General features: G+C 70.9%; 54 protein-coding genes and 1 pseudogene (1 of these 55 running past the window's edge). 33 read left to right on the top strand and 22 right to left on the bottom strand.

The genetic code is table 11. The features are described 5' to 3' along the window. Positions 1 to 103: 103 nt before the first annotated feature. On the top strand, positions 104 to 1045 hold the full coding sequence (locus tag ACGWYJ_RS25240) for a LysR family transcriptional regulator (RefSeq protein ID WP_395108860.1): 942 nt from the start codon (positions 104 to 106) through the stop codon (positions 1043 to 1045). Here the strand turns inward: ACGWYJ_RS25240 and ACGWYJ_RS25245 are convergent, their stop codons facing one another. The 4 genes from ACGWYJ_RS25245 to ACGWYJ_RS25260 all read right to left on the bottom strand — a co-directional run bounded on the left by ACGWYJ_RS25245 (position 1046) and on the right by ACGWYJ_RS25260 (position 5828). Next, the gene (locus ACGWYJ_RS25245) at positions 1046 to 1798 is read right to left on the bottom strand and encodes a succinate dehydrogenase/fumarate reductase iron-sulfur subunit (RefSeq protein ID WP_395108806.1); all 753 of its coding nucleotides are present in this window, start codon (positions 1796 to 1798) and stop codon (positions 1046 to 1048) included. It abuts the gene before it with no gap. Next, on the bottom strand, positions 1798 to 3759 hold the full coding sequence (locus ACGWYJ_RS25250) for a fumarate reductase/succinate dehydrogenase flavoprotein subunit (RefSeq protein ID WP_395108807.1): 1962 nt from the start codon (positions 3757 to 3759) through the stop codon (positions 1798 to 1800). The genes ACGWYJ_RS25245 and ACGWYJ_RS25250 overlap by 1 nt, the downstream gene beginning before the upstream one ends. Further along, a complete protein-coding gene (locus ACGWYJ_RS25255; protein WP_395108808.1) occupies positions 3747 to 4436 on the bottom strand; it encodes a succinate dehydrogenase cytochrome b subunit in 690 nt (229 codons plus the stop codon). The genes ACGWYJ_RS25250 and ACGWYJ_RS25255 overlap by 13 nt, the downstream gene beginning before the upstream one ends. 129 nt (positions 4437 to 4565) lie before the next feature. Beyond that, on the bottom strand, positions 4566 to 5828 hold the full coding sequence (locus ACGWYJ_RS25260; RefSeq protein ID WP_395108809.1) for a PP2C family protein-serine/threonine phosphatase: 1263 nt from the start codon (positions 5826 to 5828) through the stop codon (positions 4566 to 4568). A 494-nt stretch (positions 5829 to 6322) separates the two neighbouring features. On the opposite strand from ACGWYJ_RS25260, the pseudogene ACGWYJ_RS25265 reads away from it, so the two are divergent. Further along, positions 6323 to 6844 (top strand): annotated as a pseudogene (locus ACGWYJ_RS25265) (ATP-binding cassette domain-containing protein); the annotation flags it as partial. A gap of 509 nt (positions 6845 to 7353) precedes the next feature. On the opposite strand, the gene ACGWYJ_RS25270 reads toward ACGWYJ_RS25265, so the two are convergent. After that, on the bottom strand, positions 7354 to 9441 hold the full coding sequence (locus tag ACGWYJ_RS25270) for a prolyl oligopeptidase family serine peptidase (RefSeq protein ID WP_395108810.1): 2088 nt from the start codon (positions 9439 to 9441) through the stop codon (positions 7354 to 7356). Between the two features lie 179 nt (positions 9442 to 9620). On the opposite strand from ACGWYJ_RS25270, the gene ACGWYJ_RS25275 reads away from it, so the two are divergent. The 3 genes from ACGWYJ_RS25275 (at position 9621) to ACGWYJ_RS25285 (ending at position 12551) form a co-directional block, all read left to right on the top strand. After that, a complete protein-coding gene (locus ACGWYJ_RS25275; protein ID WP_395108811.1) occupies positions 9621 to 11018 on the top strand; it encodes a serine/threonine-protein kinase in 1398 nt (465 codons plus the stop codon). 70 nt (positions 11019 to 11088) lie between these two features. Continuing rightward, complete coding sequence (mshB, locus tag ACGWYJ_RS25280; RefSeq protein ID WP_395108812.1) at positions 11089 to 11997, top strand: N-acetyl-1-D-myo-inositol-2-amino-2-deoxy-alpha-D-glucopyranoside deacetylase; 909 nt, start codon at positions 11089 to 11091, stop codon at positions 11995 to 11997. Positions 11998 to 12020: 23 nt separating this feature from the next. Continuing rightward, positions 12021 to 12551: a DUF6113 family protein gene (locus ACGWYJ_RS25285; RefSeq protein ID WP_395108861.1), complete on the top strand. Its 531-nt coding sequence runs from the start codon at positions 12021 to 12023 to the stop codon at positions 12549 to 12551. A gap of 23 nt (positions 12552 to 12574) precedes the next feature. Here ACGWYJ_RS25285 and ACGWYJ_RS25290 read toward each other — a convergent pair whose 3' ends face one another. The 3 genes from ACGWYJ_RS25290 to rocD all read right to left on the bottom strand — a co-directional run bounded on the left by ACGWYJ_RS25290 (position 12575) and on the right by rocD (position 16074). Further along, positions 12575 to 14236: an MFS transporter gene (locus ACGWYJ_RS25290; protein ID WP_395108813.1), complete on the bottom strand. Its 1662-nt coding sequence runs from the start codon at positions 14234 to 14236 to the stop codon at positions 12575 to 12577. Beyond that, positions 14233 to 14808 (bottom strand): PadR family transcriptional regulator, encoded by a 576-nt coding sequence (locus ACGWYJ_RS25295; RefSeq protein ID WP_395108814.1) that lies wholly within the window; start codon positions 14806 to 14808, stop codon positions 14233 to 14235. Before ACGWYJ_RS25295 ends, ACGWYJ_RS25290 begins: the two co-directional genes overlap by 4 nt. A 99-nt stretch (positions 14809 to 14907) precedes the next feature. Further along, positions 14908 to 16074, bottom strand: a complete 1167-nt coding sequence (gene rocD / locus ACGWYJ_RS25300; protein ID WP_395108862.1) for an ornithine--oxo-acid transaminase — start codon at positions 16072 to 16074, stop codon at positions 14908 to 14910. Between the two features lie 157 nt (positions 16075 to 16231). On the opposite strand from rocD, the gene ACGWYJ_RS25305 reads away from it, so the two are divergent. Continuing rightward, positions 16232 to 16720 (top strand): Lrp/AsnC family transcriptional regulator, encoded by a 489-nt coding sequence (locus ACGWYJ_RS25305; protein WP_395108815.1) that lies wholly within the window; start codon positions 16232 to 16234, stop codon positions 16718 to 16720. Here ACGWYJ_RS25305 and ACGWYJ_RS25310 read toward each other — a convergent pair. Beyond that, positions 16717 to 17817 (bottom strand): protein kinase, encoded by a 1101-nt coding sequence (locus tag ACGWYJ_RS25310; RefSeq protein WP_395108816.1) that lies wholly within the window; start codon positions 17815 to 17817, stop codon positions 16717 to 16719. The genes ACGWYJ_RS25305 and ACGWYJ_RS25310 overlap by 4 nt on opposite strands. Before the next feature lie 94 nt (positions 17818 to 17911). On the opposite strand from ACGWYJ_RS25310, the gene rraA reads away from it, so the two are divergent. From rraA to ACGWYJ_RS25330, 4 genes are all read left to right on the top strand, one after another. Beyond that, complete coding sequence (gene rraA, locus ACGWYJ_RS25315; protein ID WP_395108817.1) at positions 17912 to 18397, top strand: ribonuclease E activity regulator RraA; 486 nt, start codon at positions 17912 to 17914, stop codon at positions 18395 to 18397. Positions 18398 to 18633: 236 nt separating this feature from the next. After that, positions 18634 to 19947, top strand: a complete 1314-nt coding sequence (locus tag ACGWYJ_RS25320; RefSeq protein ID WP_395108818.1) for a hypothetical protein — start codon at positions 18634 to 18636, stop codon at positions 19945 to 19947. A 28-nt stretch (positions 19948 to 19975) separates the two neighbouring features. After that, a complete protein-coding gene (locus ACGWYJ_RS25325) occupies positions 19976 to 20878 on the top strand; it encodes a Gfo/Idh/MocA family protein (RefSeq protein ID WP_395108819.1) in 903 nt (300 codons plus the stop codon). Positions 20879 to 20890: 12 nt separating this feature from the next. Then, positions 20891 to 21520, top strand: a complete 630-nt coding sequence (locus tag ACGWYJ_RS25330; protein ID WP_395108820.1) for a LysE family translocator — start codon at positions 20891 to 20893, stop codon at positions 21518 to 21520. A gap of 19 nt (positions 21521 to 21539) precedes the next feature. Here the strand turns inward: ACGWYJ_RS25330 and ACGWYJ_RS25335 are convergent, their stop codons facing one another. From ACGWYJ_RS25335 to ACGWYJ_RS25345, 3 genes are all read right to left on the bottom strand, one after another. Beyond that, on the bottom strand, positions 21540 to 22202 hold the full coding sequence (locus tag ACGWYJ_RS25335; RefSeq protein ID WP_395108821.1) for a hypothetical protein: 663 nt from the start codon (positions 22200 to 22202) through the stop codon (positions 21540 to 21542). 71 nt (positions 22203 to 22273) lie between these two features. Further along, positions 22274 to 22879: a hypothetical protein gene (locus ACGWYJ_RS25340; RefSeq protein WP_395108822.1), complete on the bottom strand. Its 606-nt coding sequence runs from the start codon at positions 22877 to 22879 to the stop codon at positions 22274 to 22276. 122 nt (positions 22880 to 23001) lie between these two features. Beyond that, the gene (locus ACGWYJ_RS25345; RefSeq protein WP_395108823.1) at positions 23002 to 23334 is read right to left on the bottom strand and encodes a YnfA family protein; all 333 of its coding nucleotides are present in this window, start codon (positions 23332 to 23334) and stop codon (positions 23002 to 23004) included. A gap of 68 nt (positions 23335 to 23402) precedes the next feature. Here ACGWYJ_RS25345 and ACGWYJ_RS25350 point away from each other — a divergent pair, with 68 nt between their 5' ends. Further along, positions 23403 to 24347, top strand: coding sequence for a zinc-binding dehydrogenase (locus ACGWYJ_RS25350; protein WP_395108824.1), 945 nt, complete (start codon positions 23403 to 23405; stop codon positions 24345 to 24347). A 12-nt stretch (positions 24348 to 24359) separates the two neighbouring features. Here the strand turns inward: ACGWYJ_RS25350 and ACGWYJ_RS25355 are convergent, their stop codons facing one another. Further along, complete coding sequence (locus ACGWYJ_RS25355) at positions 24360 to 25040, bottom strand: hypothetical protein (RefSeq protein WP_395108825.1); 681 nt, start codon at positions 25038 to 25040, stop codon at positions 24360 to 24362. A 43-nt stretch (positions 25041 to 25083) separates the two neighbouring features. After that, entirely contained in the window at positions 25084 to 25902 is an 819-nt protein-coding gene (locus ACGWYJ_RS25360; RefSeq protein WP_285698626.1) for a trans-aconitate 2-methyltransferase, read from the bottom strand. Positions 25903 to 26038: 136 nt separating this feature from the next. On the opposite strand from ACGWYJ_RS25360, the gene ACGWYJ_RS25365 reads away from it, so the two are divergent. The 3 genes from ACGWYJ_RS25365 (at position 26039) to ACGWYJ_RS25375 (ending at position 28357) form a co-directional block, all read left to right on the top strand. Beyond that, positions 26039 to 26425, top strand: coding sequence for a hypothetical protein (locus ACGWYJ_RS25365; protein ID WP_395108826.1), 387 nt, complete (start codon positions 26039 to 26041; stop codon positions 26423 to 26425). Between the two features lie 101 nt (positions 26426 to 26526). Then, a complete protein-coding gene (locus ACGWYJ_RS25370; protein WP_395108863.1) occupies positions 26527 to 27399 on the top strand; it encodes a crotonase/enoyl-CoA hydratase family protein in 873 nt (290 codons plus the stop codon). Between the two features lie 250 nt (positions 27400 to 27649). After that, a complete protein-coding gene (locus ACGWYJ_RS25375; RefSeq protein WP_395108827.1) occupies positions 27650 to 28357 on the top strand; it encodes a polysaccharide deacetylase family protein in 708 nt (235 codons plus the stop codon). 51 nt (positions 28358 to 28408) lie between these two features. On the opposite strand, the gene ACGWYJ_RS25380 is transcribed toward ACGWYJ_RS25375, so the two are convergent. Then, positions 28409 to 28657, bottom strand: a complete 249-nt coding sequence (locus ACGWYJ_RS25380) for a hypothetical protein (protein ID WP_285698623.1) — start codon at positions 28655 to 28657, stop codon at positions 28409 to 28411. A gap of 111 nt (positions 28658 to 28768) precedes the next feature. Here ACGWYJ_RS25380 and fdxA point away from each other — a divergent pair, with 111 nt between their 5' ends. From fdxA to ACGWYJ_RS25420, 8 genes are all read left to right on the top strand, one after another. Further along, the gene (gene fdxA, locus ACGWYJ_RS25385) at positions 28769 to 29095 is read left to right on the top strand and encodes a ferredoxin (protein WP_197010200.1); all 327 of its coding nucleotides are present in this window, start codon (positions 28769 to 28771) and stop codon (positions 29093 to 29095) included. A gap of 182 nt (positions 29096 to 29277) precedes the next feature. Then, complete coding sequence (gene dapC / locus ACGWYJ_RS25390) at positions 29278 to 30363, top strand: succinyldiaminopimelate transaminase (protein ID WP_395108864.1); 1086 nt, start codon at positions 29278 to 29280, stop codon at positions 30361 to 30363. Positions 30364 to 30619: 256 nt separating this feature from the next. Further along, positions 30620 to 31246 carry a DUF4178 domain-containing protein gene (locus tag ACGWYJ_RS25395; RefSeq protein WP_395108828.1) on the top strand — a complete coding sequence of 209 codons (627 nt, stop codon included), beginning with the start codon at positions 30620 to 30622 and terminating at the stop codon, positions 31244 to 31246. 10 nt (positions 31247 to 31256) lie between these two features. Continuing rightward, on the top strand, positions 31257 to 31832 hold the full coding sequence (locus ACGWYJ_RS25400; protein ID WP_395108829.1) for a DUF2617 family protein: 576 nt from the start codon (positions 31257 to 31259) through the stop codon (positions 31830 to 31832). Continuing rightward, on the top strand, positions 31829 to 32284 hold the full coding sequence (locus ACGWYJ_RS25405) for a DUF4247 domain-containing protein (protein ID WP_395108830.1): 456 nt from the start codon (positions 31829 to 31831) through the stop codon (positions 32282 to 32284). Before ACGWYJ_RS25400 ends, ACGWYJ_RS25405 begins: the two co-directional genes overlap by 4 nt. Continuing rightward, positions 32281 to 33201 carry a hypothetical protein gene (locus ACGWYJ_RS25410; protein ID WP_395108831.1) on the top strand — a complete coding sequence of 307 codons (921 nt, stop codon included), beginning with the start codon at positions 32281 to 32283 and terminating at the stop codon, positions 33199 to 33201. Before ACGWYJ_RS25405 ends, ACGWYJ_RS25410 begins: the two co-directional genes overlap by 4 nt. Continuing rightward, positions 33198 to 33626, top strand: a complete 429-nt coding sequence (locus ACGWYJ_RS25415) for a DUF350 domain-containing protein (protein ID WP_395108832.1) — start codon at positions 33198 to 33200, stop codon at positions 33624 to 33626. The genes ACGWYJ_RS25410 and ACGWYJ_RS25415 overlap by 4 nt, the downstream gene beginning before the upstream one ends. 32 nt (positions 33627 to 33658) lie before the next feature. Next, entirely contained in the window at positions 33659 to 35281 is a 1623-nt protein-coding gene (locus ACGWYJ_RS25420; RefSeq protein ID WP_395108833.1) for a polyamine aminopropyltransferase, read from the top strand. Between the two features lie 29 nt (positions 35282 to 35310). Here the strand turns inward: ACGWYJ_RS25420 and ACGWYJ_RS25425 are convergent, their stop codons facing one another. Further along, positions 35311 to 36018 (bottom strand): MerR family transcriptional regulator, encoded by a 708-nt coding sequence (locus ACGWYJ_RS25425; protein WP_395108834.1) that lies wholly within the window; start codon positions 36016 to 36018, stop codon positions 35311 to 35313. An 80-nt stretch (positions 36019 to 36098) separates the two neighbouring features. Here ACGWYJ_RS25425 and ACGWYJ_RS25430 point away from each other — a divergent pair, with 80 nt between their 5' ends. Further along, positions 36099 to 37241 carry an acyl-CoA dehydrogenase family protein gene (locus tag ACGWYJ_RS25430; protein ID WP_395108835.1) on the top strand — a complete coding sequence of 381 codons (1143 nt, stop codon included), beginning with the start codon at positions 36099 to 36101 and terminating at the stop codon, positions 37239 to 37241. A gap of 16 nt (positions 37242 to 37257) precedes the next feature. Here ACGWYJ_RS25430 and ACGWYJ_RS25435 read toward each other — a convergent pair whose 3' ends face one another. The 4 genes from ACGWYJ_RS25435 to ACGWYJ_RS25450 all read right to left on the bottom strand — a co-directional run bounded on the left by ACGWYJ_RS25435 (position 37258) and on the right by ACGWYJ_RS25450 (position 40480). Continuing rightward, entirely contained in the window at positions 37258 to 38085 is an 828-nt protein-coding gene (locus tag ACGWYJ_RS25435; protein ID WP_395108836.1) for an SAM-dependent methyltransferase, read from the bottom strand. Positions 38086 to 38160: 75 nt separating this feature from the next. Next, on the bottom strand, positions 38161 to 39243 hold the full coding sequence (locus ACGWYJ_RS25440; protein WP_395108837.1) for a DUF5753 domain-containing protein: 1083 nt from the start codon (positions 39241 to 39243) through the stop codon (positions 38161 to 38163). Positions 39244 to 39521: 278 nt separating this feature from the next. Further along, on the bottom strand, positions 39522 to 40121 hold the full coding sequence (locus tag ACGWYJ_RS25445; protein WP_395108838.1) for a hypothetical protein: 600 nt from the start codon (positions 40119 to 40121) through the stop codon (positions 39522 to 39524). Beyond that, positions 40118 to 40480, bottom strand: a complete 363-nt coding sequence (locus ACGWYJ_RS25450; protein WP_395108839.1) for a hypothetical protein — start codon at positions 40478 to 40480, stop codon at positions 40118 to 40120. Before ACGWYJ_RS25450 ends, ACGWYJ_RS25445 begins: the two co-directional genes overlap by 4 nt. A 350-nt stretch (positions 40481 to 40830) precedes the next feature. Here ACGWYJ_RS25450 and ACGWYJ_RS25455 point away from each other — a divergent pair, with 350 nt between their 5' ends. The 5 genes from ACGWYJ_RS25455 (at position 40831) to ACGWYJ_RS25475 (ending at position 45093) form a co-directional block, all read left to right on the top strand. Then, positions 40831 to 41547 carry a Crp/Fnr family transcriptional regulator gene (locus ACGWYJ_RS25455; protein WP_395108840.1) on the top strand — a complete coding sequence of 239 codons (717 nt, stop codon included), beginning with the start codon at positions 40831 to 40833 and terminating at the stop codon, positions 41545 to 41547. A gap of 138 nt (positions 41548 to 41685) precedes the next feature. Further along, positions 41686 to 42489 carry a hypothetical protein gene (locus ACGWYJ_RS25460; RefSeq protein WP_395108841.1) on the top strand — a complete coding sequence of 268 codons (804 nt, stop codon included), beginning with the start codon at positions 41686 to 41688 and terminating at the stop codon, positions 42487 to 42489. 204 nt (positions 42490 to 42693) lie between these two features. Next, a complete protein-coding gene (locus ACGWYJ_RS25465; RefSeq protein ID WP_395108842.1) occupies positions 42694 to 44031 on the top strand; it encodes a hypothetical protein in 1338 nt (445 codons plus the stop codon). Between the two features lie 20 nt (positions 44032 to 44051). Continuing rightward, a complete protein-coding gene (locus ACGWYJ_RS25470) occupies positions 44052 to 44489 on the top strand; it encodes a hypothetical protein (RefSeq protein WP_395108843.1) in 438 nt (145 codons plus the stop codon). 61 nt (positions 44490 to 44550) lie between these two features. Then, entirely contained in the window at positions 44551 to 45093 is a 543-nt protein-coding gene (locus ACGWYJ_RS25475; RefSeq protein ID WP_395108844.1) for a hypothetical protein, read from the top strand. 203 nt (positions 45094 to 45296) lie between these two features. Here ACGWYJ_RS25475 and ACGWYJ_RS25480 read toward each other — a convergent pair whose 3' ends face one another. Further along, positions 45297 to 45506, bottom strand: coding sequence for a hypothetical protein (locus ACGWYJ_RS25480; protein ID WP_395108845.1), 210 nt, complete (start codon positions 45504 to 45506; stop codon positions 45297 to 45299). A gap of 209 nt (positions 45507 to 45715) precedes the next feature. Here ACGWYJ_RS25480 and ACGWYJ_RS25485 point away from each other — a divergent pair, with 209 nt between their 5' ends. Both ACGWYJ_RS25485 and ACGWYJ_RS25490 read left to right on the top strand, forming a co-directional pair. Further along, positions 45716 to 46294: an RNA polymerase sigma factor gene (locus tag ACGWYJ_RS25485; protein WP_395108846.1), complete on the top strand. Its 579-nt coding sequence runs from the start codon at positions 45716 to 45718 to the stop codon at positions 46292 to 46294. Next, positions 46291 to 48156, top strand: coding sequence for a cyclic nucleotide-binding domain-containing protein (locus tag ACGWYJ_RS25490; protein WP_395108847.1), 1866 nt, complete (start codon positions 46291 to 46293; stop codon positions 48154 to 48156). Before ACGWYJ_RS25485 ends, ACGWYJ_RS25490 begins: the two co-directional genes overlap by 4 nt. Before the next feature lie 42 nt (positions 48157 to 48198). On the opposite strand, the gene ACGWYJ_RS25495 is transcribed toward ACGWYJ_RS25490, so the two are convergent. Then, positions 48199 to 49884 (bottom strand): DUF6119 family protein, encoded by a 1686-nt coding sequence (locus ACGWYJ_RS25495; RefSeq protein WP_395108848.1) that lies wholly within the window; start codon positions 49882 to 49884, stop codon positions 48199 to 48201. Positions 49885 to 50095: 211 nt separating this feature from the next. Between ACGWYJ_RS25495 and ACGWYJ_RS25500 the strand changes: the two genes are divergently transcribed. The 3 genes in view from ACGWYJ_RS25500 to ACGWYJ_RS25510 are tightly spaced (at most 38 nt apart) and all read left to right on the top strand, a layout consistent with a single transcriptional unit that may run on beyond the window. Beyond that, a complete protein-coding gene (locus tag ACGWYJ_RS25500; RefSeq protein WP_395108849.1) occupies positions 50096 to 51772 on the top strand; it encodes a class I SAM-dependent DNA methyltransferase in 1677 nt (558 codons plus the stop codon). Beyond that, a complete protein-coding gene (locus ACGWYJ_RS25505) occupies positions 51769 to 53805 on the top strand; it encodes an N-6 DNA methylase (protein WP_395108850.1) in 2037 nt (678 codons plus the stop codon). The genes ACGWYJ_RS25500 and ACGWYJ_RS25505 overlap by 4 nt, the downstream gene beginning before the upstream one ends. A 38-nt stretch (positions 53806 to 53843) precedes the next feature. Next, on the top strand, positions 53844 to 54953 hold the 5' portion of the coding sequence (locus ACGWYJ_RS25510) for a restriction endonuclease subunit S (RefSeq protein ID WP_395108865.1). Its footprint extends 114 nt past the window's final position; the window shows 1110 of its 1224 coding nt (coding positions 1-1110); the start codon lies at positions 53844 to 53846; the stop codon falls past the right edge of the window.

Raw genomic sequence — 54953 nt, forward strand, 5'->3', positions numbered from 1 at the left:
TTGGGGTTGGGGGCTGGGGTGGGTGCGGATGTTTCTGGTGGTGCTGTTCGGGGGTGGGGTGGGGCTGGGTTCGGGGATTCGCTGGGGTCGTACGCTGTGGCTCGTGCAGTTGCAGCAGCTCGCTTACTTCGTGGCGGTCGCGGAGGTCCGGCATTTCACGCAGGCCGCCGAGATCTTGCATGTGGCGCAGCCGTCGCTGTCCAAGCAGATCAGGGCGCTGGAGGCGGAGCTGGGGGCGTCGCTGTTCAGCCGGGCTCGGGGGAACATCACGCTGACCCCGGCGGGTGAGACGCTGCTGCCGCTGGCCAAGAGGATCCTGGCCGATGTCGAGACCGCGCGGCTGGAGGTGCAGGAGCTGGCCGGGTTGAGGCGCGGGCGGGTGCGGCTCGGGGCGACGCCCTCGTTGTGCGCGGGGTTGCTGGGGGACGTGCTGCGGCGTTTTCACGACGCCTACCCGGGGATCCGGCTGATCGTCGAGGAGGGCGGGTCGCGGGATCTGGTCCGGGATCTCACGAGGGGGCTGCTCGACCTGGCGTTGGTGATCTTGCCGTTGCACGGGGATCCGCCGCTGGAGACCACGCCGGTGCTGCGCGAGAACCTGGTGGTGGCCTCGCCGGTCGAGCCCGGCAAGGTGCCGCGGCGTTCCTTTCTGCGGATCGAGGACCTGCGGAACCGGCCGCTGGTGATGTTCCGGTCCGGGTACGACCTGCGTGAGGCGACCATCGGGGCGTGCCGGGCCGCCGGGTTCGAGCCGCGGTTCGCGGTGGAGGGCGGCGAGATGGACGCCGTGCTGCGGTTCGTCGAGGCCGGGCTGGGGATCGCGGTCGTGCCGAGCATGGTGCTGGCGGGCCGTCCCGGGCTGCGCGGCACGCCGCTGGTCCTGCCGGACGAGCCCGCCGGGCTGCAGCGGACGATCGCGCTCGCGCATCGTAAGGACGTGGACCCGACGCACGCCTCCCGCGCGTTCTGCGAGACGCTGGAGGCGTACGTGGCCGAGGCCGCGCGCGGCGGCAGCCTCCCGGCGGGCGTGGAGGCGGTGTCCTGACTACTTCTTCGCGCCTCCGGCCGTCGCCTTCAGGTAGTCGTGGTTGAGGCGGCCGATGACGTCCAGGGGGATGCCCTTGGGGCACGCCACGGTGCATTCGCCGGTGTTGGTGCAGCCGCCGAAGCCCTCCGCGTCGTGGGTGTCGAGCATGTCGACGACGCGGTCCCAGCGTTCCGGCTGGCCCTGGGGCAGCAGGCCCAGGTGGGTGATCTTCGCGCCGAGGAACAGGGCGGCCGAGCCGTTGGGGCAGGCCGCGACGCAGGCGCCGCAGCCGATGCACTCGGCCGCCTCGAACGCCTTGTCGGCGTCCGGCTTGGGGACGGGCGTGGAGTGCGCCTCGGGGGCGGTGCCGGTCGGGGCGGTGATGTAGCCGCCGGACTTGATGATCCGGTCGAACGCCGAGCGGTCCACGACCAGGTCCTTGACGACCGGGAACGCCTTGGCGCGCCAGGGCTCGATGTCGATGGTCTCGCCGTCGGAGAACTTGCGCATGTACAGCTGGCAGGTGGTGGTGTTGCGCTCGGGCCCGTGCGGGGTCCCGTTGATCACCAGGGAGCACATGCCGCAGATGCCTTCGCGGCAGTCGTGGTCGAACGCGATCGGCTCCTCGCCCTCGGCGATGAGCCTCTCGTTGAGGACGTCCAGCATCTCCAGGAACGACGCGTCGGGGGAGATGCCGTCGAGCTCGTAGTCGACCATCCCGCCCTTGTCGTCGGGGCCGCTCTGACGCCAGATCCGAAGTGTCAGGTGCATTACTTGTACGACCTCTGGCTTGGCTTGACGTATTCGAATTCGAGGGGCTCCTTGTGCAGGACGGGCCGCTCCCCGGCCCCGGCCCACTCCCAGGCGGCGACGTAGGAGAAGGCGTCGTCGTCGCGCTTGGCCTCGCCGTCCTCGTCCTGGCTCTCGGCGCGGAAGTGGCCGCCGCAGGATTCGGCGCGGTGCAGGGCGTCGATCACCATCAGCTCGGCCAGCTCCAGGAAGTCGGCGACCCGGCCGGCCTTCTCCAGCTGCTGGTTGAGCTCGTCGCCCTTGCCGGTGACCTTGACGCGCGTCCAGAACTCCTCGCGCAGCGCGGGGATCAGCGTCAGCGCCTTGCGCAGGCCCTCCTCGGTGCGTTCCATGCCGCAGTACTCCCACATGATGTGACCGAGCTCACGGTGGAAGGAGTCCACGGAACGGTCGCCGTCGATCGACAGGAGCCGGTCGATCTGGGCGCGGACGCGCCGCTCGGCGGCGGTGATCGCGGTGTCGCTGACCGGGCCGAGGTCGCCGTTGCGCGCGAGGTAGTCGCCGAGGCCGGTGGGCAGGACGAAGTAGCCGTCGGCCAGGCCCTGCATCAGCGCGGAGGCGCCGAGCCTGTTGGCGCCGTGGTCGGAGAAGTTGGCCTCCCCGATGACGAACAGGCCGGGGATGTTGGACTGTAGGTCGTAGTCCACCCACAGCCCGCCCATCGTGTAGTGGACGGCGGGGTAGATGCGCATCGGCGTCTCGTACGGGTTCTCGCCCGTGATGCGCTCGTACATCTCGAAGAGGTTGCCGTACTTGGCCTCGACGGCGGCCCGGCCCAGCCGCTTGATCGCGTCGGCGAAGTCCAGGTAGACGCCCAGGCCGCCGGGTCCGACGCCGCGTCCCTCGTCACAGACGTTCTTGGCGGCGCGGGAGGCGATGTCGCGGGGCACCAGGTTCCCGAAGGACGGGTAGATGCGCTCCAGGTAGTAGTCGCGCTCGTCCTCGGGGATGTCGGACGGCCTGCGCGTGTCGCCCGCCTTCTTGGGCACCCACACCCGGCCGTCGTTGCGCAGCGACTCCGACATCAGCGTGAGCTTGGACTGGTGGTCGCCGCTCACCGGGATGCAGGTCGGGTGGATCTGGGTGTAGCAGGGGTTGGCGAAGTACGCGCCGTGCCGGTGCGCGCGCCAGGACGCGGTGACGTTCGAGCCCATCGCGTTGGTGGACAGGAAGTACACGTTGCCGTAGCCGCCGGACGCCAGCACCACCGCGTCGGCGGTGTAGTGCTTGATCTCCCCGTTGACCAGGTTCCGGACGACGACGCCGCGGGCGCGCCCGTCCTGCATGATCAGGTCGAGCATCTCGTGCCGCGGGTACAGCTCCACGTTGCCCGCGTCCACCTGCCGCATCAGCGCCTGGTACGCGCCCAGCAGCAGTTGCTGGCCGGTCTGGCCGCGGGCGTAGAAGGTGCGGGACACCTGGGTGCCGCCGAACGACCGGTTGTCCAGCAGGCCGCCGTACTCCCGGGCGAACGGGACGCCCTGCGCCACGCACTGGTCGATGATCTGCGTGGAGATCTCGGCGAGCCGGTGCACGTTGGACTCGCGGGCGCGGAAGTCGCCGCCCTTGACCGTGTCGTAGAAGAGGCGGTGCACGCTGTCGCCGTCGTTGCGGTAGTTCTTGGCGGCGTTGATGCCGCCCTGCGCGGCGATGGAGTGCGCGCGGCGCGGGCTGTCCTGGAAGCAGAACTGGATGACGTGGTACCCGGCCTCGCCGAGCGTGGCGCCCGCCGAACCGCCCGCCAGCCCGGTGCCGATGATGATGACGGTCTTCTTGCGCCTGTTGGCGGGGTTGACCAGCTTGGCCTCGAACCTGCGGGTGGTCCAGCGGTCCTCGATGGGACCGGGCGGTGCCTTGGTGTCGGCGATCGGCTCGCCGACGGTGTAGAAGCCGTTCACATCGGTCATGGTCAGCTCACCCATCCGAACGTGATGGAGATCGGGACGGAGACGAAGCCGAGCGTCACCGCCCCGGCGACGGTCGCGGAGAGGCGTCGCAGCGCGCGCTCGGCGCGGGCGGTGCGCAGGCCCAGCGTCTGGAACGCGCTCCAGATGCCGTGGTGCAGGTGCAGGCCGACCAGCACGACCGCGAGGACGTACCAGACGGTGATGTACCAGCGGGACGGGTCGAAGTCGGCGACCATCCGCTCGTAGGGGGTGGCGCCGGAGTCCTTGGGGTTCACCACGAAGAAGGTGAGGTCCAGGAGGTGCCAGACGATGTAGACGGCGATGATGACGCCGCCGTACCGCATGGTGCGGGCGGCGTAGCCCTGCGCGTGGGACTTCTTCTTCGACCGGTACCTCACGGGCCGCGCCGCGGAGGCGCGGCGGGCGAGCGACACCGCGGACCACATGTGCAGGACGACCGCGACGACCAGCGTGATCTCGATCAGCGTCAGGATGGTGCGGTACGGCACCGCGGGCTCGCCGAGCGTCCGCAGCCAGTGCGCGTAGTGGTTGAAGCTCTCCGCACCGTAGAAGATCTTGAGGTTCCCGATCATGTGGAGGACCAGGAACGCCACCATGACGCCGCCGCTGACCGCCATGACCGCCTTCTTGCCGACGGTGGAGCGGTAGATCGCTGGTATCGCTAGAGCCACGCCCGCACGGTACGACCGGACCCGGTAAGAGATCCAAGTCATCGGAGCACTGGTTTCCATAGCCTCAGGCTATGGTGCCGGTGATTCCGGCATTTCCGGCGTCCGTCGTGTTTACCGAGGTGAGAGAGCTCACACCTCGGGATCGGCGGCGCTGTCGCGGGACAGCAGCAGCACGGCCAGGTCGTCGGTCAGCGCGTCGCCGTTCAGGTCCTCCACCTTGTGGACGAGCGCGTCGATCAGCCCGCGCCCCGACCGGCCACGGCGCCGGGCCCAGCGCGCCAGCTCCACCAGCCCCTCGGTGCCCAGCCGCTCGGGGCCGGGGCCGACCCGTCCCTCGATCAGCCCGTCGGTGTAGAGCATCAGGCTCCATGACTCGCCCAGCTCGACCTCCGTGGTCGGCCACTCCGCCCCCGGCACCAGGCCGAGCGCGGGGCCGTGCGCGTACTCGGGCAGCGCCACGACCTCGCTTTCCTCGCCGTCCTCGCGGAACAGCAGCGGCGCGGGATGGCCGGCCAGGTGCAGCCGCGCGGTACGCAGCGATGGCGCGATCGTCACCATGCACAGCGTGGTGAAGATCTCCTCGCTGCGCCGCTCGTGCCCCAGCACCGTGTCCAGGGTGCCGAGCAGTTGCTCCCCTGTGTGGCCCGCCAGCACCAGCGTCCGCCATGCCATGCGCAACTGGACGCCCAGCGCGGCCTCGTCGGGACCGTGCCCGCACACGTCACCGATCATCAGGTGCACGGCGCCGTTCGCGCTCTGCACCGTGTCGTAGAAGTCGCCGCCGAGCAGCGCCCGCCGCCGTCCCGGGCGGTACCGGGTGTGGTGCCGCAGGCCGGGGTCGTCGATCAGCGGGACGGGCAGCAGCCCGCGTTCGAGCCGCGCGTTCTCGCGTCCCAGGATCCGCGCCTCCACCAGGCGGCGCTCGGTCTCCTCGGCCCGCTTGCGCTCGATCGAGTACCGGATCGCGCGGGCCAGCAGCGGCCCGTCCACCTCCTGCTTGACCAGATAGTCGGCGGCTCCGGCCGCGACGGCGCGGACACCGAGATGGGCGTCGTGGTAGCCGGTCAGCACCACCACCGCGGCCCGATCGGCGATCGCCAGCGTCTCCCGCAGCTGCTCCAGCGGGTCGTGGTCGTCGGGCACCGACAGGTCGATGATGACGCACTGGGTGCGCCGGGTCAGGGTGCGCCTGGCCGCCTCCAGGTCGTCGGCCAGCACGAGCTGGAACTCCAGCCCGCTCTCCGCCAGCATCCGCTCGACCAGCAGGACGTCCTCCGGGTCGTCGTCGATGAGCAGCACCTCGATCGCGTCCTCCGTCCCCTGGGCGGCCTTGGGCGCGCGAGGGCCGCGGCTGGGCGACGGCTGGCTGTGCGAGTGGCTGATGGTGCTCACAAGGCTTCCGGAGTGTCGATGACGGCGGCACAGGCAACGGCGGGCATTCCCAGGGCCGCGAACGTCCGCGAAGGCCCTGAGACCGGACCGCGCCGGGGTGGCGGCGAGGTCGCAGCCGCCGCTGGTCCCGGCTCATGGAGCGGAGGAACATCGCTCCGGTGCTTGCTCGACTCTACAGTATGGAGGCCGTCCGCCCCGACCCATGATCGCCGGGATTTCGCGACGGCCCACTCGCCGCACGACCGGAAAATCAGTCGAGTCCGGTGCGTCCGGCTGCCTCATCTTCGGGCGTGAAGCCGCTGCCGGTGGAAGATCCTGGCGCGCCCGACCACGGGTCGCCGGCGCGCTACCTACTGTGGCTCGCGCGCCCAGGCGGTGTCCCTGGCGGCGGGCGCCGCGTGGGCATCTCCGATGTCTCCCATATCGGGGACGCCATGGACATCGTGTCGCGCGGCACGGGCGCCGTCGTCGCCATCGTGACGGTGGCCGGGATCATGCTGGCCGAGTCCCCGCCGCTGGGCCTGGTCGTCCTGATCGGGGTGCCGTTGATCCTGGCGGCCGCGGCGCCGCTGCTGCGCCCGTACCGCGAACGCGAGGAGCGGCATCGCGAGCTGGTCGGCGAGCTGACCGCGCACGCCCGCTTCACCGCGATCGCCGCGGCCGAGCCCCGCGACGCGCAGGCGATCGCCGACCGCCTGGCCCGCTACGCCGAAGGGGACGTGACGTACGGCGGGACGCCGCTCGCCGCTCTCGCCGACGTCCGCGAGCGGATCCTGCTCGCCGTCAACGAGGACCGCCTGTTCTCCGGGCGCCTCGCCGAGAGCCTCACCACCCCCGGGACGGCCGGCGGCGCGCTGGAACGGGCGATCGAGGCGGCGAACGCCAAGGACATCGTCGCCGCGACCGGCATGGACGCCCCCGTGGCCGAGGCGGGACGCGAGTTCTCCGGCGGCCAGCAGCAGCGCCTCCGCCTGGTCCGCGCGCTGGCCGCCGATCCCGAGGTGCTGATCCTGGTCGAGCCCACCAGCGCGGTCGACGCGCACACCGAGGCGCGGATCGCGGACCGGCTCGGCGCCCACCGCGCGGGCCGCACCACCGTGGTGTGCACGACCAGCCCGCTGATGCTCGACCGCGCCGACCATGTGGCCTACGTCGAGGACGGGACGGTCGTGGCCGAGGGCACCCACCAGGACCTCCTGGCCCTCGACCCGCGCTACGCCGCCACCGTGACCCGCGGCGAGGCCAACGGCGGGCCCGGCGACGCGGTCGGCGTCGTGGGCGGTGTGCAGGCGGTGCGCGATGGCGACGACCGTCCGCCCGTCGAGGACGGCGGCGAGCGAGCGTTCGAGCCTGCGCGCGGCGCGCGGGTCGAGGAGCGAGGTCGCCTCGTCCAGGATCAGGGTGTGCGGGTCGGCCCGTGGTGGAGGACGGCCGCATCACCGAACTCGGCACCCACGACGAGCTGATCGCCCAGAGCGGCTCCTACGCCGCCCTCTGGTCCTCCTGGCAGCGTTGACCCGCGAGCTCAGCCGAGGTGGGTCTTGAGGAAGTCCACCTGGAGCATCAGCAGGTTCTCGGCGACGACCTCCTGCGAGGCCATGTGCGTCACGCCCGACAGGGGCAGCACGGTGTGGGGCCGTCCCGCCGCCAGCAGGGCCGAGGAGAGCCGCAGGGTGTGCGCGGCCACCACGTTGTCGTCGGCGAGGCCGTGGATCAGCATCAGCGGGCGGCTCAGCTTGCCCGCCAGCTCGATGAGGGAGTTGGCGGCGTAGTTCTCCGGCTCCTCCTCGGGGTGGCCCAGGTAGCGCTCGGTGTAGTGGGTGTCGTACAGCCGCCAGTCGGTCACCGGCGCGCCGGACACCGCCGCGTGGAACACGTCCGGGCGGGCCAGCACCGCCAGCGCCGCCAGCCAGCCGCCGAACGACCAGCCGCGGATCCCGACCCGTTCGAGGTCGAGCGCGTCCGGGCGCCGGCGGGCCGCCTCCTCCAGCGCGGTGACCTGGTCCTCCAGGACCGGCTGCGTGAAGTCGCCCCGGACGGCCCGCTCCCAGGCGGGGCCGCGGGAGGGCGTGCCCCGGCCGTCCGCGATGACCACGGCGAAGCCCTGGTCGGCGAACCACTGCGCCTCGCTGTACGCGCGGCGCACCGCCAGGACGCGCTGGGCGTGCGGACCGCCGTACGGGTCCATCAGCACCGGCAGCCGCCCGTGGCCGGGCTCCCAGCCCGTGGGCAGCAGCAGGGCCGTGCGGATCTCCCGTTCCCCGGCGCGCAGCAGCTCCACCTTGGGCGTGATCTCCGGGGTCTGCGCCAGGGACGCGATCTCCCGCACGCCGGAGGGCGTCCTGACCTCGACCTTCACCCCGGCGCTGTCGAACGGCGAGCCGGTCACCACGGTGATCTCACCGGCCCGGGCGCCGCCGAACATGCCCGGGCCCTCGGTCAGCCGGGTCACCCGCCCGTCCTCGTAGGACCACAGGTGCAGCTCGGTGGGCTCCTCGGTGCCGGTGAACAGGATCCTGGCGTCCTCCACGCCCAGCACCGAGCGCACTTGCAGGCCGGGCGGCGTGACCGGGGCGCCGTCGATGGTGATCCGCCGGGTGTCGGCCTCCGCGTCGTCCACGACCCAGACCAGGCCGCCGTCGCCGGTGCGCGCCGGGACGCCGGGGACGATCTCCGTCCACACCGGGTCGTGCGCGGTGTGCAGCAGCGTCGTCTCGCCGTTGGACGGGTCCACCCGCAGTACCCGCTGGGCACGCTGGTCGCGCGACTGGACGACGACCAGCAGCCCGTGCCGGTCCCAGACGACGGCGACGACGTAGGGGAACTCGCCCCGGTCCCAGGCGACCCCGACCCGCCCGCCGCCGTCCGCCTTCGCCACGGCGAGCGACACGATCGCGTTCGGCGTGCCGGCCGCCGGGTAGGCCACCTCGTTCGCGCCGCGGTCGGGGTTGGCGGGATCGGCGATGGTCCAGCGGATCACCGGGGTCTCGTCCACCCGGGCCACCACCAGCGAGGTGCCGTCCGGCGACCACCAGTGGCCGCGCATCCGGCCCATCTCCTCGGCGGCGACGAACTCGGCGAGCCCGTAGGACACCTGGTCGCTCTCCGGCTGCACCAGCGTGATGCCCGGGTCGTCGGCGCTGTCGGCGTCCACGACATGGACGGTGCGGCCGGAGACGTAGGACACCTTGCGTCCGGCGGGGTCGAGCCTGGGGTCGAACACCGGCGTCCGCGCGGGCAGCGCGCGAACCGTCCCCGCGCGCAGATCGGCCAGGAAGAGCTGCCCGGCGAGGGTGAACACCGCCTTGCTCACGTCCCGGTCCACGGCGTACCCGACGATGCCGCCCGCCGACTCCCGCGCGCGCTCGCGCCGGGCGCGTTCCTCCGGAGGCAGATTCTCCTCACCGGGAACGTTCAGGGCGGCCGGGTCCGCTATCAGGCGTTCCTCGCCGGTCGCGGTGTCGAGCGTCCACAGGCAGGTGACCGGGTCGTCGCCGGCCTTGGTCCGCAGGAAGGCCACGTAGGACCCGTCCGCGGCGATCTGGAAGGCGCGCGGGACGCCGAGGGTGAACCGCCGGGTGCGGGCGCTCTGCCGTGGATAGCCGATGCTCATGAGGTACGAGTCTGCCAGTACGCCACCCCGGTCCGTGCGACGGGCTGTAGGGTGCCCGATCGAGAAGCGACCGGAGATCGCGGCGGCCTCGCGTAAGCTCGGTACCTCCCCATCATGGTTCGGCATCGACCATGGGTTCACCGAGTCGGCACGGTCGGCGGCACGAAGGAGAGTTGTCCATGCCGGAGCTCCAGCCGGGAGACCCCCGGCGGCTGGGTTCGTACGAACTGCTCGAACGGCTTGGCGAGGGCGGGCAGGGCGTGGTCTACCTGGGTGTGGACGCCTCCGGCAACCAGGCCGCGATCAAGCTGCTGCGGGCCGACCTGGCCATGGACGCCGACGCCCGCAACCGCTTCGTCCGCGAGGCGCAGGCGGCCAAGCAGGTCGCCAGGTTCTGCACCGCGCAGGTGCTGGAGGCCGACGTCGCGGGCGACCAGCCGTACATCGCCAGCGAGTACGTGCCGGGCCCCTCGCTGCACAGGTTCGTCACCGAGCAGGGTCCGATCTCCGGGGCGGCGCTGGAGCGGCTGGGCATCGGCACCCTGACCGCGCTGACGGCCATCCACCAGGCCGGCATCGTGCACCGCGACTTCAAGCCGCACAACGTGATCATGGCCCAGGACGGGCCGCGCGTGATCGACTTCGGCATCGCGCGGGCGCTGGACGCGGGCCAGACCGCCGCCACCAAGGCGATCGGCACCCCCTCGTACATGGCGCCCGAGCAGGTCGCCGGGGCCACCCTCACCGAGGCCGTGGACGTGTGGGCGTGGGCGACCACGATGGTGTTCGCCGCGACCGGGCGGCCGCCGTTCGGCGACGACACCGTGGTCGCGGTGATCAACCGGGTGATGCACGAGCCGCCGATGCTGGAGGGCCTGCCGCCCGACCTGCACAGGCTGATCGCGTCCTGCCTGGTCAAGGAGCCCGAGCGGCGGCCCACCGCGCAGCGGCTGATGATGACGCTGATCGGCGCGGGCCCGGCCGCCCAGACCCGGATGGACGACCCGGCCCAGGCCACCACGGTGCTGGCGGAGGGCGCGAACCGCGCCGCCGGCGCGCCGAACGCCACCCTTCCCGTCGGCGACCGCACCCGCGCGATGCTGCCGCCGGTCGGGGCGCCGGCGCCGGCCGGGTACGGGCCGAGACGCGGCCCCTACCCGCCGCCGCAGCGCGGCCCCTACCGGGGTGACTGGGAGCCCGAGCAGAAGTCGCGCTGGCCGGTCGTGGCGGGGATCGGCGCGATCCTCGCCCTGGCCCTGGTGGTCGGCCTGCTGCTGGCCAACAGCGGTGACGACGACCCGTCCGCCGATCCCTCGCCGACCGTGTCGGCGTCGGTCTCCGACTCGCCGTCCGACGAGGAGACCACCGAGGAGGAGCCCACGACGGAGCCCACCCGCACCCGCACCAGGACCCGTCCGCCGGACACGCCGACCACGCAGCCGACGATCGAGGAGCCGACCACGCCGCCCACGACCCCGACCACGCCCCCGGAGACCACGCCCACCGGCGGCGGCGACGGCGGCGGTGGAGGCGGCAACCCCGGCCCCGGTGGCCCCGGCGACCCTGGGGACAACTGAGCCCGGCCGGGCGTGGAGCGCCCGGCCCGGTTTTCCTTGCGCGCCCTTGTCCTGAGTAGGCTCGTGTCCTATGAAGGAGCCGCGGATCCTGTTCGTCCACGCCCATCCGGACGACGAGTCCATCGGAACCGGGGCCACGATGGCCAAGTACGCGGCCGAGGGCGCCCATGTCTGCCTCGTCACCTGCACGCTGGGCGAGGAGGGCGAGGTCATCCCCGAGGAGCTGCGCCACCTGGCCTCCGACAAGGAGGACCGGCTGGGCGAGTACCGCATCGGCGAGCTGGCCGAGGCGTGCGCCGCGCTGGGCGTCACCGACCACCGCTACCTGGGCGGCCCCGGCCGGTGGCGGGACTCGGGGATGATGGGCGCCCCCAGCAACGACGACCCCCGCTGCTTCTGGCGGGCCGACGTGGACGAGGCCGCCGCCGAACTGGTCAAGGTCATCCGGGAGGTGCGCCCGCAGGTCATCGTCACCTACGACGAGCGCGGCAACTACGGCCATCCCGACCACATCCAGGCCCACCGGGTCACCTGGCGGGCGTTCGAGCTGGCCGCCGACCCGTCCCACGAGGATGGCGGCGAGCCGTGGCGGGCCGCCAAGTTCTACGCCTACGCCACGCCGCGCACCGTCCTGGCACGGGCCATCGCGGTGATGCGGGAGGCGCGGCTGCCGTTCGGGCGGGTGGCGAGCCTGGACGAGCTCGGCTCCGGAGTCCCGGACGGGAAGGTCACCACCGTGGTGGACGCCCGCAACCACCTCCCCGCCAAGATCGCCGCGCTGCGCGCCCACGCCACCCAGATCACGGTGGCGCCCGACGAGGTGGGCCCGTTCTTCGCGCTGTCCAACAACCTGGGCCAGCAGGCGTTCGGCACCGAGTACTACATCCTGCTCGCCGGTGAGCGAGGCCCGGCCCCCGCGGGCGGACGGGAGACCGACCTGTTCGCCGAGCCGCCCGGCGCGTCCGGGCCGACGGACTGATCGCTACGCTGGCGGGCGTGAACATGGACCAGCCCGTGCCCGCTCACGCGTCGGGCGACCCCGAGGACGGCGCCGCCGCCGGGCAGGCGCTCTCCGCGCCGTCCGGTGCCTCGGCGGCGTTCCCGTACGCGGGGGACGTCGGTGGGACCGACCCTGCCAGGGACGCGTTCGTCACGGGCGCGGCCTACATGGCGCTGGGGCTGCTGGGCGGGATCCTCGGGCTGATCGGGTCGTTCGCGCAGGGCTGGTGGGCCGGTTCGGTGCCGGCCGGGGCGATCGTGCTGATCGCGGTGAACTTCGTGGTGCCGCGGCTGGCGGGCTGGGCCATGGGCACCCGCCTGGCCGCCGCGCTGCCGGTCTTCATCTGGGCGGACGTGGCGTTCATCCTTTCGGTGGAGCGAGGCGAGGGCGACCTGATCGTCCCCGGGACGGCGACCGGCTACCTGTTCATCATCGGTGGCCTGGTGTCCGGTGTGGCCGCGGTGGCGCTGGTGCCCTCCACCCGCGCACCGGGGAGCTGGCTCACCCGCGGCGCCTCCGTCCCCCGGAAGTAGTCCCGGGGGACGGAGGCGGGCGGTCATCGGCGGATCGGCTTGTCGTCCTCGTCGACCGGTGCGTCCTTGACGGCGCCGTGCCCGTCGTGCCCGTCGTGCCCGTCGGCCGGGACGGACGGCCGGACGCGGTAGCGGCGCACTCCCACGCAAGCCGCGGCGCCCAGCAGGCTGACCGCGACCGGCACCACCATCGTCGGCTTGAGCGCGTCGACGAACCCGTGCGCGAACACCTGCCCCGCGAGTTCCTGGGCGCGGTGCGCGACGTCGGCGGGCACGCCCGGGGGCAGCCGCGGGCCCTCGGCCTGGCCCGCGTGGACCTCCAGGCCGCCCTTGGCCGCGCCCGCGAAGCCGTCCACGAACCCGGAGCGCAGGTCCGGCGGCAGCGCGGAGGCCCGTGTCACGGCCTCGTCGTGCAGCGCGACCGCGAGCCGGTTCTGCAGGACGGCGCCGACGACCGCGCTGCCGAGGACCGAGCCGACCTGGCGGACGGTGTTGTTCACTCCGGACGCCGCGCCGGCCAGCCGGGGCGGGACGTACCGCATCGCCTCGGTGGCCATCGGCGCGAACACCCCGCCGATCCCGACCCCCATCAGCACGACCGGCCCCATGAAGGCGGTCCAGGACGAGTCCACCTTGGCGCTGAGGGCCAGCCAGAGCATGCCGAGCGCGTACAGCACCAGCCCGAACATCAGGATGAACCGGCCGCCGATCCGGTCGGAGAGGCGTCCGGCCATCGGGGCCAGCACCATCGACACCACCGAGGACGGCGCCAGGATCAGCCCGGCCTCCAGCGCGCTGTGTCCCAGCACCGACTGCAGGTAGATGGTGAGCGGCAGGAACAGCCCGACCATGCCGATCGAGACGGCGGCGCCGACCAGGCTGAGGATCGCGAAGTTACGGTCGCGGAACAGCGCGAACGGGACCAGCGGCTCGGCCGACTGGCGGGACCGCTGGTGCAGCAGGAAGGCCGCCAGCAGCACGGCGGCGGCGCCGAACAGGACCTTGATCCCGGTGCCCCAGTCGTGCTTCTGGCCCTCGGTGAGCGCGAAGGTCAGGCAGAACAGCGAGGCGGAGGCCAGCAGCACACCGGTGACGTCGAAACGGTGTCGGACGGTACGGGTGTGCGCGGGCAGCACCGCCACGGCCATGACCAGCACCAGCACGCCGATCGGCAGGTTGACGATGAAGATCCACCGCCAGTCCAGGCTGGTCACCAGCAGCCCGCCCAGGGTGGGCCCGGCGATCGTGGACAGCCCGGCGACCGCGCCCCAGATCCCGAGGGCCGCCCCGCGCCGGTCGGCGGGGAAGGTGTCGATGATGATCGACATGGTCTGCGGCATCAGCAGCGCCGCGCCCAGCCCCTGCATCGCCCTGGCGGCGATCAGCTGCGTCGGGTCCTGGGCGATCCCGCAGGCCAGGCTGGCCAGGGTGAACAGCGCCACGCCCGCGATGAACAGGTTGCGCCGGCCCGCCAGGTCGCCCAGCCTGCCGCCGGTGATCAGCAGCACGGCCAGCACCAGCACGTAGGCGTTCACGACCCACAGCGCCTGGTCGAGCGAGGCGCCGAGGCCCTCCATGATGCCCGGTATCGCGATGTTCACGATGGTGAGGTCGAGCAGGGTCATGAAGAACCCGAGGGAGAGCGTGAGCAGAATCGCCCACGGATTGCCACGCCATCGCGTCATGAAGCTTCCTTGTCGTTGAAGGTGAGGCGTCCCGACTCCAGGTCCTCCACCAGCTCCCGCACCAGGTCGAGCTCGGCCCTCTTCCGCGTGATGAACAGCTCATGGTCGATCAGCTTGTAGCGTTCGAGGCCGCGCTTGCGCAGTGCCTCGTACACCGCCTCTTCCGCGGCGAGGGACGCCTCCAGCGTCATCTCGCGGCGCCGCAGCTGGCGGGCCGCCTCGTCCTCGGGCAGCAGGTCGATGAACGCCAGCGCGGTTCCGAGCAGGGGGAACTCCTCGGCGGGTTCGGCCAGCAGCTCGGCCATGCGCTGCTGGGCGACCTCGCGCCCCTGGTCGGTGATGGCGTACACGGTGCGCTCGGGCCGCTTGCCGGAGCGGGCGGTCTCCACCGGCTCGATCAGGCAGCCCTGGGCCAGCCGTTCCACCGAGTGGTACAGCGAGCCATGCGTGATCTTCACGGACCGGTCGTAGGCGTGCTGCCGGATCCGCTGCTGCATCTCGTACGGGTGCATGGGGCCGTCGCTCAGCATGCGGAGCACGGTGAGGGCGACGGGGGTCAGTGGTCGGGACATAGTGCATCCAATCGGATTAGTCCACTTAGACTAATCCGATTGGACCGCAGAGGCCAACCCCGGGCCCGAACCTCGGACCCGGGGCGCGGATCGGCCCGCTCAGCCCTTGAGCGCGATCTCCAGGCGGTCCAGGGCCCAGTCCAGATCGGCCTTGTCGATCACCAGCGGCGGGGCCAGCCGGATCGTGGTGTCCTGGGTCTCCTTGGCCAGGACGCCCAGCTCCATCAGCCGTTCGCTCACCGGCCGCGCCTTCTGGTGCAGCTCGACCCCGGCCCACAGCCCGCGCCCGCGCACCTGCCTGACCAGGTCGGACGGCAGGTCGCCGAGCCGCCGGTGCAGGTGCTCGCCCAGCGTGCGGGAGCGCTCCTGGAACTCACCGGTGCGCAGCATCGCCACGACCTCGCGTCCGATCGCGCAGGCCAGCGGGTTGCCACCGAACGTGGAGCCGTGCTGGCCCGGCTTGAACACCCCGAGGATCTCACGGTCGGCGACCACCGCCGACACCGGCATGATGCCGCCGCCCAGCGCCTTGCCGAGGATGTACACGTCGGGGACGACGCCCTCGTGCTCCACCGCGAAGGTGGTGCCGGTACGTCCCAGGCCCGACTGGATCTCGTCGGCCAGCATCAGCACGCCGCGTTCCGCGCACAGCTCCCGCACCGCGGTCAGGAACCCGCTGGGCGGCACGTTCACCCCGGCCTCGCCCTGGATCGGCTCGATCAGCACCCCGACCGTGTCGTCGTCCATCGCGTCCCGCAGGGCCTGGACGTCGCCGTACGGGACGGTGCGGAACCCGGGCGTGTACGGGCCGTAGGAGTCCTTGGCGTCCGGGTCGGTGGAGAAGCTGACGATCGTGGTGGTGCGGCCGTGGAAGTTGCCCTCGAAGGTGATGATGTTCGCGCGCCCGGCCGGGACGCCCTTCACCTCGTAGCCCCACTTGCGGGCGGTCTTGAGCGCCGTCTCGACGGCCTCGGCGCCGCTGTTCATCGGCAGCACCATGTCCTTGCCGCACAGCGCCGCCAGCTCGGCGGTGAACGGCCCGAACTGGTCGTGGTCGAAGGCCCGGCTGACGAGCGTGACCCGGTCGAGCTGGCGGCGCGCCGCCTCCAGCAGCCGCGGGTTGTGGTGGCCGAAGTTGACCGCGGAATAGGCGGCCAGCATGTCCAGGTAGCGCCTGCCCTCGACATCGGTCACCCAGGCGCCCTCGGCCTCGGCGATCACGATCGGGAGCGGGTGGTAGTTGTGCGCGCTGTGCCGCTCGGACATGGCCCTCAGCCGGTCGGTCGGGCTCACGGTGCTCCTCCCCCTTGATCATGAACTGGGCGGTCGCCGGGCCGGAGCGGTCCCGGGTTCCGTAAAACAGCGTATGTTCGGAAGTGAGGGGGTCACGAGTAGGCGATGGTGACTGGGAGGGGACGATTCATTGCGTCTTGACGATCTGGACCGGCGAATCGTTGCGCAGCTCCTCGAACATGGCCGCGCGTCGTACGCGCAGGTCGGGGAGCGGGTGGGGCTGTCGGCCCCGGCGGTGAAGCGGCGTGTGGACCGGCTGCGCGCCGACGGCGTGATCACCGGCTTCGCGGCGGTGGTCGACCCGGCCGCGCTGGGCTGGACGACCGAGGCGTTCATCGAGATCTTCTGCACCGGGGCGACGTCCCCCGAGGAGATCTACTCCAGCATCCGCAAGCATCCCGAGGTGGTCGCCGCGTACACCGTCAGTGGCGACGCCAGCGCCCTGGTGCACGTGCGGGTCCGCGACATCCAGCATCTGGAGCAGGCGCTGGAGCGGTTGCGGAGGGAGGACAACATCACCGCGACCAAGACCGCGATCGTGCTGTCCCGGCTGATCGGCCGTCCCATCGACACCCCCGCGGACGGGCCCTCCGCCACGCCCGGCGCCGTCGGGGCCTAGAGCAGGAACACCAGCAGCAGGATCAGGACGAGAAGGCCGAACGCTCCCGCGCCGATGCCGAGCGCGATGGCCAGGTCGTGCCGGTAGCTGTCCATGACCGGCGGCACGTGCCCCGCCATCACGCCGGGAACGGTCGCCGGCGTCTCCAGCGGCAGGGCGAAGTTGGGCCGCGGGGCCTGCTCGCGCGCCGCCTGCGCCGGCGCGTCCATGGCGGTCACCGCCGCTCCGCCTCCCGAAGGCGCGGCGCCCGCCGGTGAGGGGTCGAGCGGCGGCTCGAAGGAGGGCCTCGGCGTGGGCAGCGGAGCGGCGTGGGGGCGGGGCGGGTCGCCCTGGTAGGCGGGCAGCAGCGCGGCGACGCCGGGCGGGAGCCAGCCGGGGCCGGGCCGGTCCCCTTCCAGGTCGGCGGCGAGCGCGCGGAGCTCGGGACGCTCGGACGGGTCGGCCGCCAGGCAGCGCGCGATCGGCTCGCGCAGTTCCTCGGGGCAGCCGCCGAGGCCGGGCGGCTCCTCGCCGGACGGGGTCTGGCCGGTGGCGGCGAACAGCGCCAGCAGGCCGAGGTCGAGCACGTCCTGCGCCGGGCCCGCCTCGTCCACGGCCGAGCCGTGGTCGGTCACGCGCGGCCCGTCCTCGGCCAGCAGCACGTTGGACGGCCCCAAGCGGCCATGTACGAGGTCGGCGTCGTGGATGGCCTGCAACGCCTCGGCGACCGCGCCGAGCAGGGCCCGGACGGCCGGGACGGGCAGCGGGCCGGCCTCCTCCACGGCGCGCGCCAGGCTCGGGCCGGGCACGTACTCGGTGGCCAGCCAGGGGGACGTGCCCTCCGCGTGCCCGTCCACGACCGCCGCCAGGAACCGGCCGCGCACGCGCTGCGCCGCGGCGATCTGGCTCTTGAGGCGCCGCCGGAACGCCTTGTCGGCGGCGAGCTCGGGACCGGTGGTCTTGATGGCCAGCCGCCGCCCGCTCTGCGTCGTGGCCAGGTACACCGGGCCGAGCCGTCCGGAGCCGAGCCGGGCGAGCGTGCGATAGCCGCCGATCAGTTGGGGATCTCCGGGCCCGAGCGGTGTGAACGGCAGGCCGTGGCGGCTGGGGGGCTGCATGGCGCCCCGAAAATACCATCTCCCGCGCGGCCTCCGGCCGGAAGCGCACGGGCCGTCCCGGACCGGCCTGTTACCTCCCAGTAGGCTGCGGCGCATGGACTTCGCGACCGCCGATCTCATCGACGACTTCGGGGACGAGCTGCAAAGCTGCGAGACGCAGTTCCGCGACTACGGAGGCCGCGCCGCGTTCGCCGGGCCGATCGCGACCGTGCGCTGCCACCGCGACAACGCCCTGGTCAAACAGGTGCTCAGCGAGCCGGGCGAGGGTCGCGTCCTGGTGGTGGACGGGGCGGGCTCGCTGGGCTCGGCGCTGGTGGGCGACCTGATCGCCGCGTCGGCGGTCGGCAACGGCTGGGCCGGGGTCGTGATCAACGGCGCGGTACGGGACGTGGCCGCCCTGCGCGCCCTGGACCTGGGCATCAAGGCGCTGGGCTCCAACCCGCGCAAGAGCTCCAAGGACGGGACGGGCGAGGTCGGCGTCCCGGTGACCTTCGGCGGCGTGGAGTTCCGTCCCGGCGATCATCTGTACAGCGACGAGGACGGGATCGTCACCGCCCGCCGTTCCCTCCTGGAGCCCTGACGGTCGCGCGGGTGAGGCGGCGCGCCGGCGGCAGCATCGCGTTGGACGGCATTCGGTTTACCGGCGCTATCGAATCGTTATCCCACTTTCTGGGCGGCGACCGCCGTCCGGCGGGGATCGTAAGCGTCGGCTGACCTTCGGAAGATCTCCTGGTGCGACCGTCACGCTGCAAAGCGTGATATTGGACGAAAAGTCCGGAGATGTTAGTTTCCCTGATCGCCGCAGGAGGTGATCAGATGAAGGGCAGGCGACTCCTCGCCCTGGCGGCGCCGCTCGTGGCGGTGGCCGCCGGTGTCGCGACCTTCGCCTGCTTCGTCCCCGACTACTCCCAGCGGGTCGCCGCCACGGCCAACGTCGCCCCCTCCAAGGACGCCTACACGCTCAAGGTCGGCGACGAGCTCGACACCGGCGCGCTCGACGGCATGACCAAGAGCCTCACGCTCACCACCGTCCGCGCCGTCCTCAACCCGCGGGGCGGCCTCAAGGGCAAGTGGAACGGATCCTGCGGCCGTGACGCGCGGGTGCCCGCGGGAGCGAAGGTGTTCTGCTTCAACGCCGCCGACGACCGCAGCACGGAGTGGTATCCGCAGGGCATCACGGGCGTCTCCGACGCGCGGGCGGACGAGAGATGGGGCGCCGAACGGCCCCTCCTGGTGAGCTGGTACGACGAGAACCGGCGGGGCGTCGACAAGAGCGCCCGCCTGACCTTCGTCAACACCAGGACCGGGACCTACCGGCACGTCCTGCTGGTCTGGCCGTACCGCAACGCGCAGGGCAGGACCACCTACGAACCGATCGGAACCCGCGCCACCGACACCGGCATCCACGCCGGCGGGCTCGCCTGGTACGGCGACCGGCTCTACGTCGCCGACACCGGCAGCGGGCTGCGCGTCTTCGACATGCGCCGCATCTTCGACCTGGGCGAGAACGGCTCCACGGCGCGGCGCGACCTGATCGGCCTGCACGACGACACCTACCACGCGTACGGGTACCGCTACGTGATGCCCCAGGTGCTCTCCTACGTACCGAACAAGCAGTCCGGCGAGCCGTGCACGTCCGAGGGCACGCCCAACCACTCGTGGCTGTCCATCAACCGCACCGGCCAGGACACCCTTGTGACAGGGGAGTGGTGCCAGGACGACCGTGGCCGAGTGGCGCAGTTCCCCCTGACCGCCCCGGGCTCGGGACTCAACGGCCACTCCGCGCCGGCCTCGGGCGACCTGGTGACCGACGGCCGGGGCCACGCCGTCCCGACCTCCGTGATGAGGCTTCCCGCGTCCCAGATCCAAGGCGGCGCCACCGCGAACGGCATGTGGTGGTTCACGCGCAACGTCCCCGGGGACGAGAGGCCGTACCCGCCGGGCCAGAACATGAACGTGGGCGAGCTTCTCCGGGCGCGGTGGTCGAACGGCTTCAAGGACGTCCGGCGCACGGCCATCTCCTTCGGGCCCGAAGACCTGTCCTGCTGGAGAGGTCAGCACCGGATGTGGACCATCGCGGAGCATCCCGGCCGCCGGGCCCTCTACGGCATGCACGACCCGCGCTGCTGAGGACGCGACTGCCGTAACGTTCGGGCTCATGACGCTCAAAGTCGGCGTGATCGGGCTCGGCGACATCGCGCGCAAGGCGTACCTGCCGGTCCTCACCGCCCAGCCCGGCCTGGAACTCCACCTCCACACCCGTACACCCGCGACCCTGGATCGGGTCGGTGACGCCTACCGCATCCCGCACCGCCACGCCACCCTCGACGACCTCCTCGCCCAGGAACCGGATGCCGCGTTCGTCCACGCCCCCACCGCCGACCACCGGGCCATCGCCGAGCGCCTTCTCGGCGCGGGCGTCCCCACCTACGTCGACAAGCCCCTGGCGGACAACCTCGCCGACGCGACCCACCTGGTCGAGCTGGCGGAACGGACGGGCGCCGGCCTGATGGCCGGCTTCAACCGCCGCTACGCCCCCGGCTACCGTGCCCTGCTCAACCACCCGCGCGACCTGATCGTCCTGCAGAAGAACCGCTTCCACCTGCCCGCCGCGCCGCGCCCCGTCGTCTTCGACGACTTCATCCACGTCGTCGACACGCTGCGTTTCCTCGTCCCCGGCGAGGTCACGCACACCGACGTCCGCACCCGCGTCGTGGACGGCACGCTGCACCACATCGTCCTGACCCTCTCCGGGGACGGCTTCACCGCGATCGGCGTCATGAACCGCTCGAACGGCTCGACCGAGGAGATCCTGGAGGTCATGGGGCGCGACACCAAACGCGTGGTGCACGACCTGGGCGACGTCGTGGACCACCGCGGCGACCAGGGCGGCACCCTGCGGCGCCGCCGCGGCGACTGGACCCCCGTACAGCACCAGCGCGGCATCGAGCAGATCACGTTGACCTTCCTCGACCGCGTCCGCACCGGCGAGCACCCGTCCGCGGCCGACGCCCTGGAGACCCACCGCCTGTGCGAGCGCGTCGTCGCGTCGGCCTTGTGACACACTTCCGGTATGCCGGTCGATCAGGGACTTCTCGCGGTCTTCACGGTGGCCACCATCGTCGCCATGGTCACCCCGGGGCCGGACATGATGTTCGTCCTCGGCTGCGGTATCCGCGGGGGCGCCCGCGCCGGTCTGCTCGCCACCGCCGGCGTCGCGACGAGCGAGGCCGTCCACATAGCCGTCGCGGCGGCGGGCCTGGCGGCCCTCTTCGCGGCCGTCCCGTACGCCTTCACGGTGGTCCGCGTGGCCGGCGCCGCGTACCTGATCTATCTGGGCGTCCAGGCCATCCGCAACCGCGGCCGCGACCAGGACGACCCCGCGTCCGGCACCGGCATGCCGGGCCGCCGCGCCTACGTCAACGGCCTGGTGACCAACCTCCTGAACCCCAAGATGGTCACCTTCACCATCGCGTTCCTGCCACAGTTCATCGACCCCGCCCTGGGGCACGTCTGGTTGCAGTTCGCGATCCTCGGCGCGATCCTCATCGCGCTGGAGTTCGTGGTCGACGGGACGGTCGGCGTCCTGGCCGGCCGGATCGGCACCTGGCTCCGCCGCCGCACGACCGTCCGCCGCCGCCTGGACGCCGCCACCGGCGGCATCTTCATCACCCTGGGCGTGGGGCTGGCCGCCGAACGCTAGACCGGCGCCGGACGCCGGTTCAGGGGCGGGTGTTGGCCTGGATCTCGTCCACGACCAAGGGGACCGGCACCGAGGGGATCTCCTCGTCGGGGAGGGTTCCCGCCGCGTCGTCGCAGGCGGCGCCCGCGCAGGTCCAGGCGACGGTCCAGGTGATGACGGCGCTGACGCGGTAGGCCCCGCCCGGCTGTCGCGCGGACGAGCGCTGGTAGGTGTGGCTGCACGAGGTGTCGTTCGGCCTGCCCGGACCGGTGCAGGTGATGCTGGTCTCGCCCAGGTTCCAGGTGACCGACTTCGGCTGGGCCGTCACCTGCACGGTCTGGCCCGCCAGGGTGATCGGCTGCGTCCGCACGGTCTGGAAGCCGTCCACCCAGAGGCCGGTGCGCACCCGGACGTAGGTCCGGTCGGCCGGTGAGGTGTGCACCGTGACGGCGGGGAAGGGCGCCAGGTTCCTGACCCGCTGGGCCAGGTCCTCGGTCGCGGGCGCGGCCGGGCCGAGATCCTGGAAGTTGTTGGTGACGTCGGGGTCGGGCGGCGGAACCGTGGTGCCGCCGCCACCACCTGACGGGGCACGACCGCCCGAAGAGCCTCCAGGGGACGTGATCTCGCCGCAGAGGAAGCCGGGACTGTTGCAGACCGGGGGTGCGCCGTGCGCCGAGGGCACGCCGATCAGTACGGTCGCCATGGCGCCCACCGTGACGGCGGTTGTGCGGGCGGCACGGCGCGGGGTGGTACGGCGTGGGGTGGTGCGCAGTGTCAGCATCGCTTGTCCCGTACGGAGTCGGAGACCTTCCAGGTGCCCTGGACGTAGCGGACCGCCGTCCGGTGCAGGGAGGACTCTTCGGGGATGGTTCCGATCCGCTTCCCCGTCCTCAACGAGTAGCGGTAGGCGCCCAGGGTGCGCAGGCAGTCGATGACGTAGACGGTGAGGCCGTCACGTGAACGGCCGTAGATCCGGGCGTTGGAGACGGTGGTGAAGCGCCAGACCTCGTTCTTGGCCTGGAAGCTCTCGATGGAGCGCGTGGTCTCGGCGAGGATCGGGTCCACGGCCACCGCGGCGAGCCGGGCGGGGTCGTTGCTTCTGTACGCCTGGCTGTAGACCCTCCTGAACTCGGCGTAGCGGGCCAGGACGGTCTTGTTCACCTGCGCCGTGGGAAGGGCCGAGGGCGCCTGCGCGTCCGGGGCGGAGACGGGCGGGGTGTTGCCCGCCAGCGAGCCGTTGGGCTGAAAGGTGCCCGATGACGTGCCGCCGCCGCAGGCCGCCAGGGACAGGACGAGGGACAGGACGAGTACGCCCAAAAGGAGGACGGGTCGTAGGCAGGGACGCCCGTAGGAGGAGGAACGTACCAACCGGGCGTGCATCGCCATCCCTGATGGTCCAGTCGCGATAACGAGGCGGAGTACGCGCGAAAGCTTACAGAGGAGCTTGAAGCGAGAAAAGGGATTCGTTGCGGAAAGCTGGGGCGGGAGGGGCTCGCCGAACGTCAGGTTCTGGGGGCGTACATGATGACGGCCACGCCCAGCAGGCACAGGGTGACGCCGATGACGTCGTAGCGGTCGGGCCGGTAGCCGTCCATGACCATGCCCCACAGCAGGGAGCCGCCGACGAAGACCCCTCCGTAGGCGGCGAGGATGCGGCCGAAATGGGCGTCCGGCTGGAGGGTGGCGGCGAAGCCGTACAGGCCGAGCGCCACGACGCCCGCGCCGATCCAGGCGACGCCGCGGTGTTCACGGACGCCTTGCCAGACCAGCCAGGCACCGCCGATCTCGGCGAGCGCCGCGAGGGCGAAGAGCAGCAGGGACCGGGCGATCGTCATGGCGTGACGGTACTTGACCTCGACTTCGATCGAGGTTGCAGGGTGGGCGCCGAGGAGAGGGGAGTGCGATGCGTGCGGTGTGGTTGAAGGAGTTCGGCGGACCCGGCGTCCTCGTCGCGGGGGACGCGCCGGATCCCGTGCCGGGGGCCGGACAGGTCCTCGTCGAGGTGGAGTTCGCCAACGTGACGTTCGTGGAGACGCAGTTCAGGGCCGGGAATGTCCCGGGACCGTTCAAGGGGGAGCCGCCGCTGATCCCGGGGAACGGGGTCGGCGGTGTGGTCGCGGCCCTCGGGGACGGCGTCGATCCCGGCCTGCTCGGCGCCCGGGTGGTGAGCGGCACGGGCGGGTCGGGCGGGTACGCCGAGCTGGCCGCCGTGGACGCGGCGGGTCTGTTCGTGGTCCCCGAAGGGCTCGCCATGGACGACGCGGTCGCTCTGCTGGCCGATGGCCGCACGGCCACGCTGATGATGGGCGCGGCGTCGCCCGGGGCCGGTGAACGGGTCCTGGTGGAGGCGGCGGCCGGGGGAGTGGGGACCCTGCTCGTCCAGCTCGCCAAGGCCGCCGGCGCCGAGGTCGTGGCGGCGGCGGGCGGTGACCGCAAGGGCGCGGTCGCACGGGACGTGGGAGCCGACGTGGTGGTCGACTACACGCGGCCGGGGTGGACGCGGGCGGCGGGACCGGTGGACGTGGTGTTCGACGGGGTCGGCGGCGACATCGGCCGGGCCGCGTTCGAGCTGCTGCGGCGCGGCGGCCGGATGGTCAGCTTCGGGCTCGCGAGCGGCGAGTGGGCGGGCGTCCCCGAGGAGAGGGCCCGGGAACGCGGGGTCGCCCTCGTCCAGCCGGAGCCCACGCCGGAGGAACTGCGCGCGGCCACCGAGAGCGCGCTGAACGAGGCGCGGGCGGGACGGCTGCGTCCGGTGATCGGCCGGCGGTTCCCGCTGGAGCGTGCCGCCGACGCGCACGCGGCGATCGAGTCGCGCGCCACCGTGGGCAAGACGCTGCTGGAGGTGTGACCCGAGGCGGGATCAGGCGCGGCCGATACCGGAGACCAGGTCGAGCCCGAGGATCAGGTCGAGATGGATGACGGTCTCCAGCTTGGCCCCGGGCTCGACCCTCGGGTCGGCGGTCAGCTCGTCCAGGACGGCCAGTGCGGTGGGGCTGTCGAGGTCGTCGGCCAAAGCCTCCTCGGCGCGGTTCGCGTACGCGCGGTCCATGGGACGTCCGGGCTGGGTGGACCACTCGGCCATCGACTCCCGCCAGTGCGCGAGGTCGTTCCCGGCACCGATGACCAGATCGCCGTCCATCACGTCCGGGGCGTCGTAGCGTTCGCGCAGGACCGCCAGCCGCACGCACAGCGGATCGACGCGCGTGCTCTCCACCAGCTTGTCCCACGCGTACCGTTCCGGCGGGACGACGAGGCAGCGACGGCCCGGCACGGGCTCGGGCCCCACCCACACGGCGCCCTCGGTCACGAGATCGGGCGCGATGGCGTCGATTTCGGGAAGGTTCAGCGCGCCGAAGCCGACGTGCGGCCGTACCTCCGCGGACCGGGTCAGGGCGACCCTGCGGCGCGACCGCTCCGCCAGCCGCCGCAGCAGGTCCGCGGTGATCAGAGCCCTCTCGCCTCCCCCGTGGACGTGGACGTGCAGCGCGTACGGCGGAAGCTCCTGGAGCTGTCCGGTGTGGTGGTCTCGCAGGCGGAGCATGGCTCAACCCTACGTTCGACTCCGCGGCGGAGCGGGGACGACGCTAGATGATGGGGGTCTGCCCGAGCCCGCCGGAAGAGAGCCCGTCGGGCATGGGCACGGGGCCGTCGGGCTTGCGCACGGCGGCGAAACGCAGGCGCACATAGTCGGCGACCCACCCGGATTCGCGTCGCAACGCGGGCGCGGCGAGGTCGTTGATGCGGGCGAGCAGCGGCTCGACCAGTTCCGGCGGCACGTCGGCGAGGGCGCGGGGCGCGTAGACGCGGACCCAATCCGCGGCGCCGTTCGGGCCCTCGGTCATCCGGGACGGGCGGTCGGCGTGTTCGAGCAGCCGAAGAGTGAACCCGCCCTCCTCAAGGCGGGTGGCGTACTCGGCGGGGCTGGGGAAGTACCACGGCAGCTCCGGCTCGCCGAGCCCGAAGACCCGCCACGCGGTCTGCATCGCCACGATCAGCTCCGCGCAGTTGCCGGCGCCGCCCAGCTCGCCCACGAACCGCCCGCCCGGACGCAGCGCCGCGTGCACCCGCGCGATCACCGCGTCGGGATCGCGGGTCATCCAGTGCAGCGCGGCGTTGGAGGCGACCGCGTCGTAGGGCTCGGTGGTGGTGAACTCGTAGGCGTCGCCGACCGCGAAGGACAGCCCGGGATGCTGCGCGGTGGCCTGCGAGATCATCTCGGGCGAGCCGTCGATGCCCAGTACCTCTGCGCCCCGCTCGGCGATCTCCGCGGTGAACGCGCCGGTGCCGCACCCCAGGTCGATGATCCGCTCGCCCGGCTGCGGGTCGAGCAGGTCCACCAGTGGCGCGCCATGCGCGGAGACGTACCCGAACGCGGAGTCGTACGTCGTCACGGCCCAGTTCACCGTCGTAATTTATCCGATCGGTCCTCAGGATGAGGTCGCGTTGCCGATGCGGGCCGCCTCTCAATGGTCCGTTCCACGCAGGTCAGGCGCGAGGCCCCGCGGCCCGCGGCGGCGCGCGCTCGGCTACGGTCGGGCCATGGACGGGCGGGACGCGGCCGGGGCCGAGATCAGGATCGTGGGGACGGAGCGTCCGGACGGCCTGGAGCTGCGCACCCGCGGCCTCGCGGCACGCGGGAGGCCCGAGCTCCGCGTCTCCGGCCTGCCTCCGTACCTGGGGCAGGGCTGGGCGCGCGTGCTGGCCGCGCTGGCCCGGCGGCTCGCGCGCGTTCCGGCCGGCGGCCCGTATGAGGGCCCGTATGAGACGGAACTCACCCCCGAGGGCGAGGGCGGCACGCCGGTCCTGATCGGGCTCGAAGCCGATCGGGGCGATCTCGTCGCGGTCCCGCCGGGCGGCTTCACCGGGCGGGTCGAGGACTGGCGCCGGGAGGTCCTTCTCGCCCTCTTCCCCTCCGCCCACTCCTGACGCTCCCGGCCTTCCTAGAATCGGATTCTGTTCACCCCGGGACCGCGAGCCGCCGCCCCGGGCCGCGCCACGGGAAGGACCGACAGGTGTCGAAGAGCCAGGTGCCGTACGGCGAGATCGAGTACGAGGTCCGCGACGCGATCGCGACGATCACCCTCCACCGCCCCGACCGCATGAACGCCTTCACCTACACGATGTGCGCGGAGCTGATCGACGCCTTCGACCGGATCGACGCCGACGACGACGTGCGGGCCGTCGTGGTCACCGGGGCCGGGCGGGCGTTCTGCGCGGGCGCCGATCTCGGGCACGGCGGCGCCACGTTCGACCGGGAGAAGGCCGCGGACAGGTACCAGGGCGACACCGACGTCCTGGAGGACGGCACGCCGCGCGACGGCGGGGGGAGGGTGGCGCTGCGGATCGCGCGCTGCCTCAAGCCGGTGATCGCCGCGTTCAACGGCGCCGCGGTCGGCGTGGGCGTGACCCTGACGCTGCCGATGGACGTGCGGCTGGCCAGCGACAAGGCCAGGTTCGGGTTCGTCTTCGCGCGGCGCGGGATCGTCACCGAGGCGGCGTCGAGCTGGTTCCTGCCGCGCCTGGTCGGAATCGCGCAGGCGATGGAATGGGCCGCCACGGGACGGGTATTCGACGCCGGAGAGGCCCTGGCCGGCGGGCTGGTCTCCCGCGTGTACCCGCCGGACGAGCTGCTGCCGGCGGCGTACGCGCTGGCCCGCGAGATCGCCGACAACACCTCGGCGGTCTCCGTCGCCGTGATCCGCCGGCTCATGTGGTCCGGCCTGTCGGCACCGTCCCCCTGGGACGCGCACGGCGCCGATTCCCGGCTGATGGCGGCCCTCGGCGGCGCCCCCGACGCGGCCGAGGGCGTGACGTCGTTTCTCGAAAAGCGACCGGCCCGTTTCGTCATGAGGGTCAGCGAAGATCTTCCGGCCGAGGTCCCCGATTGGCCTGTGCCATAAGCGTTTCCCGGTGCCCGGATCTGCCGCTCTTACGCCGAGTTGACGGTCATTTTGGGCTACGAGGGAAGTTCACCCTAACCAGGGGAAACGTTGGTGTGTGACCGCCCGAGCCTTAGGGTATCTAGCGCCCCACGAGCGAATTGGATGTCCAATTCAAGACGTTTTAGGGGGCAAGGTGCGAAGCGGTATTTATCGGGCACTCATCGTACTGGGGCTGCTCTTCTCGGCGTGCGCCACCGCTTGCGGCACAATGCGGACGACAGGGAATGGCGGCACGAAGGTCGAGAGCGACCGGGCGCCGGCCGCGGGCAACCAGGCCGCCCGTCCCGCCTTGCCCCCGTCCCAGCGGCGGATCGACTGCGCCAAGGTGAAGTGTGTGGCGCTGACGTTCGATGACGGCCCCAGCCTCCACACTCCCAAGCTGCTCGACACGCTGCGCCGGTCCGACACGCGCGTCACCTTCTTCGTCCTGGGTCAGAACGTGGAACGGCACGGCGCCACGGTGCGGCGGATGGTCCACGAGGGACACGAGGTCGGCAACCACAGCTGGGACCACCCGATCATGCCCAGCCTTTCGCCGCGTGCGATGCGCAGGCAGATCCAGCTCACGCAGCAGGCGGTCAGGCAGGCTTCGGGCGTCACGCCCAAGGTGTTCCGGCCGCCGTACGGGGCGACGGATGAGCGGGTGGCGCGCGCGGCGGGCATGCCGCAGATCACCTGGAGCGTGGATTGCATGGACTGGCATCGGACGAAGGCCCGCAAGGGCATCGCCACCGGGATGAAGGAGGCGCGGCCCGGCGGGATCATCCTTCTGCACGACACGCACGGGTCCACCGTCAGGGCGGTGCCGAAGATGCTGTCGACCTTGAAGGGACGCGGCTACACGCTGGTGACGGTGTCGGAACTGTTCCAGGGCAAGCGGTTCGAGGCGCAGGCCACGTACACGAACCTTGAGTAAGGCCCTGCGGTGAAGGACGCGATGACGAAATCAGGGTGCGGCAGGCGCGCTTTATCGTGGGCGGCGGCGAGGTGGTGGCTGCGGCGGCACCACCTTGGCCGCCACCATGATCTCCTCGGGGACCTCGACCGTCTCGCCGGTGCGCCGCCGCACCCGCAGCAGTCCGCCGGACCAGGATTCGAGAACCCCCACCACGTCGCTGTACTCTCCCGTTGCCATCCGGCGGCGCAGCGAGATCCGCTGGCCGACGTCGGCGGGCGTGATGGTCACCACCAGCCGCGCGGCGATGTGGCCGGACATGAGGACCCCCGTGGCGAATCGACCGAGCCGTGATGGCAATACTATTCACAGCGAGCATGCGGTGAGCCGTGACGTGCGGCGGGGCCGGAAAACCCGAGAGGAGTCACCGACGTGACCTACGTCATTGCGCAGCCCTGTGTGGACCTGCTCGACAAGGCATGCATCGAGGAGTGCCCGGTCGACTGCATCTACGAAGGGAAGCGCCAGCTCTACATCCACCCCGACGAGTGTGTCGACTGCGGTGCTTGCGAGCCGGTTTGCCCGGTTGAGGCGATCTACTACGAGGACGACGTCCCCGATCAGTGGAAGGACTTCTACAAGGTCAATGTGGAGTTCTTCGACGACCTGGGCTCGCCCGGTGGCGCCTCCAAGGTCGGCAAGATCGACAAGGACCACCCGATCGTGGCCGCGCTGCCGCCCCAGGAGCACGACGAGTAGTCGCTCCGGGGTCCGGAGCGGACGTCCCGCGGCCCTCCCGTGGTGACGTCGTGGACTTCCGATAGACAAGGGTTGCGTACCCTCAAGGCCGTGGTCTCCTTACGTCGGGGCCACGGCCTTGAGGGCTGTTAGGAGCTGTGGGCGCCATTCCCGAGGTGCGCGGAGAGGCAGGACAGGTGGGCTTGCGGACGCTGCCGGACTTCCCATGGGACAAGCTGCGGCCGTACCGGCGGCGGGCGGCCGAGCATCCCGGTGGCGTCGTGGACCTGTCGGTGGGGACGCCGGTCGACCCGACGCCCGGGTTCGTCCGGGACGCGCTGGCCTCCGCCGCCGACTCCCCGGGCTACCCGCAGACCTACGGGACGCCCCGGCTCCGCGAGGCGGTGGCGGACTGGGCGCGGCGGCGGCTCGGCGTGACCGGCGCGGACCCGGACGCGGTGCTGCCGGTGATCGGCAGCAAGGAGCTGGTGGCCTGGCTGCCGACCCTGCTGGGCGCGGGCCCCGGCGACCGCGTGGTGTTCCCCGAGCTGGCCTATCCGACCTACGACGTGGGCGCCCGGCTGGCCGGCGCGGAGCCGGTCGCGCGGGACGGGCTGCTGTCCCTCGGGCCCGTCCGGCCGAAGATCGTCTGGGTGAACTCGCCGTCCAACCCGACGGGGAAGGTGCTGCCCGCCGAGCATCTGCGCAAGGTGGTGGCCTGGGCGCGCGAGCGCGGCACGGTCGTCGTCAGCGACGAGTGCTACCTGGAGTTCGGCTGGGACCCGGCCCATCCGCCGATCTCGATCCTGCACCCGGACGTCTGCGAGGGGTCGCACGAGGGGCTGCTCGCGGTGAACTCGCTGTCCAAGCGGTCCAACATGGCCGGGTACCGGGCCGGGGTCGTGCTCGGCGACCCGGCGCTGATCACGAGCATGCTGGAGACCCGCAAGCACGCCGGGATGATCGTCCCCGCGCCGGTGCAGGCGGCGATGACCGCGGCGTTCGCCGACGACGCGCACGTCGACGAGCAGCGCGAGCGGTACCGGGCGCGCCGGGACGTCCTGCGCGCCGCGTTCGAGCGTCACGGCTTCCGCGTCGACCACTCCGAGGCCGGCCTGTACCTGTGGGTGACGCGGGACGAGCCGTGCTGGGACACCGTGGGGCACCTGGCCGACCTCGGCATCATCGTCGGGCCGGGCGACTTCTACGGCCCCGCGGGCGCGCGCCACGTCAGGGTCGCCTTCACCGCAACCGACGAGCGGGTGGAAGCCGGCGCCGCCCGGCTGTGAGCGCACCCGGCCGGGGCAGGCGCCGCTACCAGCCCCGGCCCGCTTCGCGGACGGCGGCCTCGGGGCCATGGCGGCGCAGCACGTCGTACAGCTCGGCATGATCACTTGGCTGGCATCCAAAACCGGCGAAAATCGGTGAAACCGATGTGTCGGTTGATGGCCATGTATGGCCGTGTATAGCCGGATAGTCAATCTTGTAGGGCCGGCCCCCGATACAATCCGGCGCGTTGTTCGCCTTTCCCCTGTGGAGGTGCCCGTGGCCGGGCCAGTGATCGCCATCCTGTTGGCGCTCATCCTGTGCGCCCTGGCCGTCATCATCGTCCTGCTGGCGCGGCGCCGTCCCCCGTCCGGCACAGCGTCCCCGTCCGGCACAGCGGGAACGCCGCGCGACCCGTTCGCGGCCGAGGACCAGGCCGCTGGCGACCCGCGGACGATCAAGGCGGGCGACATGGTCGAGTACCTCGGCGTGCGCTACTTCGTGCGCGGCTCGGTGCGGCTGCGCGAGGGCGGCTTCACCTGGAGCGAGCACCTTCTGGACGCCGACACCATCGAGGGCACCAAGGTCTGGATCTCCGTCGAGGAGGATCCCGACCTGGAGGTCGTCTGGTGGACCGAGCGCGACGTCGGCGACCTCGTCCCCGACAAGAGGACGCTGACCGTGGACGGCGTGGAGTACCGGCGCGAGGAGCACGGCACCGCCGACTACGCCAGCGAGGGCACCACGGGCCTCGGGGAGAAGGGCCGGGTCGAGTACGTCGACTACGAGGGGCCGGGCGGCCGGTACCTGTCGTTCGAACGGTACGGCGGCGGCGCGTGGGAGGCGGGCACGGGCGAGCGCGTCCCGAACGGCACCCTGACGATCTACCCGGGAAGCGGGAGCTGAGGGCCCGCCCTTGCGCACGACTCTCGACACCCCCTACGCCGACACCAGCGCGGCGGCGCTGTCGTTCGCGCTCGGCCTGCCCCGCCTGGACGCGCTGGCCGTCCTCGCCCTGGAGGCACCGGACGACGGCGGCGTCCACGTCGAGCTGCGCCTGCTCGGCGCGTCCCACCAGGTGCTCGCCGGGACGTTCAGCGAGACCGTGGCCTGCCTGCCCGGCGAGCGCGAGCCCGTGCCCGGCCGGTTTCGCGGGACGGCCGGCGGCTGGGCGTACGACTTCGCCTCCGTCACGGCGGCGCACGACGCCGCCGGGTTCCGCCGGGCGGTGGACGACCTGCGCGACCTGCTCGCGGGACGCGACGACGCCCTGACCGGGACGTTCCCGGGCTCCCCGTACGCCGTCACCGCCCTGGTCCTCGACCCGGCGGGCGACGGGGGACCGGAGCTCCCCGGCCCGTCCCTCGAACCTCTGGATCACCCGGTCCCCGCCGGCGGGCGCGCGCCGCGGGCCGGGTGGCGGACCTGGCACGCCTACCCCCAGACCCAGGAGATCGTCATGACACGGAGCCGGTTGGTGAGCGCGCGATGAGCCCGCCCAAGCCGAGGCCCGGCGCGGGGCAGGGAGGGAAGCGCGGCCTCAAGGGGCCCGCGATCGGCTCCATGCTGCTGGTCGGGCTCGGCGTGACCGTGCTGCTGCTCGCCCTGTTCGCCGGGCGGACGTCGCCGCGCGGCTGGATTCCGCAGAACTACACCCGTGTGGCGCCCGGCACCTACCAGGCCCAGGACCCGCCGCTGCGTGTGGCGTCACGGATCACCAGCAGGTTCAAGACCGAGCACCGCGTCTACACGCCCGGCGGGATCTTCCTCCGCTACCACAACGCGGTGGTCGCGATCCTGCCGAGCGGGCGCGGCTCACGCATCACCGTCGACGACCCGGACCGCGGCTACGCCCGCTACCACTCCTCGGTCGGTGGCGCCTGGGGCGGCCCAGGCGGGCGGGCGTCCTCCTTCCGCGGCGGCGGACCAGGGGAGGGCAAGTGAGCACCGGCGGTGGGGAGAAGAAGTCCGGTAAGGGCGGCGTGCTCGGCTGCTCCATCATCGCCGCCCTCATCCTGCTGGTCGTCGTCGTGCCGATCCTGTGGTCCATGTGGAGCGAGGGCCTCATCGACGGCACCGACGAGAGCGTGGAGACCGCCCCGGTGTTCGGCCCGCGGGACGCGGGACGACTGGTCGAACGGCTGTCCGCCGCCTCGGCCGCGCAGGGGGTCTGCTACGGCTGGGTGATCGAGTCGGGACGCACCCGCGCGATCCCCAAGGTCACCCCCTCCTACAGCGGCACCCCGGCACCCATGCCGACACGGCCGTCCAGTCCGGCGCCCTCGGAGACCGGCCCGTCGGTCATCGAGCGCGAGATGATCGAGACGGAGCTGGAGGAGCTGAACGACCCCGGCGTCGAGTACGGCTCCAACCTGGGCGTCGGGATCGACCCGCGCCAGCGTCCCCAGCAGTGCCCGAAGTGGGTGGTGCTGACCGCTGACTACACCTACGACCGGACCGGCCAGTACTGGAGCAACGGGTACCTCAGCGTGGACACCAGCTCCGACCTCGACCTGAACAGATACAACCTGTCCTCCGTCTACGTGGACGCGCTCGGGCAGAGCACCCGCTCCGGCCCGGACGACGACTACGACAACTTCTTCGGGCCCCACGCCATCGCCAGGCTCGCGGACGCGATCTCCGCGCTGCCGCTGATGGTCGCGGAGGAGGGCCTGGCGCCGCCCCCGCCCGTGGCGCCCGGCGCGGAGGGCACGGCGCAGGGCGCTCCACCGGGTGACACGCTGCCGCGGTCCAGCCTGGCCCGCCCGATCTTCACAGGTGTCGGGATCGTGTTGATCGCGGGCGGGGTCGTCTGGATCGCCGTCGCCGCCGTACGGAAGCGGAGGAGCACCACCTCATGATCGAAGACATCCTCCAGGAGAGCGGTGCCGCGCTGGCCTATGGCGTGGTCGGCATCGGCCTGATGGCCTTGGGCTACCTGGTGGTCGAGCTGACCACGCCGGGCAGCCTGGGCCGGCAGATCTGGACCGACCGCAACCGCGGCGCGGCGCTGATCCTGGCCGCCAAGCTGGTGGGCGTGGGCGCGATCGTCACCACCGCCATCGCCGCCAGCGAGGACGACCTGGCCGCCGGGGTGCTGAGCACGGTGGTCTACGGTGTGCTCGGCATCCTGCTGACGCTCGTCGCGTTCTACCTGCTGGACCTGCTCACGCCGGGCAGGCTCGGCGCGACCGTGGTCGACGCGGCCGAACTGCACCCCTCGTGCTGGGTGGTGGCCGCGACCGACCTCGGCACCGCCGCGATCGTCGCCGCCGCCATCTCCTGAGCGCGTCTCGGGACCGTCTCGGGGAGGTCCCCATGACAGAAACCCAGGTCCCGTCCGGCGCGGAGGCGGCGCCGGACGGGGAGGAGCGCCCCGACGGTGCGGAAGCGCTGCGGCTGCCCGCCCGCGCGGCCCGCGCGCTGGTGCTGGCCGCCGTGTTCACCTGCGCCGCCTGCGGTCTGGTGTACGAGCTCGCGCTGGTGGCGCTGGGCAGCTACCTGATCGGCAACTCGGTCACGCAGGCGTCGATCGTGCTGTCGGTGATGGTGTTCGCGATGGGCGTCGGGTCGCTGGCCGCCAAGCCGCTGCAGCGGTTTCCGGTCGCCGCGTTTGCCGTGGTGGAGGGCGCGCTTGCGCTGCTGGGCGGGCTGTCGGTGCCGGCCCTGTACGCGGCGTTCGCCTGGCTGAACCTGTACGTGCCCGCGCTGGTGGTGGTGGCGTTCGCGGTCGGCGCGCTGATCGGCGCGGAGATCCCGCTGCTGATGACGCTCCTGCAGCGGATCCGGCGGCAGGACGCGGGCAGCGCGGTCGCCGACCTGTTCGCCGCCGACTACGTGGGCGCGCTGATCGGCGGGCTGGCCTTCCCGTTCTTCCTGCTGCCGCTGTTCGGGCACATCAGGGGCGCGCTGCTGGTGGGCGCGGTGAACGCCGTCGCGGGCATCGCCGTCGTGCTGTGGCTGTTCCGGCGGCAGATCGGCAACCGCGCCAGGGCCGCGCTGTGGGCGGGGATGGCCGCGGTGCTGGCGGTCCTGGGCGGCACCTACGCGCTCGCCGGCGACTTCGAGGTCTCCGCCCGCCAGGCGCTCTACCAGGACCCGATCACGCTGGCCGAGCGCACCCCGTACCAGGAGATCGTGGTGACCCGGAAGGTGACGCTGTCCGGCCGCACCGACCTGCGCCTGTTCCTGAACGGCGACCTCCAGTTCTCCTCGGTGGACGAGTACCGCTACCACGAGTCGCTCGTCCACCCGGCGCTGGCGGGGGCGCGCCGGGACGTGCTGATCCTCGGAGGCGGGGACGGCCTGGCGCTGCGCGAGGTGCTGCGCTACCCGGACGTGCGCAGCGCGACCCTGGTCGAGCTGGATCCGGAGATGATCCGGCTGGCCCGCACCCACAAGGAGATCGCCGCCCTCAACCGGCACGCCTTCGACGACCCGCGGGTCCGTGTCGTCACCGCCGACGCCTTCTCCTGGCTGCGCTCGGCGCCGCGCCGCTACGACTCGATCATCGTGGACATGCCGGACCCGGACGACGTGGCCACCGCGAAGCTGTACTCGGTGGAGTTCTACGGCCTGGCCCGGCGTGCGCTGGCCCCGGGCGGGCGGATGGTCGTCCAGTCCGGCTCCCCGTTCTTCGCGCCGCGCTCGTTCTGGTGCATCGAGAAGACGATCCGCGCGGCCGGGCTGTCCACCGTCCCGTACCACGTGGACGTGCCCAGCTTCGGCGACTGGGGCTACGTCCTCGCCTCTCCGTCCGCGACACCGCCCACGCTGGGCCTCGCGGCGTCGCCGCCCTCCGGCCTGCGCTTCCTGGACGCCGAGGTGCTCCGCGCGTCCGCCACGTTCGCCAAGGACCTCCGCCGCACCGACGTCGGCGTCAACACCCTCGTCCATCCCCGCCTGGTCGAGTACGAGAACGACGAATGGAAGGACGTGTAGCGGTTCCTGGACCGTAGGGCGGCGCGGTGTCAGTCGCGGGAGGCCGATTGCCGGATGGCCCGATCCACGGCTCTCTGGAAGGACTCGACCAGGGACTGGATCATCAGGGGTTTCAGCTTGACGGCGAGTTCCAGCAGGGCGTCGCGTTCCTCCGGCGGGCGGCCCCGTTCGCGGTACGGGCGTACGACCGTGTCCTGGAAGACGCGCTGGAGCTCGACGGCGAGCTCCGAGGTGTGGCGTTCGATCGACTCGTGCGCGGCGATCAGAGTGTCCAGGGGCATCGCCGACAGATCGGCCGCGGCGCCGAGCGAGCCCGGTCCGAGCAGGAGGACGGTGCCGTCCGGAAGCTGCTCGATCACGCCGAGCGCGGCCAGTTTCTTCAGCGCCTCGTCGTCGAGCCGGCGGCCGATGCGCCGGTCGAGCTCGCGCCGGTCGAACCGCTCGGGTTCCTCGCGCGCCCACGGGGACAGCAGCGCGCGTTGCAAAGCCAGGTCCTCGGGGGAGGCGTCGTCCGGGATCCGCTCCATGTGCCGTTCGATCGCCGCGAGCGTGAGGCTGAGCGCCTGGAGTTCCCGGACGAGTTCCAGCCGCGCGAGATGGTCGGGCCCGTACAGGCCGGTGCGGCCGCGCAGGCGGGGCGGCGGGAGCAGGCCGCGCCCCGCGTAGAACCGCACCGTGCGGACGGTGAGGCCGGCGCGTGCGGCGAGCTCGTCGACCGTCATCTCGTCGTCGGGCAACCCTTGCCTCCTATGTGACAGCTCCAGTGTTACGTTCTTTCTGTCAGGAATGACGTACCCAGGCGCGAGGAGCCCGCCGGATGGCACGTGAGATCTTCACCGACGAGCACGAGGCGTTCCGCGACATGGTGCGGTCCTTCATCGCGAAGGAGATCACCCCGTACCACGAGCAGTGGGAGCGGGACGGCATCGTCTCGCGCGAGGTGTGGCTGGCCGCCGGGCGGCAGGGCCTGCTCGGCATCGAGGTCCCCGAGGAGTACGGCGGGGGCGGCATCGCCGACTACCGCTACTACGTCGTCCTGAACGAGGAGCTCGCGCGGGCCAACGTGCACGGCCCCGGCTTCGCCGTCCACAACGACATCAACGGGAGCTACCTGCTCAGGCTGTGCTCGGAGGAGCAGAAGCGGCGCTGGCTGCCCGGCTACTGCTCGGGCGAGCTGATCACCGCCATCGCGATGACCGAGCCGTCGGCGGGCTCCGACCTGCAGGGCATCAAGACCACCGCGGTGCGGGACGGCGACGACTACGTGCTGAACGGCTCCAAGACCTTCATCTCGAACGGCATCCTGGCCGATCTGGTGATCGTGGTCGCCAAGACCGACCCGTCCGCCGGGGCGCGTGGTGTCAGCCTGCTGATGGTCGAGCGCGGCATGGAGGGCTTCGAGCGGGGCCGCAACCTCGACAAGGTCGGCATGCACGCCCAGGACACCGCCGAGCTGTTCTTCGACAACGTCCGCGTCCCCAAGGCCAACCTCCTCGGCGAGGAGGGCATGGGGTTCATCTACCTGATGCAGAACCTCGCCCGCGAGCGGCTGTCGATCGGCGCCACCGCCCAGGCCGGGGCCGAGGCCGCCTTCGAGCAGACCCTGGAGTACTGCAAGACCCGGGAGGCGTTCGGGCGGCCGATCGGCAGGTTCCAGCACAACCGGTTCACGCTCGCCGAGATGAAGACCGAGCTCACGGTCACCCGCTCGTTCACCGACGAGTGCATCCTCAAGGAGAGCCGGGGCGAGCTGAGCGCCGAAGAGGCCGCGATGCTCAAGTACTGGAACACCGAGCTGCTCAAGCGCGTCGTCGACCGCTGCGTCCAGCTCCACGGCGGGTACGGCTACATGACCGAGTACCCGATCGCCAAGGCGTACCAGGACGTCCGGATCCAGACCATCTTCGGCGGCACGACCGAGATCATGAAGGAGATCATCGGCCGTTCCCTCGGGGTGTAGGGAACGGCCGGGCGGCTCACGGCTTGTGCGCGATCCCGCCGTAGGCGTGGGCCTCGGCGGGCGGACCCTGGGGGCTCGGGTCGGGCCTCCACAGGGGAAGGGAGACCACGCCCGGCTCCAGCGGCTCCAGTCCCTCGAAGAAGCGGGCGATCTGGGCCGGGCTGCGCAGCCGGTACGGGACGGCGCCGGTGTCGTCGTAGCCCTTCTGGGCCTCCAGGAAGGCGGCGTCGGTGTCCGTGCCGTCCTCCAGCACCAGGTAGCCGCCGGACGGGAGCTCCGCGACGAGGCGCCGGACGATCGAGATCGCCTCGTCGTCGTCCGTGACGTGGCCCATGATGCCCATCAGCATCAGCGCGATGGGCCGCTCGAAGTCCAGGTGCCGGCGGGCCAGATGGATGATGTTCTCGGGCTCGTGGAGATCGGCCTCCACGTAATGGGTGGCGCCCTCCGGGTGGCCCGACAGCAACGCGCGGGCGTGGACGAGGACGAGCGGGTCGTTGTCCACGTAGACGATCCGCGAGTCGGGGGCGATCCGCTGCGCGACCTGATGGGTGTTCTCCTCGGTCGGCAGGCCGGTGCCGACGTCCAGGAACTGCCGGACGCCCTCTTCCGCGGTCAGATGGCGCACGGCGCGTCCCAGGAACTCGCGGGAGATGCGCGCCAGCTCGACGATCCCGGGGAACACCGCCGTGTAGGCGTCCCCGGCCTCCTGGTCGACCTGGAAGTTGTCCTTGCCGCCCAGCCAGTAGTTCCAGATCCGCGCCGAATGCGGAACGCTGGTGTCGATCCCCGCCATGAGGTCCTTCTCGGCGCTGGCGAAGAAGTCGCGCTCGTCGGTTCCCATGCTCGCCCTTCCGTGGGGGGGTCGGTGGCGTTCCTTCCATGAGAACAGACGGCGCGCCGCGAGCCTAGAACGTGTTCACCCCCGAAGCTCGCGCAGCAGCCGCTCGCTGTCCTCCGGCGAGAGGGCCTCGATCGCGAGACGCCCCAGCAAGGCGCGGTAATGACCGACGTCGTTGCTCCGCGTGGGATAGAGGCCGTAGTCGCGCTGCTCGACGAAGGCCACATCCGGCAGCCGTGGCTCCCGGAAGCGCAGCAGGCTGAGCGGCCCGTCGGCGGAGTCGTGGCCGTGCGCGTCCTTGGGCATCACCTGGATGGTCACGGGCGGGAGCACGGTGACCCGGCACAGATGGTCGATCTGGCGGTGCATCGCCTCGTCGCCGCAGATGGGGTCGCGCAGGACGCCTTCGTCGATGATGGCCCACAGCCTCAGCCCGTTCGGCTGCCACAGCGGTTCCTGCCGGCGCATGCGGAGGTGAACGAGGCCGTCCAGTTCCGGTGTGGACGCCGCGGGACGGTCCCGCCGGAACGCGGCCCGCGCGTACGCCTCCGTCTGGAGCAGCCCGGGGATGAAACGCGGCGCGTAGGAGCGGACGAGGCGGGCCTGGCGTTCCAGGGTCAGGTAGGGCCCCAGCCATTCCGGCACGAGGTGGCGGCCGACATGCCACCAGGCGTTCTCGGTGTTGCGCGAGGCCGATTCCAGCAGCCATCGGCGCTGGGCGTCCTCGTCCCCGTCGCACGCGGCGCCGTCGGCGATGCCGGGTGCCTTCCCGAACGCCGTGCCCACGCCGTCCGGGGCGCTCTTGGTCGCCAGGGGACGCGACTGCCATGCGGCGTTGATCGCGTCGAGGCGGAGCCGCAGCAGGTTCAGGCCGTCCGGCCGCGGGGGACGGCCCTTCTCGGCCGCGAGATCGCACAGAACGGCCCACAGCGACTCGGCCAGTTCCGTCCTGGGCGGGCGCGTGTGGTCGCGGTGGAGCAGGTCGTGCACGGTGGAGCGCGGCAGCCGGGTGACGCGCACGCCGTACGTCGCCGTGCCGGCCGCCTCGAGCCGTTCCGACCTCCGCTCGATCACGGCGAGCGAGGGTTGACCGGCCGATGCGCGCAGCCTCGCGAACTCGCCGACAAGGGAGTGGATCATCGCTGCGGGATCATCGGGCACGGTCTACGTTCACCTTTCCAGCCGGACTGGACGCATTCATGGCAGCGCAGCCTAGCCTCCGGCTTCGCAAGAAGTCCGGCGAAACCCACATTCGCCGTGAAAACTGGGATTTCGCTTGACAGCCGTTTCTTTGACACCGGGTGCAGGATGTTGTGGTGGCACCGGGTGCACAAAATGGCCACGCGGGAGTTCCCTGGAGAGGGCGGGCATGGTGTCCGGGGTCGTCCGGCCTGTTGCGACGATCTTGACGAGGGATGACCGTCGCTGTCGTATTTGAACTAGATATCGATGGCGCCCTCCGTCCACGGGCCGGGGACGTAGAGCCAGGCGTCCTCCGCGAAGTCCGTGCCGGGCGGCGCGCAGCGCACCTTTCGGAACTCCTCGGGGCGGGGGGACCGGAAGCCGTGCCGCACCACGTCGTCATAGAGCACCCCGGAGACGATCACTGCCAGGTCGGCCTCGGGGAGGAGAGCGAGGGCCTCCTTGACGGGAGGACTGTTGAGCAGCCGGAAGCAGCGGATGATCGTGTCCCCGCCGAACCCGAGGGAGCCCGCCGGCACCAGGCCCATGGTCAGCGCGACCCGCAGCCGCACCCGTGCCGGCGGCATGAACAGGGCGTTCTTCGCGCGCAACTCGACGCGCAGCGCGTACAGGAGGTCCGGGATCACCACGCTCGGATCGATGTCGCCGGGCGCCACCACGAGGGTGCCGTCCCCCGCCGTCTGGTCGATCCGCTCCGGCAGCCCGGCCGAGCGGAGCGCGCTCAGCATGACCTCGTTCATCTCGTCCTGCGCGAAGAGCTGCTCAGGCGTACGCCGGGTGCTCCAGCGGACGATGTCCGCCGCGCAGCACAGGGCCGTCCGCGCGTCCGCGCTCATGCCAGCCAGACCTTCCCGCCGCCCACGGCGACCGGCCGGAAGCCGTCCGGGGAGAGGTCGAGACGAAAGCCGGGCGCGACGTAGTGCTCGTACAACGCCTGCGGCAGGACCACCGTGAACGGCGCGCCGACGTCCACCTCGGCCGCGACCTGGCGGGCCAGCCGTTCGGCGACGCGCGGGACCTGGCCGACCTGCTGCCCGTCCGGGACGCCGACGGCGGGACCCATGGCGAACGCGACGAGCAACCGGATCCGGGCGTCCGGGACGCGCCGCCCGTTGTACAGGGCGAGCCGGGGCGCCGCCCGGCGCGGCACCTCGGCCAGAACGGACGGCACGTCCGCGTCGGCGGGCAACGTCACCGCCCATCCGTCCGCACTCGCTCGGGTCCAGGTCCCGTGGGACGGGACGCCTGCCTCCTCCAGCGTGCCGCGAATGATCTTTTCAACGTTGCGGAGGGTCGAAACCGACCGGCGAATGGCGCTCGCGTCGTCGCGAACATGCCAGAACAGATGAAGTTGGTGAGATACATATGTCATGGTTAACGACGTTAACTCCCGTGGACGGGAGGGGCGGGCGTGACTGCCCTTCCTGTGTACCATTCGATGCATTCGCCTATGCACCCGCACGCGGAGAACGGGGGTGGGCTTCGCGTGCCGAAGTACGAGCTCGGTGCGGCCGGAAACCGCACGAGATCATTTTGGAACTCACGATGATCGACAAGTATGACGCCGACGCTCTGGTCCGGCGGCACTGGGACACCTGGCCGGACGCCAGCTTCCTGTCCGGCCTGCCCGACCAGGACGCCAAGGACCTGCTGAGGCGGGGGAAGCCGCAGGCCCACGGCGAGGGGGTGACCCTGATCCGGGAGGGCGAGCCGGGTGACTCGGTGTTCCTACTGGTCCATGGCGCGGTCAAGGTCTTCACCGATCGGAAGCCGGGTGAGTGCGTGCTGCACGACATCCGCTCCAGCGGCGACGTCGTCGGCGAGTTCGCGTTCATGGACGGCGGCCCGCGCAGCGCCACGGTCAGGACCAGCTTGCGCGACAACCTGGTGGTGGACGTCCCGTTCGCCGCGCTGAGCGAGATCGCCCGCGAGAGGCCGCAGATCCGCCGCGGGCTGGAGGTGGCCATGGGGGAGAAGGCGCGGGCGCAGATGAGGCGCCACTCGGACGGCCCCCGCAGCCTGGAGATCCGCCTGGCGCGCGCCCTCGTCGAGCTGACCGAGCGCCACGGCCGCGAAACCCCTCACGGCCTCAAACTGGCCGTCGGGATGACCCAGGAAGAACTCGGCTCGTACATCAGCACCAAGCGCAACAGGGTGAACGGCGTCCTGAGGAGGCTCGGCAGGGACGGCGTTCTCAAGACCGGGCGGAGGGTCATCATTGTGCTGGACATGCAACGGCTCAAAGAGCTGGCGCGATCCTGACCGTTGTGTCATGGACCGTGCACAGCGCCGATCCGATGGCCCAACCCGCTTCGCAACACTTCGCGTGGCGCGGCATGCTCTACCGCTATGAAGAACGCGACACGGCAACGTGGCCGTGCGGGTCCACTGCATCTTCTCGTGACGTTCGGCCCGGCCACGGGACGTCCCGTACACGTCCGGACCCGGCAGTTGAACCTGATGAAGACGTTCATGGACGGCGCCGCCGAGGCCGTCGGCGCCCCTCAGGACGCGGTGGTCAGGGTCGGGGAGGCCGACGGCCTGCTCTACGCGATGCCCGTGGCGACCGACCACGACGGCGCCGTGGAAAGGCTGCCCGACTCGCTGCTGCGCCAGCTCGCGCGGCACAACCGGCACGCCGACGAGGCCGACCAGGTCGCGGCGATCCTGGCGTTCTCCTGCGGCCCGAGCGAGGAGGTCCCCGGCGGCCTCATCGGCCCCGGACGCGACCACGCCGTCCGCCAAGCCGAACTCCGATGGCTTCAAGCGCGCCTGAGTCTCGCCCAACCCGGAACCGTCCTCGTCGTCATCGACGACGGCCTCTTCCGCAACTACGTCGAACCCGAGTTCGGCGAGAACCTACACGCCGGCGACTTCATCAAGGTCCCCACAGACCCACCGGCCTGGCTGTGCGTGAAGCCACCCCCGTCCCGCCCCACCACGACACTCGTTCCCTTTCGCCTGCCCATCGCCCGTGCCGTACCGCCATCCCCCAACCGCCGCCTGGCACTGGCCGCCGCCCTGGTCCTCCTCACCCTCGGCGGCCTCCTCGGCTGGAAACTCCTAGTAACCGCCCCCGCCCACACCCGCGGCGACCCCTACGCCCCACCCTCACCCGACTCGACGTCCCACCTCAGGGCACCGGCTTCGCGAGTGAGTGAGGAATTCTTCGCATATCTTCGCACATCGGACAGATGTGCATAATTAACCTGACTGGTTTACCTTCTCGGAGTTGCAGAATAGTCTGACTGGTATGCCCCCGGCGGGAGCGGCGGCCGCATCCCCGCGCGTATGGCCGTGATCTCGCTCGTCCGCTGCCTGAGCTGCGGAGGTGCCTCTCTCCCATGGTCATGGACGCCTGGCCCGCGGCTCGTGACATCCCATGCCCGACCCGGGCCTGGGGGGCCGATGGCCTTTGATCGGAAGGACCCGAGCCGCCCGCCGGTCGACCATCCCGACAAGCCGGATGCGAAGGATGCCGATCCCCAAGCCGGCGGGGTAGGGGTAAAGGACGATCCCGGCTCGCCGAGCCAGCCGTCCCGCCTCGCCAGCAAGAGGTACGCGAGCCTCAGCGCCGAGGAACGCAGGGAACTGGACGACAAGAACGCCGGTTCGCGCCCTGAACCCACCGGCCGAGGGCGCACGGAAAGGGCCGAGGAAAGCACTTCCGACTCGCAGCGCTCGGGCTGGCGACCACCGCCGGACGATCCCGGCTCGCCGGGCCGGCCGTCCCGCCTGGAGTCGCGCGAGATCGCCGCCAACGCGTGGAGGCGCAGGCCGGAGGCTATCGAACCTGTCCAGCTCGCCGAGGCCAACGGCGAGCGGAAACAGCCACAGCCCGAGCAGGCGCCCCAGGAGGCAGGGGGCGATCAGGAGTTCGACGAGGGCTCGGATCGTCTGGCGGTCGAGGCGCACGACGACAAGGGCGATCAGAACGCCGCCGACCCCGGTGACGAGTCTCCAGCCGACACAGAGCGGACGCGCGACAACGACGCCTCGGCCGTCCCGGTCGGCGAACGCACGGAGCCGAGTCCTGGCGACGACGGTAACGGCACGGACCTCCCCGCACCTGCGCAGGACGCGCCGCCTGCCGGCCCGTTCGAGGATCCCGACCCCGGGCGCCGCTCCACTGAGGCGCCGGAACGATCCGAGGTCCCACCCGAAAGGGAAGGGAACGCCAGGGCGCCCGAAAGCGAGGCGCGGGATGGCGCCGAGTCCACCGGCACAGGCGATGGCCAAGATGTTGGTGCCAGGCTTCCCACTTCGATTGTTGGCACCCGCCCTGGGGGCGGCTTGTTGCGCGGTGGGGACACCTTCGCCGTCCGTCCCGGCGACCCGGTCCCTGATGTTGGCGAACGCGGCCGGGGACTTGAACGGGTCGATCCCGGCGACACGGTCGAGGGCCGTGGCGAAATACCTTCCGACCTGGAAGAGGAGAAGGACCTACGAGAGCCCGACCCGGATCACGCCCGGCGTCGTGCTCGCATGAAGGATAAGCTGCGGCGGAAAGGCCAGGATGGTCTTGATGTCGTCAGGAAGGGTGGCAACAAAGCCGATGACCTGCTGAAGTCCCCGAAGGGAGACGATCTCCGGGCGAGCACCGTACGAGACAGCGGTCATATGGAACCCCCTCCCGATAAACCGCTCAAAGGAGGGGATCTCATCGTCGGCTTCGTGGCGTTCGGAGCCGTCACCGCCTATGCTCTGCGGCGGCTTCGGGAAAAGGTCGGAGGTAGTGAACGATAATGCCGGTTTCCGATAGGCAGATGGCTGCCCTCAAGGCGCTGCTCTCAGGTCGACCGGACGAGCATGAGCGCCTGATCGACGAGATCGAGCGGGTCGAAGGCCCGGATGCCGGTGGCAGGCACTCCGTCCTGATCGCCGCCGGCATGTTCGAAGCCGCCGAGAAGCGGTTCATCCGGAACGGCAGGTACGCCTCCAAGGAAGAAATCATCGCATATGTCGCCTCGGTCCGATCGAGAAGCGAGGCCGCGGCCAACGACCTCGACGCGATGCTCGCCGAACGCGTCCTGCTGGCCGCGCTCGACCAGGGCGAGATCGACGACATCGATGACGAGGCTGTCGTGATGACGCAATTGCTGCTGATGGCGGCACTGGTCGGGGACGAGGAGTATTCGGAGGAAGAACTGGACGGCTTCCTCGCACTGGTCAGGCGCACGGCGGACGAGTGGCTGGAGCCGTGACACGAAACCTGCCTCGGGTTGGTGGGGGCGGGCGGTCGGTGGGTGGCCGGAGGATTGGGTGATGGAGCCGCCGGACATCGAACTGCTGGATGAGGATCTCGAGCCGCTGCGGCGGTTCATGGTGGGGGATCTGGAAGGACTCGCCGACCTGGACGAGGATCCGGAGAATCCGCGGTCGAAGGCGGTGTGGTTCCTGTTCGTCTCGGCGTTCACGATCGCCGTGCGGTGGCGGTTCGGCGAGTCGTACAGCCGCGGAGCGGTGATCAAGTTCGTCGCGGATCTGCGGGTATCCCTGGGCAAGGACAGAGACGAACTGGACCCCAAGGTCGCTGAGGAATGGATCCGGAGCGCTCTGGGCCTGCTGTCGAACGAAGAGCAGCTTCGCGTCCATGAGGACCTGGACGCATCGGTGGACGCCACCATCCTCATTCTGGAAAGGCTGCGGGACGAGAACGTCGTCGGCGATGCGGGCTTGGACGCCTTCCTGGAGGCGACCATGGACTACGCCAGGAATATGCAGGAGAAGCTGCCGAGTGTCTGGGACGAGATCCGTCCTTGGGCTGAGAAGCACGTGCCGCAAGGTGGCGGCCCGGCCGAAGCCTGAACGCATCAGTAGCCAGGGTCTCCTCTGGTATGCGTCCCGTGCCAGCGGCGGCGGCGCTTGATGGCGGTCGATGAGATGACGCATGGCACCCTGGTTGAGCCGTGGGCGTCGCCGGTTCGCCTTTCGGGATTTGTGTCAGGCGGTACGGTTCGGGCCTTGCGGGCGTGAGAGGTTCGGGGGGATCGGGCCCGGGCGGGGTGGGCTCATCGCCTCCGGACGATCAGGAGCGTGGCGAGCAGCAGCGCGGCGGTGTCCGTGATGACGGTGACGATGATCGGCTGGGCGTGCGCGTGGGCGACGGCGGCCAGCACGAGGTTGATCAGCGCGAGGGCGATGCCGAGGTCGTGGCCCGGCCGCTCCCGTTCCGGGGTCCGTTCGTCGTTCCGTCCCTGGGTCGGCTCTTCGGAGTTCACCGGTCTCCCCTTCCTGGGTTCCTGAGGTTCGCAAGGGGGGTTCCTGGACGGCGTCCCGTGTGAAAAGCCCATGCCGTCGCGGCCCGGACGGAAAATCTTCGGCTCTCCTCTTCACGTTCGGCGCCACTGGGCGACCTGACTGTCACAACGGCCGGAGTGAGGAGGGTCCACAAGTGGAGGGGCACAGGGACGGTTCGGCGGCCGAGGCCGTGTCCGCCTCCGCGGCGGGCCCTTCGGCGCCGGACGCCTCCGGGAAGGAGTTCGAGACATTCGCCGAAGCCCACTACCGCCTCCTCAACGGCTTCGCCCACCTGATCGGGGTGCCGCCGGACGTGTCGGAGGACGTGGTGGAGAAGGCACTCGAAGATCTCTGGAGGAACTGGGACAGGGTCGAGTCACCGCTGGCCTGGGCCCGCAAGGCGATCGTGAACATCGACCGCGCGCGGATCAGGAAGGAACGGAACCGGGCGAGGGCGGAGGCTCGCTACCACCATGAGAGGCGATTGACGGGGGTGCCGGATCACACCATGACGAGTCTCGAAGACCACCAGTGGGTAGAACAAACTCTCGAAGTGCTCCCCCCGAGACAGCGAGAGGTCTTCCGGTGCCACCTGGAGGGATTGACGACCGCGGAGATCTGCGAGCGGCTGGGGACGCGGCCGGACAACGTCCGGCAGAACCTGAGGCTCGCGAGGAGGACCTTGCGCGGCCATCTGGAAGCGCGGAGAGAACGTGAGCCCGCGGCGGACCGCTCAGCCGCCAGGCAGCGAGAGGAGGGCAGCCGGTGAACCATCCACGCTCGGAAGGCGATGACAGGCCGTCCGCCGCGTTCGAGGAACAGGAGGAACCGCAGGAGACGCTGGCCGAACTGCTGGGCGATGTCCTCGATCTCTCCGAGGAGATCAATGCCCGCATCACCGACGAGGAGGTCCGGGGACGCGTCCAGCGCATCCTGCGAAGGGTCGCCGACGATCCGTCCGGCTCGGACGACGCGCCAGGCGGGGAGGACGCGTCGTCCGGGGGCACGGCAGGAGGCGCCGACCACGACCCGGCCTGGGACCTGCTGCCGATGCGGCGGGTCGTCGCGCGTGCGCTGCTGGACGAGCGCGACATCCACCTGCTGACGTTGCTCGCGGAGGGCCTGCCGACGTCCGGCGTCGCCATGCGGCTGGACGTGGCCGAGCCGCGGGTGCGCGACGAGGTGCACGCCATCTGCCAAAGGATCGGGGTGGACAAGCCGATCCACGCGGTGGTGTGGGCGGCGCAGCAGGATCTGCTTCCCCGGGTCGTCCCCCGATCGGAGGCGACGACGTCCGGGTTCGTGGACGAGCCGCGACCACCGTACGTGCCCGCCGGGCCGCCGACCGCGTCCACGTTCTGGGACTCGCTGACCGCGCGGGAACGCGCCGCGCTCGGCGGCATCGCGGAGGAGGTCCGGTACTCCCGTGGCGAGGTGCTGTGGCGGGAGGGCGAGGTCGCCGACGAGATGCTGGTCATCCGCTCGGGATGGGTGCGGATCTTCACCGAGCGGGACGGGACGGAGCACACCGTCGCGTTCCGCGGCCCCGGCGAGGTCATCGGTGAGAGGGCCGCGCTGCTGCTCCGCGAGCGCTCCGCCACCGTCGTGGCGCTGGACGAGGTCAGCGGCCTCTGCCTCGGGACGATGGGGTTCGCCCGGTTCGCGTCCGCGCATCCGCGCGTCCTGGCGATCCTGGAACGGGAGATCTACAACAGGCTCACCGACAAGCCGGGCGCGGTGCCGCCCGGTCCCCCCGAGCTGTCGCGGCGGGTGGAGGTCGGGGGGTTCAGGGAGTTCACGGGACAGGTGTGCTCGATCCTGTTCACCGACATCGCCGGGTTCGGCGCCGCCGAGCGCACCGACGGGGACCGCGCGAGCATGCGCGCCGCGATGTACGACATGTTGCGCGACTCGATGGACGCGTCCGGGGTGCCGTGGGACGGCTGCATCCGTGAGGACCGCGGCGACGGCGCCCTCATCGTGGTGCCGCCGTGGATCCCGACCAGTCCGGTCTTCGACGCGGTGGTCGACCGGCTCGCCCCGTCGCTGCGGCGGCACAACCGCGGCTCGCCGCGGGCGCGGAACCTCAGGTTGCGGGTGGTCGTGCACGTCGGGCCCGTCATGGCCGACAGCATGGGCATCGCCGGTGCGGCGATCATCCATGCGGCGCGGCTGCTCGACCTGCCCGCGTTCAGGGAACGCTTCGCGGCGAGCGGCGCCGACCTGGCCCTCATCACGTCGCCGTTCGTGTACGACTCGGTGATCGCGCAGGGCCCGGCCGACGCCGCGCCGTTCGAGCCCGTTCAGGGAAGGGTCAAGGACATGCCCCTGACCGGCTGGATGCGGCTGGCCGACGAGAGGGAGGCGCCGCGCCCACGGCCCGCGCCGCCCCCGGCGCCGGCCTCCACCCCGCTGCCCGTCGTCCTGTCCCAGCGCGAGGCGGAGATCGTGGAACTGGTCACCGCCGGCTACACCGACGCCGAGATCGCCGACTGGCTCAAGCTCGAAGAGGACACGGTCAGGGAACGGCTGCGCCGGATCCGCCGGAAGTACCCGTCCTCTCAGCCGGACCCGGTCCCGCTCGGCCTCACCCTCGCCGACCTGGACCGCCGCCTCGCCGTAGGAGCCTGACCCTGGGCACCGGCCCCACCCCGGTGCCCAGCCCCTACTTGATCAGGACGCGCCGCGTTCGATGGGGACGACCTCCAGTTCAACGCCGTAACGGTGGCTCAGTGTCCGGTCGAGGTGGGCGAGGGCGATCTGGGCGTGGGGGAACAGCGTCTCGGCGGTCAGCGGGGTCTTGCGGTCGGCCATCATCGCCAGCACGACCTTCCGCGGACGCCACCCGTCCGGGAGGGAGCGGGTGCCGTGGCTCGCCTCCTGGACCCGCTGGGCGAACTTCTGCCGGACGTCCTCACGCAGCCAGAGCGCCTCGGTGGAGTTGAGCGCCTGGTTGAACTGGTGACTGAAGGGGCTCGTGCCCTTCCCCGCCTTGACGTGGATCAGCTCGAATCCAGGGCCGAGCAGGTCGCACCCCTCGAAGCCGCGAAGCCCATGGAAGGAGGTGGGCACGAACTTCCCGTCGAGGTTGAGGAAGGAGGCGGGGCCGAGCGTGTCCTCCACCAGCTCGTTGTAGAGGGTCTCGCCCCTCTTCTTGGAGCCGGGGGGCGGGGTGAGGTCGGGCGGCCAGGGCGGCAGCGCCACGCAGGGCGGGTCCTTGAAGAGCGCGGCGATCCGGCGGCGGACGGCCGTGAAGTACTCGGCTCCGCCCTTGTACCAGGCGCCCTCGACCAGGAAGTACTCGTCGTCGAGGGACACGGCCGCCTCGATCCACCGGTCGGCGGTGCTCCGGCCGAGGAGCAGACGCCCCTCATCATCGGCGAAGATCCGCACTTCTCCCTTCCGCAGCGCGGTGACGGGCGCCACCCGGTGCTGGACGCGGCACCTGCCCACGATGTGGTCGAGGTCGACGAAGCGGCGAAGCGGCGGCGTACCGGGACCGATCTTGATCTGGAAGCTCCGCCCCTGCTCCACCACGTCGGCGAGGTCGACGGGGACGGCGGGGGCGAGCCGCATCCCGGCGGTCTCGTCCCCGGCGGAGCGCAGCCGCTCGTCGAGCCGCCTGTCGAGGGACGCGAGCAGGCGCTTGTCGCGGACGGGCATCGTCGCCTCGACGAAGGCGAAGTCGGGCTGCACCTCCCGCGCGCAGATCTCGGAGATCCTGCGGAGCAGCGCGACGAGCCGGGACGGTTCCAGCGGGATCCGCAGCCGGAGGCCCGCCGCGCCGTCGACCCGCACCGGCCTGCCGCGCTCCAGGCCGAGGTCGTTCGGGTCGACCTTGCCGGCGAGCCCGCGGACCAGCTCGGTGTACTCGCTGACGCCGATGTGCCCGATCGGGATGCCGGACGGTACGTGGGTGGAGTCCTGGCGGCCGAGCCCGGTCATGGACCGCCGTACGACGCCCCGGACCTCCTCCGCGTCCACCGCGCGGATGGTGAACCTGAGCCCGAAGCCGTGGTCCTTGAACTGGTCGGGGATGGCCCGTGAGCCGGCGCCGAAGCCGATCGCGTACGTGTCGTCCCCCACTTCGACGAACAGCAGCGCACCGCAGTTGACGCTCTCGTAGTCGTGGGGCAGCGGCCCGACGAGCAGGCTCGCGGCCTTCGCCCATGGGGCGGGCGCGGGGCCGTGCCGCCAGTGGATGACCACGGCCGTCGCGCCGTCCCATTCGAGCAGTTTGAGACCGTTGTGCGCGGTCTCGTCGAGGTAGCTGCCCGCCAGCTCGTCGAACAGGGCGGGAAGGTCGGGGGCGCCATCGGAGCGCCGGTGGATCGTGACTTCGTAAGTGAGGGTTGACAAGGCGGATCTCCAGAGGACCTCGCGTCCGGGACGGCCGGAGCGATCGCGAGAGATGCGGAAAGGGAAGGGGTGCGCGCGGCTTGCGCGAAGCCTGCGCCTCATGAGGACGCTGAGCCAGAAGTGGCGACGTACACAGGATGGCAGAGCACGTTAGCGTCGTCAACATGTTTCGCTATTGAGCATGTGCTCACGGGCGTGTACGTTGCCGACCATGAAGGATGACGAGGTGGCGCTGGTACCGCCGGCGGAGATCGCGCGGATGGCGGGCGTGACCCGGGCGGCCGTGTCGAACTGGCGCCGCCGTTACTCCGACTTCCCCCAGGCCGCGGGCGGCACGGCGAGCGCCCCGCTGTTCGCGCTGCCCGAGGTGCGCGGCTGGCTGGAACGGACGGGCAAGGGCCAGCGCCTGGCCGGGGAGGTCAGGCTCTGGCAGGCGCTGCGCGCCGAGCGCGGTAACGACATGATCGGCGCCCTGGTCGCGGTCGCCGCCCGGCTCCAGGGAGAGCGCGCCGGGCGTCCCCTCGGCGGAGCCACCGCGGAGCTGGTCGACGAACTGGTCCGCGATCGCACGCCCGGGGAACTGGTCCGTGACCTCGCGGAGCGCTTCGTCGCGTCGGAGACCCGCAGCGGGGGCGAGCATGTGTCGACGGCACCGCTGGTGCGGGCCGTGTGCCACTTCGCCGGCGACACGAGCGGGGTCGTGTACGACCCGGCCTGCGGCATCGGCGACCTGCTGCTGTCGGTCGGCGGCGACGGCGTGAGCACCAGGGTCGGGCAGGACGTGGCCGAGGGACTGCCGGACCTCGTCCGGCTGCGCGCGGCGGTCGAGCGGCGGCGCGGGACGGTCCGGACCGCTCGGGGCGACTCCCTGCGCGACGACCGCTTCCCTGACGTGAAGGCTCATCTGGTGGTGTGCGACCCGCCGTCCGGCCAGGCCGACTGGGGACGCGACGACCTGCTCCTCGACCCGCGCTGGGAGATCGGGCTGCCGCCCAAGGCGGAGAGCGATCTGGCCTGGCTACAGCACTGCTACTTCCACACGCTGCCCGGCGGCCGGGCGGTGGTGGTGCTGCCCGCGTCCGCCGCCTACCGCAGGTCGGGCCGCCGGATCCGTGCCGAGCTGGTGCGCGGCGGCGTCCTGGACACGCTGGTGGCGCTGCCGGGCGGGCTCGCCGCCGGGCATTCCGCCCCGGTCCACCTGTGGGTGCTGCGCCGTCCCGTGCGGACGCCGGGACCGGACGCCAAGGTGCGCATGGTCGACCTGTCCGACGCCGATCCCAACGGTCCGATGGAGCCCGCCGCCGATCGGGTCGCGTCCGTCCCGGCCCTGTCGCTGCTGGACGAGGACGCCGATCTCACGCCGTCCCGGCATGTGGCCGCCCGCCAGCCGGGTCCCGTCGCCTACCGCAAGGCGCGCCAAGAGCTGCGCGAGGCGCTGTACGGGTTGGGTGACGCACTTCCCGACCTGCCCGAAGGCGACCGCGACATCACGGCGACCCTGAACGTGAACGAGCTGGTGCGGGGCGGCCTGGTCGAGGTCAGGGACGGCCGGCCGGTGTCCACCACCGACCAGCTCGACACGGATTTCCTCGTGGGCTTCCTGCGCAGCGCGGCCAACACCCGGCGCAACACCAGCGGTTCCGGCACCCACCGTGCCGACCCGCGCGGCGCCCGCGTCCCGCAGATGGAGGCGGAACGTCAACGCGCGTACGGCGAGGTCTTCCGAGAACTGGAGAGTTTCGTGCAACGCCTGGAAGAGGCGGCCAGGATAGGACGCCGGGCCGTGGACCTCGCCTACGACGGCCTCACCAGCGGGACACTGAACCCGCCCGCCCGAACGGCGGCGCGGTCCGAGAGTACGAGGACGGGACGGAAGGATGACGAGTGAGCGCTGACCAGAACCTGTCCGCCTTCATCTGGTCGGTGGCCGATCTGCTGCGCGGCGACTACAAGCAGTCGGAGTACGGGAAGGTGATCCTCCCGTTCACGGTGCTGCGCCGCTTCGACTGCGTCATGGAGCCCACCCGCCAGGCCGTCTGGGACAGAGACGAGTCCTACAGGCGGGACCAGGGGCAGGACACCCCTCCCGCGCTGCTGAAGGCGGTCGCGGGGTTGCCGTTCTACAACACCTCCCGGCAGACCTTCCGGACGATCGGCGCCGATCCCGCGCAGGTACGCAAGAACCTCATCGACTACGTCAACGGCTTCTCCACCGAAGTCGCCGAGATCATCGATCACTACGCGTTCCACGTCCAGATCGAGCGTCTGGACGCCGCCGGGCTGCTCTATCAGGTGGTGCAGAAGTTCGCCGACCCCGAACTCGACCTGAGCCTGTCCCGGGTCAGCAACGAGGACATGGGGCGTCTCTTCGAGGAACTGATCCGGCGGTTCTCGGAACTGTCGAACGAGACGGCCGGTGAGCACTTCACCCCGCGCGAGGTCATCGAGCTGATGGTCGAGCTGCTGCTGGCCCCGGACGCGGACGCGCTGACCGGCCCCGGCACGGTCATCGACATTCTCGACCCCGCCTGCGGGACGGGCGGGATGCTGGCCGCCGCCGAGGAGCACATCCGGGCCATGAACCCGCGCGCCCGGATCAACCTCGCCGGGCAGGAGCTCAACGCCGAGTCCTACGCGATCTGCCGGTCGGACATGCTGATGAAGGGCTACGACGAGAAGAACTCGGCGATCCGTTTCGGCAACTCGTTCAGCAACGACCAGCACGAGGGCAAGACGTTCCGTTACATGCTCGCCAACCCGCCCTTCGGCGTGGAATGGAAAAAGGTCGAGAAGGCGGTGAAGGACGAGCACCGCGATCTCGGCCACGCCGGACGCTTCGGCGCCGGACTGCCCCGCATCAACGACGGCTCCTTCTTGTTCCTTCAGCACATGATGCACAAGATGAAGCCCGTCACCGCGGACGTGGACGGCACCCTCCGGGGCTCCCGGATCGCCATCGTCTTCAACGGCTCGCCGCTGTTCACCGGTGGCGCGGGGTCGGGCGAGTCGGAGATCCGCCGCTGGATCATCGAGAACGACTACCTGGAAGCGATCGTCGCCCTGCCGGACCAGCTCTTCTACAACACCGGCATCTCCACGTACTTCTGGATCATCACCAACAACAAGGCGCCCCGGAATGAAGGAAAGGTCATCCTCCTGGACGCCCGCGACCAATGGACGAAGGTCCGTAAGTCCTACGGGGAGAAGCGCAAGGAGATCAGCAAGCCCCAGCGCGACCACGTCTGCGCCATCTACCGGGACGCGTTCGAGATCGCCGCGGATACCGAGCACCCCGACCACGCCAAGGTGAAGATTTTCGACAACGAGGACTTCGGCTACCAGCGCATCACCATCGACCGCCCGTTGCGCAGACGGTACGAGGTCACGGAGGAAACCCTCGCCCTGCTCGCGGAGTCATCGGTGGTCCAGAAGTACCCGCTGCGCGAAGAACTGCTGGACGGCCTCAAGCATCTCCTCGGGACGGTCGAGAAGAGCCGCACCAAGTTCCGGGAGAAGATCGCCGCGACGTATATCGAGCAACAGGTCACCTTCCCACCGGACAGGGTCGAGAAGGCGGTACTGAACGCCTTCGCCATCCCCGACCCGGAGGGCGAGCCGGAGATGGAGAAGGGAAAGCCCGTCCACGACCCCGATCTCCGCGACGCCGAGAACGTGCCGCTCACGGAGGACATCGACGAGTACTTCGACCGCGAGGTCAAGCCCCATGTACCGGACGCCTGGATCGCCGAGATCAAGGACCCCAAGACCAAGCAGACTACCAGGGCCAAGATTGGCTACGAGATTCCCTTCACGCGGTATTTCTATACCTATACCCCACCCCGGCCACTGGAGGAGATCGACGCCGAACTCAAGGAGCTAGAGGCCCAGATCCAGGCCCTCCTCGGCGAGGTGACCAGGTGACGAGCCGATCTGATACACCGATTAAGCGTGTAGCCAGGGTGCGGTACGGCTTGGCGCAGCCCCCGCAGTCCTCTACTAGCGGTGTCCCGATCCTGAGGGCCACTAATATTTATAGAGGATCTATTCGTTCTGAGGGGTTGATCTACTCCGCTCTTGAAGATATCCCACTTGATCGCGCGCCACTGTTGGAGGCGGGCGAGATCTTGGTTGTCCGAAGCGGTGCATATACCGGAGATTCTGCTCTGGTAACCCCCGAATGGGAGGGTGCAGCTCCTGGATATGACCTGAGAATCACTCCTGAACACGTGGAGCCGAGGTACTTGGCCTTCGCTCTCCTCAGCGCGCCCGTTCTGCATCAGATAGAGGTCGCAAGTAGCCGGGCGGCTCAGTCTCACTTGAATGCGGAAGAGCTTGGCGAGGTAAGAGTATGCCTTCCTCCATTGGAGGAGCAGCGGCGGATCGCGGACTTCCTCGAGGGTGAAACCGTCAGGCTAAAAAAATTGAGAGCGATGGCTTTGCGGCTCCGCGATCTACTGCAGGCTCGTCGCAAGGCCGTGATCTTCGCGCTGGTGACCGGGGCTGATTGGTCGTCGAAGGTGAGTTCTGGGCTGCCATGGGTTGAGTCAATCCCTGCGCACTGGAGATCTGCTAAAATCAACTATTTTGCCAGAATGGGAAGTGGTCACACGCCGAGTCGAAATCGGCCAGAATGGTGGATCAACCCGGAGTTTTGCTGGATTACCACGGGCGAGGTTGCTCAGGTTCGTGATGATCGGGCCGAGGTGATCACGGAAACGAGGGAGCGGATCAGTAAAGCTGGCCTAGAGAATAGCTCAGCTGAACTCCATCCGGCGGGAACGGTCGTGCTGTGCAGGACGGCGTCCGCTGGATATTCGGCAGTGATGGGCAGCCAGATGGCCACGAGCCAAGACTTTGTGACTTGGACCTGTGGGGAAGAACTAGATCCATTCTACTTGTTGTGGTGCCTCCGGGCAATGAGAGATGATCTTCTTGGGAGGCTGGCCACCGGATCGACTCATAAGACGATTTATGTGCCAGACCTGCAAATGTTGAAGATTCCGGTTCCGCCCATAAGCGAGCAACAGAAAATCGTGGCTCGCATTCGCGCCAGCAACGCCGAAATAGAT

The sequence above is a fragment of the Actinomadura sp. SCN-SB genome (genome assembly GCF_043906805.1).
GTDB lineage: Bacteria > Actinomycetota > Actinomycetes > Streptosporangiales > Streptosporangiaceae > Spirillospora.

Bases quoted from the DNA above. Each gene is read 5' to 3' on its own strand.
- ACGWYJ_RS25325 (WP_395108819.1), top strand. From the start codon at position 19,976: ATGACGCTCAAAGTCGGCGTGATCGGGCTCGGCGACATCGCGCGCAAG.
- ACGWYJ_RS25295 (WP_395108814.1), bottom strand. From the start codon at position 14,808: ATGTCCCGACCACTGACCCCCGTCGCCCTCACCGTGCTCCGCATGCTG.
- ACGWYJ_RS25445 (WP_395108838.1), bottom strand. From the start codon at position 40,121: ATGAGCGCGGACGCGCGGACGGCCCTGTGCTGCGCGGCGGACATCGTC.
- ACGWYJ_RS25455 (WP_395108840.1), top strand. From the start codon at position 40,831: ATGATCGACAAGTATGACGCCGACGCTCTGGTCCGGCGGCACTGGGAC.
- ACGWYJ_RS25465 (WP_395108842.1), top strand. From the start codon at position 42,694: ATGGCCTTTGATCGGAAGGACCCGAGCCGCCCGCCGGTCGACCATCCC.
- ACGWYJ_RS25420 (WP_395108833.1), top strand. From the start codon at position 33,659: ATGACAGAAACCCAGGTCCCGTCCGGCGCGGAGGCGGCGCCGGACGGG.
- ACGWYJ_RS25435 (WP_395108836.1), bottom strand. From the start codon at position 38,085: ATGGGAACCGACGAGCGCGACTTCTTCGCCAGCGCCGAGAAGGACCTC.
- rraA (WP_395108817.1), top strand. From the start codon at position 17,912: ATGGACTTCGCGACCGCCGATCTCATCGACGACTTCGGGGACGAGCTG.
- ACGWYJ_RS25290 (WP_395108813.1), bottom strand. From the start codon at position 14,236: ATGACGCGATGGCGTGGCAATCCGTGGGCGATTCTGCTCACGCTCTCC.
- ACGWYJ_RS25270 (WP_395108810.1), bottom strand. From the start codon at position 9,441: ATGAGCATCGGCTATCCACGGCAGAGCGCCCGCACCCGGCGGTTCACC.
- ACGWYJ_RS25355 (WP_395108825.1), bottom strand. From the start codon at position 25,040: ATGCTCCGCCTGCGAGACCACCACACCGGACAGCTCCAGGAGCTTCCG.
- ACGWYJ_RS25345 (WP_395108823.1), bottom strand. From the start codon at position 23,334: ATGACGATCGCCCGGTCCCTGCTGCTCTTCGCCCTCGCGGCGCTCGCC.
- ACGWYJ_RS25350 (WP_395108824.1), top strand. From the start codon at position 23,403: ATGCGTGCGGTGTGGTTGAAGGAGTTCGGCGGACCCGGCGTCCTCGTC.
- ACGWYJ_RS25500 (WP_395108849.1), top strand. From the start codon at position 50,096: ATGAAGGATGACGAGGTGGCGCTGGTACCGCCGGCGGAGATCGCGCGG.
- ACGWYJ_RS25375 (WP_395108827.1), top strand. From the start codon at position 27,650: ATGCGGACGACAGGGAATGGCGGCACGAAGGTCGAGAGCGACCGGGCG.
- ACGWYJ_RS25405 (WP_395108830.1), top strand. From the start codon at position 31,829: ATGAGCCCGCCCAAGCCGAGGCCCGGCGCGGGGCAGGGAGGGAAGCGC.
- mshB (WP_395108812.1), top strand. From the start codon at position 11,089: ATGAAGGAGCCGCGGATCCTGTTCGTCCACGCCCATCCGGACGACGAG.
- ACGWYJ_RS25340 (WP_395108822.1), bottom strand. From the start codon at position 22,879: ATGCACGCCCGGTTGGTACGTTCCTCCTCCTACGGGCGTCCCTGCCTA.
- ACGWYJ_RS25415 (WP_395108832.1), top strand. From the start codon at position 33,198: ATGATCGAAGACATCCTCCAGGAGAGCGGTGCCGCGCTGGCCTATGGC.
- ACGWYJ_RS25250 (WP_395108807.1), bottom strand. From the start codon at position 3,759: ATGGGTGAGCTGACCATGACCGATGTGAACGGCTTCTACACCGTCGGC.
- ACGWYJ_RS25470 (WP_395108843.1), top strand. From the start codon at position 44,052: ATGGCTGCCCTCAAGGCGCTGCTCTCAGGTCGACCGGACGAGCATGAG.
- rocD (WP_395108862.1), bottom strand. From the start codon at position 16,074: ATGTCCGAGCGGCACAGCGCGCACAACTACCACCCGCTCCCGATCGTG.
- ACGWYJ_RS25335 (WP_395108821.1), bottom strand. From the start codon at position 22,202: ATGGCGACCGTACTGATCGGCGTGCCCTCGGCGCACGGCGCACCCCCG.
- ACGWYJ_RS25430 (WP_395108835.1), top strand. From the start codon at position 36,099: ATGGCACGTGAGATCTTCACCGACGAGCACGAGGCGTTCCGCGACATG.
- ACGWYJ_RS25380 (WP_285698623.1), bottom strand. From the start codon at position 28,657: ATGTCCGGCCACATCGCCGCGCGGCTGGTGGTGACCATCACGCCCGCC.
- ACGWYJ_RS25475 (WP_395108844.1), top strand. From the start codon at position 44,551: ATGGAGCCGCCGGACATCGAACTGCTGGATGAGGATCTCGAGCCGCTG.
- ACGWYJ_RS25365 (WP_395108826.1), top strand. From the start codon at position 26,039: ATGGACGGGCGGGACGCGGCCGGGGCCGAGATCAGGATCGTGGGGACG.
- ACGWYJ_RS25275 (WP_395108811.1), top strand. From the start codon at position 9,621: ATGCCGGAGCTCCAGCCGGGAGACCCCCGGCGGCTGGGTTCGTACGAA.
- ACGWYJ_RS25285 (WP_395108861.1), top strand. From the start codon at position 12,021: ATGGACCAGCCCGTGCCCGCTCACGCGTCGGGCGACCCCGAGGACGGC.
- ACGWYJ_RS25245 (WP_395108806.1), bottom strand. From the start codon at position 1,798: ATGCACCTGACACTTCGGATCTGGCGTCAGAGCGGCCCCGACGACAAG.
- ACGWYJ_RS25330 (WP_395108820.1), top strand. From the start codon at position 20,891: ATGCCGGTCGATCAGGGACTTCTCGCGGTCTTCACGGTGGCCACCATC.
- ACGWYJ_RS25310 (WP_395108816.1), bottom strand. From the start codon at position 17,817: ATGCAGCCCCCCAGCCGCCACGGCCTGCCGTTCACACCGCTCGGGCCC.
- ACGWYJ_RS25320 (WP_395108818.1), top strand. From the start codon at position 18,634: ATGAAGGGCAGGCGACTCCTCGCCCTGGCGGCGCCGCTCGTGGCGGTG.